The organism is Buttiauxella ferragutiae, from assembly GCF_022637515.1.
GTDB classification, from domain to species: domain Bacteria; phylum Pseudomonadota; class Gammaproteobacteria; order Enterobacterales; family Enterobacteriaceae; genus Buttiauxella; species Buttiauxella ferragutiae.
The window spans coordinates 3,170,922-3,228,592 of the sequence record NZ_CP093332.1 but is presented as its reverse complement, the minus strand read 5'-3'; the positions used below and the strand labels follow the sequence as shown (position 1 = coordinate 3,228,592).

The following is a 57,671-nucleotide window of genomic DNA, read 5'->3' as shown; positions in this document are numbered from 1 at the left end:
ACCGTCACCATTTCTCAGGAAACCGGCAAACCGCGCTGGGAAGCGGCCACCGAAATCACGGCGATGATCAACAAAATCGCCATCTCGATTAAGGCTTACCACACGCGTACTGGCGAAACTCACACCGAAATGCCAGACGGCGCGGCTACATTACGCCACCGTCCGCACGGCGTGTTAGCGGTGTTTGGCCCGTATAACTTCCCAGGGCATTTGCCAAACGGGCATATCGTGCCGGGTTTGTTGGCGGGTAACACGATTGTCTTTAAACCAAGTGAACTGACGCCGCTGATTGGCGAACAGGTGATGAAACTTTGGCAACAGGCAGGGGTGCCGGATGGCGTGCTGAACCTGGTGCAGGGCGGGCGTGAAACCGGGCAGGCGTTAGCGCAACAGCCAACGCTCGACGGTTTGTTGTTTACCGGCAGCGCGAATACCGGTTATCAACTTCACCGCCAGTTTGCCGGGCAGCCGGAGAAAATTCTCGCGCTCGAAATGGGCGGAAACAATCCGCTGATCGTCGAAGATCCTCAGGATATCGACGGAGCTGTTCATCTGGTGATTCAGTCGGCATTTGTCACTGCCGGGCAGCGTTGTACCTGTGCGCGCCGCTTGCTGGTTAAACAGGGCGCGCAGGGCGATGTATTCCTGAAGCGTCTGGTAGAAGTGGCGGCGCGTATTCGCCCTGATGCCTGGGACGCCGTACCGCAACCCTTTATTGGCGGGCTAATTTCAGTTCAGGCCGCTGAACGCGTGCTGAGCGGCTGGCAGGAGCATATCGCGCGCGGCGGCAAAGCGTTGCTTGAGCCGAAGCTACTGAAAGCCGGAACCTCGTTGCTAACGCCGGGAATTGTCGAACTAACGGGTGTCGCCAATGTGCCAGACGAAGAAGTGTTTGGCCCGTTGCTGACCGTTTATCGTTATACCGATTTCGACCAGGCGATTGCCATGGCCAATGACACTCGTTATGGGCTGGCGAGCGGGTTGATTTCGCCACATCGTGAGCAATTCGAGCAACTGTTACTGGAAGCGCGAGCCGGGATTGTGAACTGGAATAAACCGTTAACCGGAGCTTCCAGCGCGGCACCCTTTGGCGGCGTTGGTGCATCTGGCAACCATCGTGCCAGCGCCTGGTATGCGGCAGATTACTGCGCGTGGCCAATGGCTACACTGGAAAGCCCGTCATTCCCGCTGCCTGCCACCCTCAGCCCTGGGCTTGATTTTAGCGGTAAGGAATAATCATGAAAGCGCGTGAAGTTAATTTCGATGGACTGGTGGGCTTGACCCACCATTACGCAGGGCTGTCTTTCGGCAACGAAGCTTCCACGAAGCACCAGTTCCGTGTCTCCAACCCGAAGCTTGCCGCGAAACAAGGCTTGCTGAAGATGAAAGCGCTGGCGGATGCTGGTTTTGCACAAGGGGTGATTGCGCCACAAGAAAGACCCAATATTCCTTTGCTGCGCCAGTTAGGTTTTAGCGGCACTGACGCGCAAATTATTGAGCGAGTGGCAAAGCAAGCGCCGCAACTGTTATCGGCAGTCAGTTCCGCTTCATCTATGTGGGTGGCGAACGCAGCAACGGTTTGCCCGTCGGTGGACAGCTTAGATGGCAAAGTGCATTTCACGGTGGCGAATCTTAACAACAAATTCCATCGTGCCAGTGAAGCGCCCACTACTGAAAACGTACTGCGCGCCATCTTCCGTAACCAGCAGCATTTTTCTGTACACGCTGCATTGCCGCAAGTGGCGATGTTTGGCGATGAAGGGGCGGCTAACCATAACCGCCTTGGCGGTGCGTATGGTGAGCCATCCACCCAACTGTTTGTTTACGGCAGGGAAGAGGCCAAAGCCGGACAGGCTCCGGCACGTTATCCCGCTCGCCAGACGCTAGAAGCAAGCCAGGCGGTGGCACGCCTGAACCAGGTCAAACCTGAATTAGCAGTCTACGCACAACAAAACCCAGCGGTTATCGACCAGGGCGTTTTCCACAACGACGTAATTGCGGTATCTAATCGCGAGGTGCTGTTCTGCCACGAGCAGGCATTTTTGCATCAAGAGGCGCTTTACCAACAGTTGCGTGAAAGAGTGCCTGGTTTTAGCGCCATTGAAGTTCCGGGCGATAAAGTATCGGTGGCGGATGCGGTGGCAACCTACCTGTTTAACAGCCAGTTGCTCAGCCGTGACGATGGCAGCATGACGTTGGTGTTGCCGGAAGAGTCACGCCAGCACGCGGGTGTGTGGCGCTACCTTAATGAAGTGCTGGCGGCAGATAACCCAATCAGTGAACTGAAAGTGTTTGATCTGCGTGAAAGCATGGCGAATGGCGGTGGGCCTGCGTGTTTACGCTTACGCGTGGTGCTCAACGATACCGAGCAACAAGCGGTTAATCCTGCGGTCATGATGAACGACACTTTGTTTGTCACGCTCAATAACTGGGTAGATCGCTGGTATCGTGACCAGTTAACGCAGGCCGATTTAGCCGATCCGCAATTACTGCGTGAAGGTCGCGAAGCACTCGATGAACTGACGCGTATACTAGACTTAGGTTCTGTTTATCCGTTTCAGCAATAGCTGGAGGCACAATGTTGGATTTTCTGGCGCAAACCCTGGCAGGGAAAGTGCCAACTCATAGCGCAGGTAAGAATACTCATCTGCATTGGCAATGGTGGGATGAAGGGATTTTGACCCTTATTCCACATCAAAGCGTGGAAAAAACGCTGGTGTTATCGGCGGGCATTCATGGTAACGAAACTGCACCGGTGGAAATCCTCGCGCAGTTAGTGGACAGCCTTCTGGCAGGCAAGATGGCTTTGCAGTGGCGGGTGTTGGTGATCCTCGGCAACCCTGCGGCGTTGCGAAGCAACCAGCGTTATCAACACAGTGATATGAATCGCATGTTTGGCGGCGGCTGGCAGCAGTTCCCGGAAAGCGTGGAAACGCAGCGTGCCTGTCGCCTGGAGCATGCGTTAGATCTGTTTCTGGCCGAGTGCGAAGAGACGACTTGCTGGCATCTGGATATGCACACTGCGATCCGCAGCTCGTACCACCCGCGTTTTGGCGTGTTACCGGCGCGCGCTTTGCCTTACGATGAGGAGTTTCTCACGTGGTTAGGCTGTGCCGGTTTGCAAGCGCTGGTGTTTCATCAGGAACCGGGCGGCACATTTACCCATTTCAGTAGCGAGCATTTTAATGCGCAGAGCTGCACGCTGGAGCTGGGAAAAGCACAACCGTTTGGTGAAAACGATCTTAGCCAGTTTGAAGTGACCCGCCAGGCGTTGCAGGCACTGCTGAGCGGTGAAACATCTCCTTGTGCCGAGAGCAAACCGCTACGTTATAAAGTGGCGCAGCAGATCACGCGCCTGAGCGATGACTTTGTGCTGCATATGTCAGCGCAAACGCAAAACTTCACCGGGTTCCCAAAAGGCACTTTGCTGGCTGAAGATGGCGACACGCGCTATGTCGTGAAAGAGGATATCGAGTTTGTTTTATTCCCGAATCCGAAGGTGGCAATTGGATTGCGAGCCGGTTTAATGCTGCGCGAGATATGATTATTTCTGGCCTCGAATTCTGAGGCCAATAAATAATCACCCCTGCTGACAATAAGATGCAGATAATTCTTATTCGATGCTTTATTCAACATTCTAATTACGCTACACTCTCTTCATAATTCCTTTAAAATCATCGCCTTGTTATATTCTGTTGCAATTCCTGCCTGCTTTATCCTTATTCTCTCCATAATTGCTGAAAATTTGTTTTTTACCCTTGCAATGCTTTACCGATGCGGACTATTACTTGACGCAGAACACCGTAGACTTAATTTCGTCAACGCGGCAAACCTTGTCGTAATAGAAATCAGAACAGGAATAAACAATATGCGTAAACTAACAGCTCTCTTTGTTGCTTCAACTCTGGCTCTGGGCGCGGCAAATCTGGCTCATGCAGCTGACACCACCACGGCGGCCAAAACGGATGCACCAATGATGCACCATAAAGGTATGCGTGGCGGCAACCACGATATGATGTTTAAGGACCTGAACCTGACCGACGCGCAGAAACAGCAAGTGCGTGACATCATGAAAGAACAGCGCGGTAAAATGGAGCGTCCTTCAGTAGAAGAACGTCGTGCGGCGCACAACATCATCACCAGCGACAGCTTCGATAAAGCCAAAGCACAGGCGCAAGTCGATAAAATGGCTGAACAGAACAAAGCTCGCATGATGGCTCATATGGAAGCGCAGAATAAGATCTACAACATTCTGACGCCGGAGCAGAAAAAACAATTTAATGCCAATTTTGAGAAGCGTCTGACAGAACGCCCTCAACATGAAGGTAAAATGCCTGCAGATCAGGAATAACTGATCGATTGACTTAAGACCGCCGGTTTTGTCCACAAAGCGTTATCGCAGTGGGCAGAACCGGCGGTTTTCTTTTACCCGTCCTGCAACTCGAATTATTTAGGGTAAATATCTTAATCTTCAAATTTTTTGTAGGGTGGATAAGCGCAGCGTCATCCACCATTAACGACTCGCCACTCAGGCTATTTGCTGCGCACTACTCAACATCGAACGAATAAGCTGTTCGAGCAACGGTTGCAGTTGCTGCGCACGATCGCCGCGCCATGCGAATGGCGGCTGTTCATCCATATAATTGCACTGCGCCAGTTCCAGTTGCACCGCGTGGACCCCTTGAGCGGGTTGCCCGTAAGCACGGGTAATGTAGCCCCCTTTGAAACGCCCATTCGCCACCCAGCTAAACTGTTTCTGCGAAGCCGCGCAAGCCACCAGATGCTCTTCAATCAGCTCATCACAACTCTTGCCACCGTTGGTCCCGAAATTGAGATCCGGTAGTTTCCCTTCAAACAAACGCGGAATCTGGCTGGCAATAGAATGCGCGTCAAACAACAGCGCGTAGCCATGCTCGGCTTTCATCCTTTCCAGCTCGCTTTGTAATTGCAGATGATAAGGCTGCCAGATATTGTCCAGCGCTGCTTTGCGCGACTGCTGGCTGGGTTCTTTACCGGGGATAAAAACCGGCGTTCCATCAAACAACGTTTCAGGATACAACCCGGTAGTGGCGGTGGTGTAGAGCGGTTTATCATCGGCGGGGCGGTTTAAATCGATAACCATGCGCGAATAGTTACCGCTAATCACGCTGCCGCCCAACCTATGGATGAAGTCATAAAGTTTTGGGATATGCCAGTCGGTATCTGGCAATGGTTTTGCTGCATCGCTTAACGCCGACTCAACTTCTGGCGTTAGAGCCGTGCCTGCGTGAGGAATGCTGATAAGGATCGGCAGTTTCCCTCGGCTGAAATTAAAAGGTGCTGTCACGTTTCTCTCCCTGATAAATCACGGTGCAGGGCAGTTGCCCCCCTAACCAATAGACCAGTTCTGCAGGACGCGCCACGGGCCAGTGCACAAAGTTAGCAACTTTCCCGCATTCAAGACTGCCGTGGCTTTCACGAATCCCCAAAGCCTGCGCGGCATGCAGTGTCACACCGGCCAGCGCTTCTTCAGGCGTTAAGCCAAACAGAGTGCAGGCCATATTCAACATTAAACGTAATGAGAGCGCCGGAGAGGTGCCTGGATTCATATCACTGGCGACCGCCATCGGCACGCCATATTTTCGAAATGATGCCACTGGTGGCTGCTGTTTTTCCCGTAACAGATAAAATGCCCCCGGCAACAGCACCGCAACGGTATTGGCTGCGGCCATTGCTTGTGCGTCAGCCTCGGTGGCGTATTCCAGATGATCGGCAGATAACGCCTGATAACGCGCCGCCAGGCTACTGCCCGCGAGAGCGGAAAGTTGTTCGGCATGAAGTTTTACCGGCATGCCTAAAGCGCGGGCGGTAGCAAAAACGGTTTCAGTTTGCGCGGGGCTAAAAGCCAAATGCTCGCAAAACGCATCCACCGCATCCGCCAGCTTTTCTGCGGTGACTCGCGGCAGAAGTTGTTCGCAGACTACTTCAACCCATTTGTCACCATCGCCGCTGAACTCCGGTGGAATGGCATGTGCGGCAAGACAAGTGGCATACACTTCGACCGGCAATGTTTCGCCAAGTTTGCGAATCACGCGCAGCATTTTGATTTCGTTGTCGATATCCAGACCATAGCCTGACTTAATTTCGACTGTCGTCACTCCTTCTTGCAAAAGCTGGTGCAAACGCTGACGAGCCGAATTCAGCAGTTCATCTTCGCCAGCTTCGCGCGTGTGGCGCACCGTGGAGAGGATCCCACCACCTTTTGCGGCAATTTCTGCATAGCTCACGCCATTTAAACGCATTTCAAATTCAGCACTGCGATCGCCACCGAACACCAGATGGGTATGACAATCAATAAAACCAGGGGTCACAGTCCCGCCATCAAAATGGTGATGTTCCTGCGCCTTAATGGCAGGGAGTTCGTGACGTGCACCCAACCAGACGATTTTCCCTTGATGCACCGCGATGACACCGTCTTCAATCGTGTGGTACTGCCCGTCTTTCATAGTGACAAGCGATGCGCCACTCCACAGGCTGTCGCAGATGCGAGGGTAGGTCATGACATTCTCCACGTCAGGTTGTATAGACAATTGACTACAACCTAGCGCAGCATATTAAGTTGAGCAACCAGGTTGCGACTAAAGCACCGGGCAACTGCTCATTTTGTTGTCCGTCACACAATTTTTTAGCAAACGATGAATTTGGATTGCGTCGGCATGAATTAATCGCTAAATCATTGTCATCGCAAAAGAAGGAATTAAAACTATGCCAGCATTTTTTGCTCCAGTGGTCATGCTCCCGCAAGGTTGGGGGCACAACGTGCGTATTAGCGTCAATGAACAAGGGACGATTACTCATGTCGAGGTTGGCGCGTCTGGTGAGAATGCCACGCTGCTGGCGGGCGTGGTGATTCCTTCTATCTCGAATTTACATTCGCACGCTTTTCAGCGGGTGATGGCCGGGCTGACTGAAGTGGCGGGCGACCCGCAGGACAGTTTCTGGACGTGGCGCGACATGATGTACCGCATGGTGCAGAAATTGTCCCCAGAGCAAGTCGGTGCGATTGCCACGCATTTATATATTGATATGCTCAAGGGCGGTTACACGCAGGTCGCTGAATTTCATTATTTACATCATGACGTTAACGGGAAACCGTACGCGTCTGGTGATTTGATGCTACAGCAATTGCTGCTTGCTGCCGATAACAGCGGAATAGGGCAAACGCTATTGCCGGTGCTGTATAGCCATGCGGGCTTTGGGGCGCAGCCACCACAACCCGGTCAGAAAAGATTTATTCAGGATGTCGACCGTTATTTGCGCCAGCAACAAGCACTGGGCACCGCATTACGTCGCTATCCACATATTAATCACGGCCTGTGTTTCCACTCGTTGCGGGCGGTGACGCAAGAGCAAATGGAAGATGTCCTGGAAGCGAGCGACTATCGCTTGCCGGTGCATATCCATATTGCCGAGCAAGAAAAAGAAGTGAATGACTGCGTGGCCTGGAGTGGTGAACGCCCGGTGGAATGGCTGTTTAACCGCTTTGCCGTCGATGACCGCTGGTGCCTGGTTCACGCCACGCATTTGTCGGCTGAAGAGTTGACCCAAATTGTCGAAAGCCGCGCGGTGGCGGGCTTGTGTCCGACTACCGAAGCGAATCTCGGCGATGGTATCTTCCCGGCGACGAATTTCATCGCCCAGGGCGGGCATTGGGGAATTGGTTCCGACAGCCATGTTTCCGTCAATGCGCTGGAAGAATTACGCTGGCTCGAGTACGCGCAGCGTCTGCGCGACAAACGTCGTAATCGCATCGTGTTGCCGGAACTACCGCAGGTTGGAGAAGTGCTCTGGCGCCAGGCGGCAGTAGGCGGAGCGCAAGCATGCGGGGTGACCATGGGGATGATAGCGCCTGGGCAACGTGCCGACTGGTTAGTGCTCGAACGCGATTCCTGGCTGGCAAATATTGCCGATTACGCGCTGATTAACCGCTGGTTGTTTGCTGGACGCAGTGACCAAATTAGAGATGTGTGGGTGGCTGGAAAACAGATAATTTCTGACCGGCAGCACCCGCTCGATGAACAAAGCAACACACAGTTTGCGCAGGTAATGCGCACCCTTCAGGAGTGGTGATGGAATTCTTTGATATACGGAAAGTGCCCGTCAGCTTGTGGCGAAACGGGGCCGGAGAAACCCGAGAAATTTGCTGCTTTCCGCCTGCAACGCGTGATTTCAACTGGCGTGCCAGTATCGCTTCAATCGCCAGTAGCGGCGAGTTTTCGGCATTCCCGCAGGTCGACCGTGTTATCACTTTGCTTGAAGGCGGCGAAGTCGTTCTGGATGCCGGAAAGGCGTTTCGTCACACCCTTAAGCACTTTCAGCCGTTTGCCTTTGCCGGGGATTACACCGTAAAAGCCGAGCTGAAACAGGGGATGTCGATGGATTTTAATATCATGACCCATCGTGACCGTTGCCGCGCCAAAGTGCGCGTTGCCGACCGCACATTCACCACTTTCGCCCCGCGTGGCGGCATTGTGTATGTGTTGAGTGGTGAATGGCAACTGGGTGACAAACTGCTGACGCCGGAGCAAGGCGCGTGGTGGCAAGATGGCCGCCACACTTTGCGCTTGCTGAAAACCGAAGGGAAATTGCTGTTTAGCGAAATCACTTACCTCTGACTACTGCTGAAACTCCCCACTAACTGATAACGCGTGCCCGGATACAACAGCCGGGCCACCGTCACCACCTGCGAATGATGCCAGGTTCGCCGTTGAATCAACAGGCAAGGCTGGCTGGCAGTCACTTCGAGCAGCCCTTGCTGTGTTTCATCCGCCAGCACCGCTTCGACGATATGTTCGCCCGAGGTTAACGGCGCAACCTTGCTCAAATAATGGTGCGGGGTGATGGTGCGGAAATCTTGCTGTAAATAATCTGCGGCCAGCGCCGGATTCACATACCGCGTTTCAAGCTGTACCGCCATATCGTTATCGTAATGAACCAGTTGCGAATAAAACAGCGGCTCGCCAATGTTCACTGAAAAGGCGTGTGCCAGTTTTTCATCGGCTTGCACTTGTTCAAGTACCACGACCTGATTGCGATAATGGTGACCGCGCGCGGCGATCTCCTCGGCAATGCTGCCCACTTCCAGCATTGCGGTATGGCCTTTTTGCTCGGCCACAAACGTCCCGACGCCCTGCATCCGCACCAGCCAACCTTCTCCGGTCAGCTCGCGAAGCGCGCGGTTGATGGTCATTCTGCTGACATTGAGCGCATTCACCAACTCAGTTTCCGACGGCACGCGCTGATGAGCAAGCCAGCTGCCGCTGCGAATCTGGCTAATAATCGCCTGCTTAACCCGCAAGTAAATCGGCGCGGGCAAATCACTGATAGCGGCGCGTAGTTGGGCAAGAGGCTGCGTATCTGACATCAACGGTTCCTTAAAAATGGTATTTTGCGGTGAAAGCGGGATCTCGCTCACTGTTCAATAAAAATTACCTATTACCTGCTGGCGGTCATTTGGGTTTATTCGTTAGGTTGTCTATACAACCATATACGTTCATATGAATTGATGCCATCAGGATGTCGCTATGTCACTGCAAAAAAAGCTGTGTTGTCTTACTCCGGGGCGCGTAACGCTCGCCACTCTGCGTGAAATCTACCACGGAAGCGTCACTCTAAGCCTTGATCCGCAGGCGGTTGATGCTGTCGTGAAGTCACAACAAACCGTTGAAGCCATCGTCAACCAAGGCGATGTGGTTTACGGCATTAATACGGGTTTTGGCAAACTGGCGCAAACCACCATTGCCAAAGACCATTTGGCTGAACTGCAACGCAATCTGGTGCTTTCGCACAGCGTTGGGTTAGGGAAACCGTTGCCAGATGACGTGGTACGCCTGGTGATGGCGAGCAAAATTATCAGCCTGGCGCGCGGCCATTCCGGTGTGCGTATGAACGTTATCGACAGCTTATTGCGCCTGTTTAATGCCGGTGTGATGCCGGTTATTCCGGAAAAGGGTTCGGTTGGCGCATCGGGCGATCTCGCCCCGCTGGCCCATCTTTCGCTGATGTTACTGGGCGAAGGAAATGTGCGTATTAACGGCGAAGAAATACCAGCCGTTGCCGGGCTAAAAATGGCGGGCGTCGAGCCGTTAGTGCTCGGGCCAAAAGAGGGGCTGGCGTTACTCAACGGCACCCAGGTTTCGACGGCGCTTGCGCTGCGCGGCTTGTTCGAAGGCGAGAAAGTCTTTGGTGCAGGGCTGGTGGCGGGGGCGTTATCGCTCGAAGCGATTAAAGGTTCGGTAAAACCGTTTGATGCGCGCATTCACGAAGCGCGTGGGCAAACCGGGCAAATTGATGTTGCTGCCGCTGTCAGAGCGTTGCTGGCAGACAGCGAGATTGTCGATTCCCATCAACACTGCGGGCGTGTGCAAGACCCGTATTCCATTCGCTGTGTGCCGCAAGTGATGGGCGCATGCCTCGATAACCTGCGCCACGCGGCACGAGTGCTGCAAATCGAAGCCAATGCCGCATCCGATAACCCGCTGGTGTTTAGCGAAACCGGTGAAGTGATTTCTGGCGGCAATTTCCACGCCGAGCCGGTGGCCTTTGCCGCCGATATTATCGCGCTAGCGGTAGCTGAAATCGGCGCGATTTCCGAGCGCCGTCTGGCATTGTTGCTGGATACCGGGCTTTCTGGCTTGCCGCCATTCCTGGTGAAAGAGGGCGGAATTAACTCCGGCTTTATGATTGCCCAGGTCACCGCCGCCGCACTGGCATCGGAAAACAAATCGCTGGCGCATCCTGGCAGCGTTGACAGCTTGCCAACCTCGGCCAACCAGGAAGACCACGTTTCGATGGCGACTTACGCTGCTCGCCGCCTGGGTGACATGTGCTTCAACACCGCCGCTGTGGTGGGCATTGAAGCGATGGCAGCCGCGCAGGGCATCGAGTTTTCACGCCCGTTGCGCAGCTCACCACTCATGGAGCAGGTGTTCAACGGTGTGCGTGAGCGCGTCGCCTTCCTCGAGAAAGATCGCTTACTGGCGCCTGATATTGAAAGCATGCGCCAGTGGGGTGCCAGCGGTGAGTTGCCTGCTGTGATTACTCAACTGTTTCCTTCTACATCGGCCTGAAGCCGGGAGCCACTACAATGACTGAATCTGTAAAACAGGCGGTAGCCCGCACGGTACGCGCTCCACATGGCAACACATTACATTGCGAAAACTGGTTGATCGAAGCGGCTTACCGCATGATCCAGAACAACCTTGATCCTGATGTGGCAGAGCGTCCGGAAGATCTGGTGGTGTACGGTGGGATCGGCAAAGCGGCACGAAACTGGGAGTGTTTTGAGCAGATCCTCGCTTCGCTACGCAGCCTGAAAGCCGATGAAACGCTGTTGGTGCAGTCCGGTAAACCGGTGGGCATTTTCCGCACCCACGCCGATGCACCGCGTGTGCTAATCGCCAACTCCAACCTGGTGCCACACTGGGCGACCTGGGATCATTTCCACGAACTCGATAAAGCCGGGCTGATGATGTACGGCCAGATGACTGCCGGCTCGTGGATTTACATCGGTGCGCAGGGCATCGTGCAGGGGACGTTTGAAACCTTCGCGGAAGCCGGACGCCAGCATTACGGTGGCGATTTGCGCGGCAAGTGGATCTTGACTGCGGGACTCGGTGGTATGGGTGGCGCACAACCGCTGGCAGGCGTGTTAGCGGGCGCTTCGGTGCTGGCGATCGAATGCCAGGAGTCACGTATTGATTTCCGTCTGCGTACCCGTTACCTGGATTACAAAGCAACCAATCTTGACGAAGCGCTGGCAATGATCGAGCAAGCCAATGCGCAGAAAAAAGCGATCTCGGTTGGGCTGCTGGGTAATGCAGCAGAACTGGTGCCTGAACTGGTTAAACGCGCCAAGGCGGGCGGCATTAAACCAGACATCGTCACCGATCAAACTTCGGCTCACGATCCGGTCAACGGCTATTTGCCGCTGGGCTGGACAGTTGAACGCTGGCAGAGCGAGCGCACCACACAGCCAAAAGTGGTCGAGAAAGCGGCGCGTGAATCGATGGCGGTGCACGTTCAGGCCATGCTCGATTTCTGGGAGATGGGCGTGCCGACGGTGGATTACGGCAACAATATCCGTCAGGTGGCATTCGATGAAGGTGTAGAAAATGCCTTTGATTTCCCGGGCTTTGTTCCGGCCTACATTCGCCCGCTGTTCTGCGAAGGAAAAGGGCCATTCCGCTGGGTGGCGCTGTCGGGCGATCCGCAAGATATTGCAAAAACCGATGCCAAACTCAAAGAGCTGTTCCCGGATAACCAGAATCTGCATCGCTGGCTGGATATGGCGCAAGAGCGTATTGCCTTCCAGGGATTACCGGCGCGTATTTGCTGGCTGGGGCTGGGAGAGCGCCATCGTGCAGGGCTGGCGTTTAACGAAATGGTGCGTAACGGTGAGTTAAAAGCGCCGGTGGTGATAGGCCGTGACCATCTGGACTGCGGTTCGGTGGCGTCACCAAACCGTGAAACCGAGTCGATGAAAGATGGCTCTGATGCGGTTTCCGACTGGCCGTTGCTCAACGCACTATTAAATACGGCTGGTGGTGCGACATGGGTCAGCCTGCACCACGGCGGTGGCGTGGGGATGGGCTTCTCGCAACACGCCGGAGTGGTGATTGTTGCTGATGGCACACCGGAAGCGGAAGTGCGCTTAGGCCGCGTATTGTGGAATGACCCGGCAACGGGCGTGATGCGTCACGCCGATGCCGGTTATGAGAGTGCCATTGAGTGTGCGAAGCAGCATGATTTGAAGCTGCCGATGGTGAAATAAAGCGTTAACCATAACGGCGGGTTGCTAGCCAACACAGCAGTGACCCGCCAACCACCATACTGACTCCCTGCCAGAATCCCCAACCCGGATGTAACCCCAACCACAAACTGGCGATTAACGCCGAAAGCACTGGCGTGAAATACGATGCGGTTGCCAGCAACGTCATATTGCCGCGCTGAATGCCATGGTTCCATGCCGAATAGGCCAGCGCAGTCGATGCACCCATAAATAGCAATTGCAGCGTGGCAGGCAGCGTAAAGTGAATCGGCGCTTCGTTAACGAAGGCAAACTTCACCCACAATACCAGCGCGGTGGCGCAGAAAAACAGCGACACGCCATTTTTCCCGTCACTCCAGCGGCGCGTAATATTGCAGTACAACGCCCAGATTAGCGCGGCGGCGAAAGCGAGGCTGTAAGCCAGCGGGTTGTCGAGAATGTTGTGCCACATCTGTAGCACCGACCAGTCGCCATCGCCTTTCATCACCTGAACGATGCCCGCAAGGGAAAGCGCAAGTCCTGGCCATAACCATAAATTGCTGCGTTGTTGATTGATAAACAGCGCCAGTAAAATGGTCAGGCTCGGCCACAAATAGTTAATCATCCCCAGTTCCAGCGACTGGCTGCGGTTGTGCGCCAGCCCGATAGCCAGCGCGAGGCAGATTTCATAGCTGACGAATAACCCGCCGCCAATCCACAAATAACGAGTCGGGATTTCGCGGATTTTCGGTAAACCACGCGCCAGGCACAAGCAGACCGCGCTAACGGTATAAATTAGCGCGGCACCGCCAACCGGGCCAAAGTGTTCGCTGATGCTGCGTAATAAACCAACCGAGGTGCTCCAGAGGAGGATCGCCAGCAGCCCAAAGGCGGTGGCGCGTTTTGCAGAGCTGTCCATGTGTATCCAGAGTGGTATTGGCGGATGGCGCTGCGCTGGGAAAACCCGTTGTAGGTCGGATCGCAGCGTCACCCGACGCTATTTTCAGAAATGGCTATTTCCAGAAATCGTCAAACACCGTGATGGGTGTGCGGCGTTTGTGTTCGGTTTTCAGATACCAGCCTTCGATGATTTTGCTGGTGGCATCGTCCAGAGTTTTACCTTCCAGATAATCGTCAATCTGTTCGTAAGTCACGCCCAGTGCGGCTTCGTCCGGCAGAGAAGGGCGGTCGTCTTCCAGATCGGCGGTTGGCGCTTTCTGATACAAGTGTTCCGGGCAACCGAGTGTTTTCAGCAGCGCTTTGCCCTGGCGCTTGTTGAGGCGGAAAATTGGGTTGATGTCAGTGCCACCATCGCCGTATTTGGTGAAGAAACCGGTCACCGCTTCAGCGCCATGATCCGTTCCCACCACTACGCCTTTGGTCATTCCCGCAATGCTGTACTGGGCTTTCATGCGCTCACGGGCTTTTTCGTTGCCACGGATGAAATCGCTCAGTTCAATACCCGCTTCACGCAGCGCCTGTTCGCTTGCCAGCACCGCACCTTTAATGTTCACGGTTAATACGCGATCGGGCTGGATAAAGGTGATGGCGTCCTGGCAGTCTTGCTCATCAGCCTGCACGCCGAATGGCAAACGGACGGCGATAAACTGATAGCTGTCGTCAGCGGTTTCCTGGCGCAATTCGCTAATGGCGAGTTGGCACAGTTTACCGGTCAACGTGGAATCCTGGCCGCCGCTAATACCCAGAACCAGAGACTTAATAAACGGATAGGTTTTCAGATACGATTTCAGAAAATCGACACTGACACGAATTTCGTGTTCGGCATCGATCTGTGGTTTAACCCCTAGTGCCTGGATAATCTCTTGTTGCAGAGCCATTTAACCCTCCGGTTGCGGTGTGCCTGCGCGCGCAGGCAGCCATAGTCATATTTGTTAAAACTACCCGTTTGTCGGTAAAACGACAAGACTCATGCGATCGCTCCGGAATCATTTGACGCGATTTAGAGCGATTTGGCGCTAACCTGATGTTATGTCGGGTAATCCTAAATTTTGTTCATTTGGTCTGAATAGTTGAAAAAACCGCTTTTATATTCCAGGCTTATCTAACACGTTTAAGCAATTCCCTGAAAAACGAGGATAAAATATGAACAAGAATTTTGCGGGTTTTTTATGTGCAGCAGCGGTTATGACTATGCTTGCGGGTTGTACTGCCTACGACCGTACCAAAGATCAGGTCGCCACGCCGGTCGTGAAAGACGTGAAAAAAGGCATGAGCCGTGAGCAAGTGCAGCAGATTGCCGGTAAACCTTCGTCAGAAGTAACCATGATTCATGCGCGTGGGACTTGCCAGACTTATATTCTTGGCGAACGTGCAGGCAAAACCGAGACTTACTTTGTTGCACTGGATGACACCGGGCATGTGATCAACTCCGGCTATCAGACTTGTGCCGAGTACGATACTGACCCACAGACCAAGAAATAATATTGTAGTTTTGTCGGATGGCGCTACCGCTTATCCGACCTACGAAATGCAGTTGTAGGGTGGATAAGCGCAAGCGTTATCCACCTTTTTTTTGGGTTAAGCCGGAATATGCCCAACCTTATTATGCCGGGACCAAACCCGATGTGCGGCGAGTAGTGTCAGGAATTCATCGGTAAATAAATTCGTGACACTGTCACCTTCTATGACGCCTTCCTCGCCCTGGCTATCAATGCCCAGTTTGGTTTTAAACTGGCGGGCATCTCCGGCTAGGCCAATCACCTTCAAGTGTTTATAGGCTTCCAGTAAATAATATGTCGCGTCGCCATTGCTCAGAATGGTTTGCAGATCGCCTCCCGGCACTATCACGGCGTCGACACTGACCGATGGCGAACCGGCAAAAGTAGCGCCAATCGGCAGTAAAGAACCGTCGTCCGCGCTCACTTCGCCCATGCGCGAGAACAGCAGTTTGCTATGCACTCCCTGAGCTTTCAGCGCCTGCATCACCGCCAGAACATCTGCCGCATTGGCCTTCTCACTGAGTAGAATCGCCACCACGCGGCCTTTCACCGAACCACTTGGCACCGCATACAGACTCAGGCTGGGGTCTTTCTTCAGGCCGTTGACATCTTTCGGTGGCGCAACGTGCATTTGCTCGTCGGAAAGCTCAATTCCGAGATTTTCAGCAACCGGTTGGGCGAGTGAAATATCAATGTGCGTCAGGTGATCCAGCACTCTTTCGCGGATATACGGTCTTGCCACTTTGGACAATTCAAAGCTAAAGGCGCTGATAATATGTTGCTGTTCGACTGGCGTTTGGCTTTGCCAGAACAGCCGCGGCTGCGAGTAATATTCACCAAACGATGGGCTGCGTTCGCGAATCTTATGTCCTTCAACCCGCGTTTGATAACTCTCAAAGCCGCCACGTTTCGGCCCCGGAGGCGTTTCGCGCGGCCAGTTATCGTTAATGGAGTTCGGTTCGTAATTGGCAGGATTGCTGTCAATATCCATGCGGTGCATGCCATCACGCTGGAAATTGTGATACGGGCAGGTGGGGCGGTTTATCGGGATTTCATGGAAATTCGGGCCACCCAGGCGGCTGATTTGTGTATCGGTGTAGGAGAATAAGCGCCCCTGCAACAACGGGTCATTACTGAAATCAAGCCCCGGAACGATATGCCCCGGATGGAATGCCGCTTGTTCGTTTTCGGCAAAGAAGTTATCCGGATTACGGTTGAGCGTCATTTTGCCCACCAGATGGACTGGAACCAGTTCTTCCGGAATCAGTTTGGTCGGGTCTAACAAGTCAAAATCATATTTGAATTCGTCTTCTTCAGGGATTAATTGCAGCCCCAGTTCGTATTCCGGAAAATCGCCGGCTTCAATAGATTCCCATAAATCACGGCGGTGGAAGTCAGGGTCGCGGCCCGTTAGTTTTTGCGATTCATCCCACACCAGCGAGGCTTTACCGGCGGTCGGTTTCCAGTGGAAGCGCACGAACGTCGCTTTGCCTTCGGCATTAATCATGCGGAAAGTATGAATCCCGAAACCTTCCATGGTGCGATAGCTGCGCGGCAGGCCGCGGTCAGACATCGCCCACATGACGTTATGCAGGGTTTCAGGTTGCAGGGAAACATAATCCCAGAAGGTGTCGTGGGCGCTGCCACCTTGCGGGATTGCCCAGTGTGGCTCTGGTTTTACCGCGTGGACGAAATCGGGGAATTTATGTGCATCCTGAATAAAGAATACCGGCGTGTTGTTGCCGACTAAATCGAAAATACCTTCGTCGGTGTAAAACTTGGTGGCGAATCCGCGGATATCACGCACGGTATCGGCTGAACCTGCACCGCCCTGCACGGTAGAAAATCGCACAAAGACCGGGGTGATTTTGTCGGGGTCTGAAAGGAAATCTGCTTTGGTAATTTCTGCCATATTCTTATAGGGCTGGAAGTAACCGTGAGCCGCAGAACCACGAGCATGGACGATGCGCTCGGGGATACGCTCATGGTCGAAGTGGGTAATTTTTTCCCGCAGGATAAAATCTTCCAGAAGCGTAGGCCCGCGCGTACCGGCACGCAGTGAGTTTTGGTCATCGGCAATGCGCACACCTTGATTGGTGGTAAGCGGGAAGTTTTCTCCATCTTTGCGATGTACATCGAGGGATTTCAGTTTTTCGTTGGAGGTATCCGGGCTTTTATAACTTCCTGCAGCGGTAGGTTGCGCTCCTGGTGAACTGGGGTCGGTGGAAGGGCGGTGAGAACCATCTTCAGGTGCCAGAGAATCCATACCAGGCTTTGATTCATTGGCGTCATGTATTGGTGCACTGTGAGTTAAAGGATGTTTATTGTGCGTCGACATTGAATATTACCCCTTTAGTTAAAGCTGTTTTGTCGGGCAAAACAGCTTTAACTATAGAACAAGGTCATCTCAACGCGAGACGTGGAGGGGCGTTCTCCGTTATCATAGCGAAGTTACTCCTCAATTTAGTTTTGATTCCATTGCCTATGAAACCTTTGCGCCAACCGAATACTCGCCCTGTTCTTACGTATCAACCACGCGTTGAACCCGTACCACCGGCTCATGCGTGGCGAGTTGAAGGATTTAAAGACGTGTGGATGCTGCGTAATCGCTATGTGGCTTTTGTGCTGGTGGGAGATGCGTTCCGTCAGTCGCCGCCATTTACATTACCAGAGTCAGCGCAGCGTTGGGCGATGCAGGTAAGAAGTGAGAATGATGTAGGCTGATCTATCCTTCATCCTTCAAGTTGCAGGGGTGTTGGCTGCAACTCGAATGCTAACGGGTATCGAATGACGGCGGTTTTACCCGCCGTTACTGATTTCTTCAAACTCTTCGCAGCCGGTATCAAACCCTTCCGTGCAACTGACGTTCAGCCAATGCAATGCTTTCTGTTTATTGGTCGCGATAAAGCCTTTTTCACCATTTAAAAACAGCATTCCTGCCCAGTATTCGGCATAACCCGTGCGGGAAAGTGCCGAGCTGCGCTTGAACCAGAATGCCGCTTTGTCATCGTCTTGCACCACACCCACGCCATTTGCGTACAGCATGCCGTAAAACATTTGGGCATCGACCGCTGAGTCACTCTCAATGTCCTGTGAGGCGCTTTCCAGTAACTGCATGGCTTTCGAATAATCGGGCTTGCCCGCCTGGGTGTTCACCAGAATACGTGCCAGAACCACGCTTCCTGGTTTACTGCCGTGGGCGACGGCCTGTTCGGCTAACGATTTTGCCTGCTGGTAATCGCCATTTGCAGGATCATGGATTTTGAGTTGGGCCAGCAGAGCCATAGCATCGGCGTCACCCTGGGCCGCTGATTTTGCCGCCCAGCTTTCCGCTTGCTGATATTCGCCCGCACTGAAAAGGGTATCGGCAAGGTAAAACTGGGCGCGGCTGTCACCTTCCTGCGCATGTTGCAGGTAGGGGCTGTCCGGTGTTTCAGCCCACGCCGATGAGAGACACAACAGCAATAAAAAATAGAGTCGTTTCATAGAGAGAAGGGGTCCGTAGGAGACAATTTTATTTTGGCACCCTTTTGGGGCGCTCTATTTTATCAATAAAAAACGGCTCCCTTTTCAAGGAGCCGTTGTATTGTCGCAGATTCTACGGTGGTTTAGCTACTGCTTAGCGATGTGCCAGTTCGGCTTCTTCGTCGCTATTGAGTATTTCTTTATCGGTTTGTTTCATCAACTGGCTGGTGATGGTACCTGCCGTCATGGAACCGCTGACGTTCAGCGCGGTACGGCCCATGTCGATAAGCGGTTCAACCGAAATCAGCAATGCCACCAGCGTGACCGGCAAGCCCATGGCTGGCAGGACAATCAGGGCAGCGAATGTTGCACCACCACCGACACCCGCAACGCCTGCGGAGCTTACGGTGACAATCCCGACCAGTGTGGCAATCCAGACTGGATCCAATGGGTTGATACCGACGGTTGGCGCGACCATCACGGCCAGCATCGCTGGATACAGACCCGCACAACCGTTCTGACCGATGGTGGCCCCAAACGACGCGGCAAAGCTGGCGATGGACTCAGGCACACCCAGACGGCGAGTTTGAGCTTCAACGTTCAATGGAATACTGGCTGCACTGGAGCGGCTGGTGAAGGCAAAGGTCAGCACAGGCCAGACTTTGCGGAAGTATTTCAGCGGGCTCACACCGTTGACAGCCAACAGAACCGCGTGCACGCCGAACATAATTGCCAGACCGAGGTAAGAGGCCACCACGAAACTACCGAGTTTGATGATGTCTTGCAGGTTTGAACCAGCAACAACTTTGGTCATCAGCGCAAGAACACCGTACGGCGTCAGTTGCATGACCAGACGCACCAGTTTCATGACCCAGCTTTGCAGCGTGTCAATCGCAACCAGAACACGCTCGCCTTTTGGCGCATCGTCTTTCAGTAGTTTAAGAGCTGCTACACCGAGGAACGCGGCGAAAATCACCACGCTGATGATAGACGTTGGGTTAGCCCCTGTCAGGTCAGCAAACGGGTTCTTCGGCACGAATGACAGAATCAGTTGCGGTACGCTGAGGTCAGCCACTTTACCCACATAAGTGGTTTCGATTGCGCTCAGACGAGCGGTTTCAGCGGTGCCTTGCACCAGGCCTTCAGCCGTCAAACCAAACAAGTTGGTGACCAGCACGCCGACCAGCGCTGAAATCAGCGTGGTAAACAGCAATGTCCCGATGGTCAGAACGCTGATTTTGCCCAGAGAAGAGGCGTTATGCAGACGTGCCACCGCGCTCAGGATAGAGGCAAATACCAGCGGCATGACGATCATTTGCAGTAATTGAACATAGCCGTTACCGACAACGTTAAACCACTGAATAGACTGTTTCAGTACCGGACTGTCTTCGCCATAAATGGTGTGTAATGCAAGGCCAAAGACCACACCGATCACCAGACCAAGCAGTACTTTTTTTGCCAGACTCCACTGTTTGTGGCGAGTTTGTGCCAGCAACAGCAATAGAATAACGAACACGATAACGTTCGCTATGAGTGGAAAATTCATCCCCGTATCTCCTGAGTATATTTTAAACAGATGGACTGATTGCCACCTTTATTCTGTAAAGCGTACCAGAACCCTGGAGTTACTCTTATATTCAAAAGGAATTGATTATTACAATTCGAGCTATTTCGTTTAATTATTGTTCCAGGTGGTTATTTAAAAAACTATTAAAGGTCATTTGCAGCGAAATTATCATGTGCGATGACCAGCGCACCGCGCTGTTATCGGGCACACTTTGCGGCATCCACACGGCCAGACCAAACAACACCATGCACAAGGCACGTTCCAGTTGATTACCTTTTTGCGGCCTGATGATGGGAAAGCGAAAGCGCCAACGGCAGGGCCAAAGGAGTGGGACACCCGCAGGAGTGAGCATATCTGCCAAAATATGGCTTAAGTAACCCAACACCATGCCTTGAAGGGCATCGGCGGGAATCACCCAACTTTCGGGGACTTTGAGATAGAACAGTGCAAGGCTTGCGAAGACGGCAAATAAGCTGTGGGTAAAGCCCCGATGGCCGCAGGCGCGGGCAATGGGTTTGGAAAACCACGGCAAGCGTTGACCGAGAAATGACTTTGGGTGGTCAATATCAGGCAGCAAACAGGTCAGGATGGCTGAAGGCACAATATGCCACCAGTCTCCTTGAGCAAGCACAGGCGTGAGTTCGGCGTTTTTAGCGAATACTGCACAGGCAATGGAAAAAAGAAGGTGACCTTCCGCCGTCATGATACTACCCGGATGAAAACTGTCGATTCATACAGTATAGGGTTTTTATACAGTAGACGGAAGAGGTGACGGCGTAACATTTTGCAACCGCCGGATTCCCCGGCGGCGTGTTGTTTAGCGGGCTAACCAGCCTCCGTCGACGGCAATGGTGTAACCGTTGACATAATCGGAAGCACTGGAGGCAAGAAACACCACCGGGCCTTGCAGATCGGCAGGAACACCCCAACGACCCGCGGGAATTCGCTCGAGGATTTCATGGCTGCGGACTTCATCATCACGCAGTTGTTGAGTGTTGTTGGTTGCCATGTATCCCGGCGCGATCGCGTTGACATTGATATTATGTTGCGCCCATTCATTTGCCAGCAGGCGCGTTATGCCAAGCACGGCACTTTTAGATGCGGTGTAAGACGGGACTCTGATACCGCCCTGGAAGGACAACATGGAGGCGATATTAATAATCTTGCCGCCAGTGCCTTGTTTAATGAACTGTTTTGCCACCGCCTGAGAGAGAAAGAATACTGATTTAATGTTCAGGTTCATTACGTCGTCCCAGTTTTTCTCGCTAAATTCCAGCGCATCTTCCCGGCGAATGGTGCCTGCGTTATTTACAAGGATATCTATTTTCCCCATTCCTGCCACGGCCTGCGCAATGATGTCAGGGATCGCGTCTTGTTGGCTTAAATCTGCCTGGATGGCGAGAAAACGGCGATCCAAATCTCGCACTTTTTGCGCCGTTTCATGCGGGATTTTGCGGTTTACGCTGACGATGTCACAACCAGCCTCGGCAAGGCCAATCGCCATTCCCTGACCCAGTCCTGTATCGCATCCCGTGACAACAGCGACTTTGCCTTGCAGATTAAAAGCATCGAGAATCATAGTTACTCCGGTATCCGGAAAAGCGCATTTGCGCGTGTCTGTAAAGAGTAGATACGGGAGGGGGGAAACTCAAATATTTTTGAAATACTGTTTTAAAAAATTAGATGTCGGTATGGTTTTGAGAATGATGCGGGGAGCCCCGCATCATAATAAATTAGCCAATCAGGTGTTCGGCGCGTAATTCACTCAGCGAAGACAACTTCACATTTGCCAGGCACCAGCGCACGTCGTCACGGTTTTCTTCTGCGGGAACCACAATAGAACGCATGCGTGCGGCTTTGGTGGCAACCATGCCATTCACGGAGTCTTCAAGTGTCACACAGGCGAGCGGGTCAACAGCCAATTTAGCAGCGGCATCCAGATAAACCTGCGGATGGGGCTTGCTGTAAGGCAGATGTTCTGCCGAGGCGATGGCATCAAACTGGGAACGTAAGTCGAACATTTCCAGTACACGCTCAAGCATATGCGCAGGTGAAGCAGACGCTAAACCCACTTTCAGACCTTGCGCTTTACATAAAGCGACAGCTTCACGCACACCAGGCAAAATCGGACGCGTCTCTTCAATCAGGGCAATGGCGCGAGTAATCACGCGGTTTGTCACTTCTTCACGAGATGGGCCGTTCCACGGTTGTTTGGCAAACCACAGGTCAACAACCAGGTCGATACGCAAACCCAGCGTGTCAGGGAGTTCAGAGCGGCGGGAAATATCCACACCAACGCTAGCCAACACTTCCAGCTCGGCTTTGTCCCATAATGGTTCAGAATCAATCAGTAAACCGTCCATATCAAAAATCGCAGCTAAAATTTGGCGAGTCACAGCCATGTTTCGACTCCTGTCGGTGTGCATTACAGTTAAGATTACTTATCAATAGCTGGAATTTTCGCTTGTTGCCACTGCTTTGTGAGAATCGCCCGTAAAGCTCAGGCGAAATCCCCCTGGAAGAGGTAAACTTTGTGCGTGTAAGTTACGTCTTAACCAAGGGGAACGAATGACGTATCAACAAGCTGGACGCATTGCCGTACTCAAACGTGTGGCTGGCTGGGTAATTTTCATCCCGGCGATGATTTCAACACTGATATCAATTCTTAAGTTCATGTATGAACACAGCGAAAAGCAGGCGGGGATTAATGCTGTCATGCTGGACTTCGCACATGTCATGATTGAGATGATGCGTTTTAATACGCCATTCTTAAATTTCTTCTGGTACAACTCGCCACAACCTGACTTCCATCAACAGGCCAATATTCTGTTTTGGGTGATCTACATGCTGATCTTTGTCGGTCTGGCATTGCAGGGATCTGGCGCGCGAATGAGCCGCCAGGCGAAGTTTCTGCGTGAAGGGGTAGAGGATCAGTTGATACTGGAACAAGCCAAAGGCCCCGAAGGGTTAACCAAGGAACAAATCGACGCGAAAATCGTGGTGCCGCGACACACCATTTTCCTGCAAATATTCCCGCTCTATATTTTACCCATCATTATTATCGTTATCGGTTATTTCTTCTTTTCTTTGCTCGGCTTCATCTAGAAAAACGCCACTCCAATAGGGAGTGGCGAATTATTCATGCTGCCAGAACGCGTTCCAGCGCTTTTTGCGCGGTGACTAGATGTTGACCGCCGAATAGAATCGCGCGGTTAAGCAAAGTATAGAGTTGATAAATAGGCTGGCGTTCAAGGAAATCTGTAGGAAGAGGGGAAACTGACTGGTAACCGTCGTAGATTTGCGGTGGTTGATCCGGATGCAACGGTAACATTGCCAGGTCGCACTCTCTGTCACCCCAGTAACAGGCCGGATCGTAGATAAATGGCCCATCGGTACCCATCGCGCAATTTCCTGACCACAAATCGCCATGCAGTAATGAAGGCTGCGGTTGATGGGAGGCAAGAACCTGATGCACAAAATCGACGATCAGGTCGATGTCGCCAAACTGAATCCCTTTTTCAGCCGCCAGTTCAAGCTGCCAGCCAATGCGTTGCTCTGCAAAGAATGTTGACCAGCGGCGTTGCCAGGCATTGGGCTGCGGAGTGGTGGAAAGATCATTATCAAAATCGAGCCCAAATTGCGGCTGTTCACTCCACTGATGCAGGCGCGCGAGTTGTTGCCCCAACAAGAAGGCGTTGTGGGCATCCAGGGGTTTAGCGGGCATATATTCAAGGAGCAGGAAACTGTAATCCCTATCGCTGCCTACCGCCCAGACTTTCGGTACGCGCACTGTGTTGCTGCGTGCGAGTAGTTCAAGTTGATCGGCTTCGGCAGTGAAGATGGGTAACAGCTCGCGAGTGTCGCTTTTGACAAAAATCTCATGACCGGCATAGTGAATTCGCCAGGCAGCATGAATTTCCCCTCCGGGTAATTCAGTGCGTTGTTCAATTTCAGCGCTACCGAGTTGTTCACTTAACAGACGACTTATGGCTTGCCACATAATGCTTCTCTCCAGGTTATCTGGTAGATCATTAGTTTATCGCTGTTAACCGGGTCAAACTTCGAACTAACGCACATCCCCGGTCAGGAGTTTTAAACCAGGCTATTGACTCTCTTGTCGCCAGCTATCCCAGGTGGTGATTGAAACTTCTGGCTCTATTCCCAGCGCCAGTTTAGCGAGCCCACGGGCAAGCTCTTCAACTTCAGTCTGCTCTAATGTACTTATCAAGCCGAATGAGTTGCTGCCTAATTCGTGAATTTTCCCTTCGTCATCGGTAAAGGTGAGCAAAAAACCTCCACGAGTCAGCGTGTTATTCAGTTCGTTAAGGTCCGTGAGATTGTGCTCCTTGAACTTTAATGTGACAACATAACGCTCAATGTCTCCGCTACTCATGGTTCACCCCATTGTTATCCCGAAGGTTTTAGCATAGTTGATCTGCACAAAATGGCGACATTTGCCGTCGTGGCGAACCGCCCCGAGCAGGGCGGCCTGTTAACTCAGTCTTGTTAACTGCATAAGTAGTCGTAGATTTTTTGGGTATTTTCCATGGAGCACAAACGGGTGCCGTGATTGAGTGTGGCGGCACTCCCGGCGGCGACACCGAATCGGACCATATCAAGTAGTGGGGCATTTTCAGCTAGTTTTAGCGTCATCGCGCCGACCATGCTGTCTCCGGCACCCACTGTACTTTGGCTTTTCACTGGCGGTGGTACCACCTGAACAGAACCATTAGCATCTACGCCCAATGCCCCCTGCGGACCAAGCGAAACGACCACGCGCTTGGCTTTTCCGCTATCAACGATTTCCTGAGCTGCCTTACGCACATCGTCAGGTTGTGTGAGGTCGCGATTGACTAATGCACTGAGCTCTTTTTGGTTAGGTTTCACCAACTCAATATTGCCGATTTCCAGAGTCGCTTTGAGCGCTTCGCCTGAACTATCAACGATGCAGCGTATCCCGGATTTTTGGGCCGCTTTGACTAACCCGCAGAGTTTCGAAACATCAATACCTGGTGGAAGACTGCCGCTGATAACCAGAATGGAGCCCGCTTCAATAGTGAGGACTTTTTCTTCCAGGCGGCGAAACTCATCATCGGTAAGGGCCGCACCTGGCATCACAAAGCGATACTGCTCACCGGTAGACTCGGCGTGAACATGCAAGTTTTGCCGCGTCCAGTCGTGAGCATCTACGGTATCAATGGCAACATGTTCATCTAAAAGCAGATTGCTAAGGTGTTCGCCTGTCGCACCACCGGAAGGAAAAATGGCAGTTGCTTGCCCGCCGAGGTGGGCAATCGCTCGCGCAACGTTAATTCCACCACCGCCTGGTTCAAATACCGGAGCGGTGCACCGTAGTTTACCTTCGGGATAAATTTGTGCTGTCAGTGTTGCGCTGTCCAGAGAAGGGGCAAGTGTCAGTGTGTAAATGCGTGTCATATATCCTCCTTAATTTAGCATTGGGATAAAGCGTAGCACTGTTTAGGCAAGAGAATGTCAATTAACACCATGATTTATCAAATAATTTGTAAAATAACCCTACGCACTATGTTTATGAAAATTAAGATGTTTTAAGAGCTCTCTTATTCAAAAAATGAAAGAAGAATTCATTGCTATGTTATTCGAGCTTTTTTATAATTTGTTACCTTTCTTGGCTCATAAATATTTGATCCACAGAAAAGATTCCGGAACCTTGATGGTTTCTTTTTATGTTGTACGGACGATTAAATGAATTTTGTTAAGACAGTACCGGCTGCAATTTTGCTGACCGGAAGTGCGCTATTGAGTCACTTTGCAATTGCAGATAATTCGGTTTTCACTGTCATGGATGACCCAGCCACCGCAAAGAAACCGTTCGAAGGTAATCTGAATGCAGGCTACCTTGCACAATCAGGTAACACCACCAGCTCCTCGCTGACCGCTAACTCCAACTTGACCTGGTACCAAACGGCAACCGCATGGTCACTGTGGGGCAATGCAAACAATACCTCGTCTAATGATGAACGCTCTTCTGAGACTTATTCCATCGGGGGCCGTAGCCGTTACAACATGACTGACAGCGATTACCTGTTCGGTCAGGCGAGTTGGTTAACTGATCGGTATAACGGTTATGACTCAAGGGATGTACTGACTGCTGGTTATGGTCGCCAGTTCCTTAATGGCCCAGTGCACAGTCTGCGTTTGGAATTTGGTCCTGGTGTACGTTATGACGAGTATACCGATGGTGGTCATAAGACTCAGCCGTTGGGCTACGCATCAGGTATTTATAACTGGCAGTTAACAGATAACGCCAAATTTATCCAGGGCGTGTCTGTACTGGGTAGCGAAGATACGACGGTAAACTCTGAAACTGCGCTTGAAGTTGCAATCAATGAGCACTTTGGTTTGCGGGTTGGCTATAACGTCACCTGGAACTCAAATCCGCCAGATTCTGCACCTGAACATACCGACAGACGTACTGCAGTGACTCTTGGTTATAAGATGTAATTGATTAAGCCGGGTCATTCCCGGCTTTAAACCCATCACTTACTTAAGTTTAGCTTCTGTTGATGTGCTTCTTTGCCGCTATCATTCATTGCACTGGAATGTTTTGGAGCGAATTGTTTTATTTTTATCCATGTCGCTAATATTATTTTGGTCCGTAGTTTTATTTATAATAAAATTAATTAAGAATTTTAAATTCTTCACAATCTCTCCTTAATTCTTTCTTTATTCATATTTTTGGTATATTTGACACGAATTGATAAAGTATTGGTCTTGTCAGAAATGTGATCTAGATCTACTCTTATTTTGTGGCAGGTTAATAGCTTGCTGATCCATTAAATAAGAGAAAAATGAATATGAAAAATATCAAATATGCCGCTGTAGTTGTTACTCTTTCCATGCTTTCATTTGGTGCCTCTGCTGCGCAATCTTCTGCAACCACAGGCACACAAACAGCACCATCACCTGTCTGGAATGTTGCCGATGTTGAAGCGGGCTCCAATATTCAACCGGGCGAGCTGTCTACGGGACAGTCAATGGATGACGCTTTTAATGTCCATACACTGGTTGCCGGGGACTGGTCATAGTCACGTGCATTGTTTAATTATCTTTCTGCGCAGGTTTGATAACCTATCATTCGTGCTAAAAGTTACATAAATAAAAAACCGAGCATAATGCCCGGTTTTTTATTTATACCCCCGCAAACTAATTCCCTCGTCATTACTGGTCTGTTAAAAAACCAAGTGTCATCATCGCTTGAGATATATCTATGAAACTAGTTTGCAAAATTAGGATTGGTAGTTTCTTTGTTTATTTTTAAACTTTAAACCATTCTGTAATATTTCTATAACCTCATGCCGATAATAATCTCTGCGTTTTTGACAAGGTGTCTCTTGATTAATTATCGCGTATTAGAAAGGGGTTTAGGAGCAAACATGAAAAATTTTACATTCGCAGGAGTGACATTAAGTTTACTGCTGACATCAACGTCTATGCATGCAGCAGAAGTTTATAATAAGGATGGAAATAAATTAGACATTTATGGAAGAGTAAAGCCAGAAATCTATCTGAGCGACAATAATAGCGTTGATGGTGATCAGTCTTATATTCGATTTGGTATTAAAGGTCAGACTGAAATTAATAGTCAACTCACTGGTTTTGGTCAGTGGGAGTATCAGGTTGCAGCCAACAAAGTCGAAGGTGATAGCAATACGGCAAAAACGCGTTTGGCATTCGCAGGTCTAAAAGCTGGTGATTTTGGGTCATTTGATTACGGTCGAAACTATGGTGTGCTTTATAATATTGGATCATATACCGATGTCATGCCTGAATTTACGACTGAATCTTATGCTAAAACTGATAATTTCATGACTACCCGTACTAATAGTGTGGCAACGTATCGTAATACTACTTTCTTCGGTTTAGTTGATGGCTTAAAACTGACCGTTCAGTTTCAAGGGAAAAACGAGAATGACGGTCGGTCTACCAGTAAGCAAAACGGTGAAGGTGTAGGGACATCGTTGACTTATGACATTAGCGATACCGGGATGAGTATGGGGATGGGCTATAGCAACTCTAACCGTACTCTGGCACAGAGAGACCTGACTTATGGTCAGGGTGATAATGCGGAAGCATGGAATGCGGGAGTGAAATATGATGCCAATAACATTTATCTGGCAGCAATTTATGCTGAGACGAGCAATATGACACCGATTTCTGGTACCGCAACAATTAATGGTGAGAACCAAAGTATTAGTGGGTTTGCGAATAGGAATCAGGCATTTGAAATTGTTGCACAATATCTGTTCGATTTTGGCTTCCGGCCTTCAATAGGCTACGTTTACTCGAAGGGTAAGGATATTGAGGGCGTAGGTGACGTGGAGTTAGTAAAATATGTCGATGTCTCTGCTACCTATTTTTTTACTAAAAACATGTCTGCTTTTATTGATTACAAAATTAACCTGTTAAGCGACGACAATGCTTTGCAACTTAACAACGATAATGTTGCTGCTGTAGGTGTTGTTTATCAGTTCTAAATAGTTCCAGTTCTTATTCTCTACCCGCCTGAATAACTGAAAATTAAATATTTGCGTCATGGCGAAAACCATGGCGCTATTGATTAACACATTTGATTAATACATTAATCTTAATAAAAAATATTTAGTACAAACGTATTATTCATTTTTCTTCCTTTTTTTTCAGCATGTTATCCACAAGTTCTTAAGTTCTGCCTTTATCCTCACCTCAATGACGTGTACTATTGCCTCGTCTAATCAGCAGGTTGAAGTGGGTACATTTTAGATTCATGTACACAGTTTGCGAGGTGAAGCATTCAACCACTCCTAACTCACTGATTTATTTAAACTATATAAAGTTGCATGTGATCTTGCGTATGGGTCACCACTGCGAATAAGGACTTATAATGCCTGTTATTACTCTTCCTGATGGCAGCCAACGCCATTACGACCACGCTGTTAGCCCATTGGATGTCGCTCTGGACATCGGTCCTGGCCTTGCGAAAGCCTGTATTGCAGGCCGTGTAGATGGCGAACTGGTTGATGCGTCTGATGTTATTGAGCACGATGCTAAACTCGCAATTATCACCGTTAAAGATGAAGCTGGCCTGGAGATTCTCCGCCACTCGTGCGCCCACTTATTGGGTCATGCCATCAAACAACTGTGGCCGCACACTAAAATGGCGATTGGCCCGGTTATTGATAACGGTTTTTACTACGACGTTGACATTGACCACACGCTGACGCAGGAAGATCTTGAGCTGCTCGAAAAGCGTATGCACGAGTTGGCTGAGAAAGATTACGACGTCATCAAGAAAAAAGTGAGCTGGCATGAAGCCCGCGAAACCTTCGTGAACCGTGGTGAAAGCTACAAAGTCGCGATTCTTGATGAAAACATTAGCCAGGATGATAAGCCTGGTTTGTATCATCATGAAGAATACGTTGATATGTGCCGCGGTCCGCACGTACCGAACATGCGTTTCTGCCATCATTTTAAGTTGCAGAAAACTTCCGGTGCTTACTGGCGTGGCGATAGCAGCAACAAAATGTTGCAACGTATTTATGGCACAGCCTGGGCTGATAAGAAGCAATTGAATGCTTACTTGCAACGCCTGGAAGAGGCGTCCAAGCGTGACCACCGTAAGATCGGTAAGCAACTCGACCTGTATCATATGCAGGAAGAGGCACCTGGTATGGTGTTCTGGCACAACGACGGCTGGACTATCTTCCGTGAACTGGAAGTGTTTGTACGCTCCAAGCTCAAAGAGTACCAGTATCAGGAAGTGAAAGGCCCGTTCATGATGGACCGTGTGCTTTGGGAAAAAACCGGCCACTGGGACAACTACAAAGATGCGATGTTTACCACTTCTTCAGAAAACCGTGAATATTGCATCAAACCAATGAACTGCCCAGGCCATGTGCAGATCTTTAACCAGGGCCTGAAATCCTACCGTGACTTGCCATTGCGTATGGCTGAATTTGGTAGCTGCCACCGTAATGAGCCGTCAGGTGCGTTACATGGCCTGATGCGCGTTCGTGGCTTTACTCAGGATGATGCTCACGTATTCTGTACTGAAGAACAAGTGCGTGACGAAGTGAATAGCTGCATCCGCATGGTCTACGACATGTACAGCACCTTCGGTTTTGAAAAAATCGTTGTGAAGCTGTCAACTCGCCCTGAAAAACGCATCGGTACCGACGAAATGTGGGATCGTGCAGAGGCGGATTTGGCCGTAGCATTGCAAGAAAATAATATTCCGTTTGATTATCAACCGGGAGAGGGTGCATTCTATGGCCCTAAAATTGAATTTACCCTGTATGACTGCCTGGATCGTGCATGGCAGTGCGGGACAGTACAGTTAGACTTCTCTTTGCCATCGCGTTTGAATGCGTCTTATATTGGTGAAAGTAATGAACGCCTGGTGCCGGTAATGATTCACCGTGCAATTCTCGGGTCAATGGAACGTTTTATTGGTATCCTGACCGAAGAATTTGCGGGTTTCTTCCCAACCTGGCTTGCGCCAGTACAAGCAGTGGTGATGAATATCACTGATGGACAGTCTGAATACGTTAACGAATTGACCCGTAAACTGCAAAATGCAGGCATTCGTGTAAAAGCAGACTTGAGAAATGAGAAGATTGGCTTTAAAATCCGTGAACACACGTTGCGTCGTGTCCCTTACATGTTAGTTTGTGGCGATAAAGAGGTCGAAGCAGGCAAAGTAGCCGTTCGTACCCGTCGTGGCAAAGACTTGGGTAGCATGGACGTCAACGAATTGATTGAAAAACTGCAGAATGAAATTCGCAGTCGCAATCTTAATCAACTAGAGGAATAGAGTTATTAAAGGCGGAAAAAGAGTTCAACCGGCGCGTCCTAATCGCATAAACAGAGAAATTCGTGCCACTGAGGTTCGTCTGACAGGTATTGAAGGCGAGCAGCTAGGTATTGTCAGTCTGAATGAAGCTTTAGAAAAAGCCGAGGAAGCTGGGGTTGATTTAGTTGAAATCAGTCCTAATGCCGAACCGCCTGTTTGTCGAATTATGGATTACGGCAAATTCCTCTACGAAAAAAGCAAATCTTCTAAGGAACAGAAGAAAAAGCAAAAAGTTATTCAGGTCAAGGAAATCAAATTCCGACCTGGTACCGATGATGGCGACTATCAGGTAAAACTCCGCAGCCTGGTTCGCTTTCTGGAAGAGGGTGATAAAGCTAAAATCACACTGCGTTTCCGCGGTCGTGAAATGGCTCACCAACAGATTGGTATGGAAGTGCTTAACCGCGTCCGTGACGATCTGAGTGAACTGGCAGTCGTCGAATCCTTCCCATCGAAGATCGAAGGCCGTCAGATGATCATGGTGCTCGCTCCGAAGAAGAAACAGTAAGGCCATCAAGTAACAGTTCTCGCGAGGTTTCGGCCTCGTGAGATTTGTTCGCCTTCTGGTTCGTTTTATTAACAATGCGAAGTGGAAAGTTATTAAATGCCAAAGATTAAAACTGTACGCGGCGCCGCTAAGCGCTTCAAAAAGACCGCCGGTGGTGGTTTTAAGCGTAAGCACGCTAACCTGCGTCATATTCTGACTAAAAAGTCTACTAAGCGTAAACGTCACCTGCGTCCGAAAGGTATGGTCTCCAAAGGGGATCTGGGCCTGGTCATCGCTTGCCTGCCGTACGCATAAGTAGCACTTTTTAATTAATTCAGAATATAGAACAGGAGAGCTAATATGGCTCGCGTAAAACGTGGTGTTATCGCACGTGCTCGTCACAAAAAAATCCTTAAACAAGCCAAAGGCTACTACGGTGCGCGTTCACGCGTTTACCGCGTTGCTTTCCAGGCTGTTATCAAAGCTGGCCAATACGCTTACCGTGACCGTCGTCAACGTAAACGTCAATTCCGTCAGCTGTGGATTGCACGTATCAACGCTGCAGCTCGTCAGAACGGGATCTCTTACAGCAAATTCATCAACGGCTTGAAAAAAGCTTCTGTTGAAATCGACCGTAAGATCCTGGCTGACATCGCCGTATTCGACAAAGTGGCATTTACTGCACTGGTTGAGAAAGCGAAAGCAGCTCTGGCGTAAGCCGGTTATTAGAGGGAGCTTGTCTCCCTCTTTTAATTTCTAGCGGTAATGTTTAACACTGATCAATAAGGTAACTGCAAGCATGAATGCTGCTATTTTCCGTTTCTTTTTTTACTTTAGCACCTGAATCAGGGGGCTTTGCGCGTAAGAAAAGAAACGAAAAATAGCGCCGAAAGCCTCCACTATGGAGGCTTTTTTTTTGCTTCTGTATACGGATCAACTACCCCGGCAATTGTGCCGGCATAAGAGGAATACCATGCCACATCTCGCAGAGCTGGTTGCCAATGCAACGGCCGCCATAAACGAGGCCCATGATGTTGCCGCGTTAGACAACGTACGCGTCGAGTATTTAGGGAAGAAAGGACATCTGACCCTCCAGATGACAACCCTGCGTGAATTGCCACCAGAAGAGCGTCCAGCCGCTGGTGCGGTAATCAATGAAGCGAAAGAGAAAGTGCAGGAAGCATTAAATGCACGCAAACACGCTCTGGAAAGTGCCGCGCTGAATGCACGTCTGGCAGAAGAGACCATTGATATTTCCCTGCCTGGCCGTCGCATCGAAAATGGCGGTTTGCACCCGGTTACGCGCACCATTGACCGTATCGAAAGCTTCTTCGGTGAACTGGGCTTCACCGTGGCGACAGGTCCTGAAATTGAAGATGACTACCACAACTTCGATGCTCTGAACATTCCAGGGCACCATCCAGCTCGTGCTGACCACGATACTTTCTGGTTCGATGCAACCCGTCTACTGCGCACTCAGACTTCTGGCGTACAGATTCGTACCATGAAGGATAAGCAGCCGCCGATTCGTATTATCGCGCCTGGCCGTGTGTATCGTAACGACTACGACCAGACGCACACGCCAATGTTCCATCAAATGGAAGGTTTGATTGTTGATACCAACATCAGCTTCACCAACCTGAAAGGCACATTGCACGATTTCCTGAACAACTTCTTCGAAGCTGATTTGCAGATTCGTTTCCGTCCGTCCTATTTCCCATTCACTGAGCCTTCCGCAGAAGTGGACGTGATGGGCAAAAACGGCAAATGGCTGGAAGTTTTAGGCTGTGGCATGGTGCACCCAAATGTCCTGCGTAATGTCGGTATTGACCCAGAAGTCTACTCAGGCTTCGCATTTGGTATGGGCATGGAGCGTCTGACCATGCTGCGCTACGGCGTTACCGATCTGCGCGCATTCTTCGAAAATGATTTACGTTTCCTCAAACAGTTCAAATAAGGGCGGGATATCCAATGAAATTCAGTGAACTCTGGTTACGCGAATGGGTAAATCCAGCCAACAGCAGTGAAGAGCTTTCCAGCCAAATCACGATGGCTGGTCTTGAAGTTGATGGTGTTGATGCCGTTGCGGGTGCATTTAATGGCGTAGTTGTGGGTGAAGTGGTTGAGTGCGGCCAACACCCCAATGCTGACAAACTGCGTGTAACAAAAGTGAATGTCGGTGGCGAACGCCTGTTAGACATCGTTTGTGGCGCACCAAATTGCCGTCAGGGCCTGAGAGTTGCCGTTGCAACTGTTGGCGCTGTCCTGCCTGGCGATTTCAAAATTAAAGCGGCCAAACTGCGTGGCGAACCATCAGAAGGCATGCTGTGCTCATTCTCTGAGCTGGGTATTTCCGACGATCACGACGGCATTATTGAGCTGCCGCAAGATGCACCGATTGGCACCGATATCCGCGAATACCTGAAGCTTGATGACAACACTATCGAAATTAGCGTGACGCCAAACCGTGCCGATTGTCTCGGTATCATCGGTGTCGCTCGTGATGTCGCTGTCGTTAACAAGCTGCCATTGCATGAGCCAGAAATGGTTGCGGTTGCTGCGACAATCACCGACACGCTGCCAATTCGTGTTGATGCGCCAGAAGCGTGCCCGCGTTACCTGGGCCGCGTGGTTAAAGGCATCAACGTTAAAGCGCCAACCCCACTGTGGATGAAAGAGAAACTGCGTCGTTGCGGTATTCGTTCTATCGACGCGGTCGTTGACGTGACGAACTACGTATTGCTTGAACTTGGCCAACCGATGCACGCGTTCGATATGGACCGCATTGACGGTGGCATCGTGGTGCGTATGGCAGAAGAAGGTGAAACCCTGACGCTGCTTGATGGCAATGAAGCGAAGTTGAAAGCTGATACCCTGGTTATCGCCGACCACACTAAAGCGCTGGCAATGGGCGGTATCTTTGGTGGCGAACATTCTGGTGTGAATGATGAAACCCAGAATGTGCTGCTGGAGTGCGCATTCTTCAGCCCACTGTCTATCACTGGGCGTGCGCGCCGTCATGGTCTGCATACTGATGCATCCCATCGTTATGAGCGTGGCGTGGATTCTGCGTTGCAGTACAAAGCAATGGAACGAGCAACTCGTCTGTTGACTGACATCTGCGGCGGTGAAGCCGGTCCGGTTATTGACGTTACCAGCGAAGCACATTTGCCAAAAGCTGCCACAATTACTCTGCGTCGTAGCAAGCTGGATCGTTTGATCGGCCATCATATTGAAGATGCGCAGGTTAGCGATATTTTGCGTCGTCTGGGTTGTGAAGTCACTGAAGGCGACAACCAGTGGACCGCCGTGGCACCAAGCTGGCGCTTTGATATGCAGATTGAAGAAGATCTGGTCGAAGAAGTGGCGCGCGTTTATGGCTATAACAGCATTCCTGATGAGCCTGTACAAGCGGGCCTTATCATGGGCAGCCATCGCGAAGCAGACCTTTCTCTTAAGCGTGTGAAAACCATGCTGGTTGATAAAGGCTACCAGGAAGTGATCACCTATAGCTTTGTTGACCCTAAAGTTCAGCAACTGCTGCATCCAGGTGAAGAACATCTGATTCTGCCAAGCCCAATTTCCATTGAAATGTCAGCGATGCGTTTGTCCTTGCTGACCGGGTTGCTCAATACTGTGGTTTACAACCAAAACCGTCAGCAGAGCCGCGTACGCATCTTTGAATCAGGTTTACGCTTTGTTCCTGATACACAGGCAGACCTGGGTATCCGTCAGGATCTTATGCTGGCTGGTGCCATCTGCGGTAATCGCTACGAAGAGCATTGGGATCTGGCGCGTAACACCGTCGACTTCTATGATTTGAAGGGCGATCTGGAAGCGGTACTGGATCTGACTGGTCAGCTTTCTGACATTGAATTTAGAGTCGCCAGCAACCCAGCTTTGCATCCAGGTCAAAGTGCCGCAATTTATTTACGTGGCGAATACGTTGGTTTCATTGGTGTTGTGCATCCTGAGCTTGAGCGTAAGCTTTCTCTCAATGGCCGTACACTGGTGTTCGAAGTGCTGTGGAACAAGCTTGCAGACCGCGCTGTGCCTGAGTCGAAAGAGATTTCTCGATTCCCGGCGAACCGTCGTGACATCGCGGTTGTTGTCGCTGAAAACGTTCCCGCAGCAGATATTTTGGTCGAATGTAAGAAAGTTGGCGCAAATCAGGTAGTTGGCGTAAACTTATTTGATGTGTACCGTGGTAAGGGTGTAGCCGAAGGTTATAAGAGCCTTGCCATAAGCCTTATCCTCCAGGATACGGGCCGTACACTCGAAGAAGAGGAGATTGCCGCTACCGTTGCAAAATGTGTAGAGGCATTAAAAGAGCGATTCCAGGCATCATTGAGGGATTGAACGTATGGCGCTTACAAAAGCTGAAATGTCAGAATATCTGTTTGATAAGCTAGGGCTTAGCAAACGTGATGCTAAAGAGTTGGTAGAGCTGTTTTTCGAAGAGATCCGTCGCGCTCTGGAGAACGGTGAGCAGGTTAAACTATCAGGCTTTGGTAATTTTGACTTACGCGATAAAAACCAACGTCCCGGGCGTAACCCGAAGACTGGTGAAGATATTCCTATTACGGCACGCCGTGTAGTGACCTTCCGACCTGGTCAGAAGTTGAAGAGTAGGGTTGAAAACGCGTCGCCAAAAGACGAGTAACCTGAATAAACCAAAAAGGCCGCTTATGCGGCCTTTTTCTTTGCTGTGTAAACAATACCTATCAAGCAGCCAGTTTGGCTACCTGTTCCGCCATCTCATCAAGTAACTGGAAACGGCGACGATATTCCGCGCGTTTCTTACTCGCGATGCTCTCAAGTGTTTTACGTTCTAATTGCTGAGGTAATTGCCAGCGCCAGCTATTCTGTTTCACCCCTTCAATAGATTGCCAGAACTCATCATAGCTGGCGTGGAAATGCCGGCCCTTGCTCAAACGGTAACGCAACGCGCGGAAAACATGGCCATTATCGCTGACGCCATAAATCCCCGAAATATTCGTCTGGGCGGCAAATTGCCAAATAAACTCCATGATCACGCGTTTAGGGAACAGACCGTGGCAGGCGCGAGTCGCTTGTTTAATCACGTCGTGAGAAATTTGCTTTCTTGGCCCTTGTAAGCCGCCAATCACCAGATGCCATTGGTCGTTTTCACGAATAACGCTAAAAGTCAGGCTGGCGATCACATTTTCATTGCCATCGCGCAACCAAATGGTGCTTTCACCTTCACGCTCGGCGCTTTTTGCGCAGCAGGCGGAAAGGGTAAACTGGCTGTCTTCTTTACCGCAGAACGTGACCAGTTGGGTTTCGGACACTGAGGTTAATGCCGCGGCGAGTTGTCGCGAAGGTAATCCGTCCACGAATTGATAATGGTTGATCACCGCATCCGCTCGCTGATTTGCGTTTAAACCGCGAACTAAATACTGGCGATGAGGCTTGCTGGGCAGGGTGACTTGCGCTTTCAACATTTGTTCAAAATCAGAACGCTGCCCAAGCTTTTCAAGCATGCGACATGTTGGTGTGTAGAACAGCGCTGTGCGCAGCATAAATTTGAAGCGGTAACTACGCTTATGCCAAATCGTGCTCGGGAGCAATTTTCCTGCAATGAGGTCTGAAATGATATTTCTGCGTGGTTTGTGCAGATAGGTATTTAGCAGTGTGTTGTCCGACACGGTAATTATCTCCTGATAGATTTGTACTTATTTTAAGCCCTGTTATCTGGAATGGTTATTACCCGCCGGTTTATATTTTTACTTTCGTTTAGAGAATATTTAGGTTTCCTGTGTTTTTTATAATTACATGAATTTATTGTTGTTTTTAGCATTCCAACGATATTATTGCGTCCAGATAAATTTCTGGTGTTTATTATTTAGTAGCGGTTGTAAATTATATTTTTTCTACGATCTGCTATTTGTTTAATTCCTGTATAACATTGAGTGAGTAGCCTCACGGATATCTCACCCCAAAGAAAAAGCTTTCCTTTAAAGCTTGTCGTGTTACGGATACTCCCCGTAAAATCAGACGCATGAATGATTTTAAATCGGACGCCCCCCTCCAGATGCAGATTTTTGTCGAACGACAACAACGTCACGAACGCCTCTGGCTGCTCGCCTTATTTTCCACCATGCTGGGAATGGCTGTATTGAGTCTGTGCGCCGGAGAGCAGTGGTTTTCCCCGCAACACTGGATGCGTGAAGATGCGCAGCTGTTTATCTGGCAGATTCGCATGCCGCGCACCTTAGCTGTTCTGCTGGTCGGGGCGGCACTTGCGGTATCTGGCACCATCATGCAGGCGCTGTTTGAAAATCCATTGGCTGAGCCTGGGCTGCTTGGCGTTTCTAATGGCGCAGGGGTGGCGCTAGTGGCTGCGGTGTTGCTTGGGCAAGGGATGCTACCGAGCTGGGCGTTAGGGATCTGCGCAATATTCGGCGCGCTGGTTATCACGTTTATCTTGCTGCGCTTTGCAAAGCGTCACCTTTCAAACAGCCGCCTGCTGCTTGCTGGCGTGGCGTTGGGGATTATCTGTAGCGCTTTAATGACCTGGGCTATCTATTTCAGTACCAGCCTCGATTTGCGTCAGTTAATGTACTGGATGATGGGCGGCTTTGGTGGCGTGGACTGGCGGCAATGGTGGTTGATGATAACTCTGCCACCCGTGATGCTGTGGTTATGTCGCAACTACGCGCCGTTGAATTTAATGGCTCTTGGCGAAATATCGGCTCGCCAGTTGGGCTTACCCGTCTGGCTTTGGCGAAATATTCTGGTGATTACCACCGGATGGCTGGTGGGGGTGAGTGTCGCGCTGGCAGGAGCTATTGGCTTTATCGGCCTCGTTATCCCTCATATGTTACGCCTCAAAGGGTTAACCGATCATCGGATTTTGCTACCCGCGAGCGCACTAGCCGGTGCCACTGTATTACTCGGTGCTGACATTATTGCTCGTCTGGCACTGGCTTCAGCCGAATTACCTATAGGCGTCGTGACGGCAACGTTAGGCGCACCTGTATTTATCTGGCTATTATTAAAGGCCGGGAAATAACAATCTAAGAGGTCGTGATGCAAGACATTCTAAACACTGAAGTAACCACCATTGACGGTGAAGCGACAACGCTCGAAAGCTGGAAAGGGAAAGTGCTACTGCTGGTGAACGTTGCCTCTAAGTGCGGCCTGACAGTGCAATATGAACAATTAGAAAACCTGCAAAAAGAGCTTGGGCACGAAGGTTTCTCGGTACTGGGTTTCCCATGCAACCAGTTCCTGGGGCAAGAACCGGGTAGCGAAGAAGAGATCAAAACCTTCTGTAGCATGACCTACGGCGTCACATTCCCCATGTTTAGCAAGCTGGACGTTAATGGTGAAAACCGTCATCCACTGTACAAAAAACTGGTTGCCGCCGCACCGGCTGCCGTTGCACCTGAAGGCAGCGGTTTTCTTGAGCGCATGAGCAGCAAAGGCCGCGCACCGGCCCATGTTGGCGATATTCTCTGGAACTTCGAAAAATTCCTGATTGGCCGCGATGGTCAGGTGATTCAACGTTTTTCACCGGATATGACGCCTGATGACGCCACTATTGTTGATGCTATTAAGTCGGCGCTGGCGAAGTAATGGTGTTGTTGCAGCTTAATGATGTCGCGGTGGCGGAGCGGCTTGGGCCCATTTCCGCCGCTGTTCAAACGGGCGAACTGGTCCATCTTGTTGGGCCAAATGGCGCGGGCAAAAGCACGTTGCTGATGCGTGCCGCAGGGCTTAGCTCGGGGGCCGGGCAAATTATGTTTGCCGGGAGCAATCTCAGCGACTGGCAGCCAACGCAACTGGCTCATCAGCGTGCTTATCTTTCTCAGCAACAAATGCCGCCATTTTCGATGCCCGTTTGGCATTATCTGCAACTGCACCAGTCAGTCAGCCCCTCCGATTCGGTCATGCTCAAGCTGGTCGAAGATTTGGGGCTGGCGGACAAACTCACACGCAGTGTGAACCAGCTTTCGGGTGGGGAATGGCAACGTGTTCGCTTAGCCGCTGTGGTGTTGCAGATTCATCCAGAAATCAACCCGCAGGGGCGTCTGCTGCTACTGGACGAGCCGATGAACAGTCTGGATGTCGCGCAGCAAACCGCATTGGATAGAATCCTGATGGCACTTTGCGAAGCCGGTATCGGCGTGGTGATGAGCAGTCACGATTTAAATCACAGTTTGCGACATGCGCACACCGTCTGGTTATTACGCTCGGGTAAAATGATTGCACAAGGCAATCGGGATGAAGTGCTCTCGCCGCAACATTTAGCAACAGCTTATAACATGCACTTCCGTCGATTGCAGATAGAAGGGCATAGTATGCTAATAGCCCCATTGTAGGTGATGGTAAAAACTTGCACCAAATCATGGGAAAGCGCTAAATTACTGGAAATTTTAAAACGGGTGAGGATTAGCCTGAATGCGTTTATGGATAATTGTTGTGGCATGTCTGGTACTCGCAGGGTGTAGCAGCCATGCGCCTCCACCAAATTCTCGTTTGTCCGATTCAATAACGGTTATTGCCAGGCTCAATGATCAACTCAACGGCTGGCGTGGCACTCCCTATAGCTATGGCGGAATGAGCCGCCGTGGTGTCGACTGCTCCGGCTTTGTCTCGGTGACCTTCCGTGACCGCTTCGAGCTACAGCTGCCGCGTGAAACCCGCCAGCAAGCGAAAATCGGCACGCAAATTGATAAAGACGAATTACTGCCAGGCGATCTGGTTTTCTTTAAAACAGGCGCTGGTGAAAGTGGTCTGCACGTGGGGATTTACGACACGGACAACCAATTCATTCATGCCTCAACCAGCCGTGGTGTGATGCGTTCTTCGCTGGATAACGTTTACTGGCGTAAAAAGTTTTGGCAGGCCCGCCGCATCTAGCGCAATTTTCCCAGTCTTAGGGCCAGTCACTGGCCCTAAACGTGACACTCTTCAGCAATTCCGTGGTTAACCCAGGTACAACCCATAATTTCAGGTAATATTTGGCAGCATCACGCCCCTCGAAAGGATAGTTTATGGTTACTCTGGAAGATGTTGCCGCCAGTGCAGGTGTGTCCCGGGCGACCGTTTCACGCGTGGTGAATGGCGACAACAAAGTCAAAGCGCAGACAAGAGTTAAAGTCGAAGCGGCGATTGTTGAATTAGGTTATACGCCGAATCCGGCGGCTCGCGCCTTAGCCTCAAGCCAAAGTAATACCTTAGGGCTTGTCACCACTTCCTATCGTGGCGGCTTTTTTGGTGCGCTGATGGACACCGTACAGAGTGAAACTGAGTTGCATGGCAAGCAGCTGTTGGTGACGCAAGGGCGCGACACCGCAGAGAAGGAGCTAAACGCTATCCAACGCCTGTTTAATCTGCGTTGCGATGGCCTGGTCCTGCACGTGCGCGCCATCAGCGATGAAACGCTTTATCAATTGGCTGAGCGGGATCACAAATTCATTGTTTTAGACCGTGACGTTCCGGGGCTTGAAGAGCGATGTGTGGTGTTTGATCACCGTGCGGCGAGTGCGCTTGCGACTCAAGTGTTTATTGATGCCGGGCACACCTCGATTGCCTGCCTGCATGGTCCGAGCGGGCGTACATCCAGCCTGCTGCGCAAGCAGGGGTTCATGGAGGCCATGTCTAAAGCAAAACTGAAACCTGCTGCGGTATTGGGAGGGGAGTACGACATGCCCTCAGGCTACCAACTTACCTCACAACTGCTTGAAAACATTCAGCCTACGGCACTCTATTGTTGCAATGAAGAACTGGCGATAGGCGCGATGCTTGCCATCACCGAACATGGTCTGAGAATTCCCCAGGATATCTCACTTATTTGTTATGACAGCGGTGAACGAGCGCCGTTTGTTCGCCCGGCATTAACCAGTGTTCATTTTCCAATAACCGAAATGGCGAGCTATGCTATCCGGAAATTATTGGATAAGCATTGTGAGAATCAATCGTTTTCTCCGGAGATAATCCACCGAGGTTCCATTCTCCAAATTCGCTAAAACTGGCGATATTGAGATATCCAGGATAATATCATTATCTTCAAAGAAGATTATGATAAAACATTCAGGGATGAACTTGTCTTTAATTACAATAAAATCAATCCAGTTAACGCTGGATGCTCATCGTGTCGCGATGCCATCCACCCCATTACCTAAACGGTTGGCATCATGATTCTGAATCTCGATACACAATATCGTTCGGACTTTTATTTTCAGCCGGTTTACTTACCAGACGGTGAGGTGTTAGGCGTTGAACTAATAGTGAATTTTGTTGGGGTTGATGCTCCGGTACGTATTCCAACAGAATTAGTTGCGCCGGTTATTAAATCGGAACAGCAATTAATATTATTCAACGAGCAAATAGAATTACTTGAAAATTATCAAACGTTCTTTAAGACTCAAAGTATCACTGTCTGGGTGAATATAAACGCGGTAATCGTTGATGCAATTTTGGCCGATGCCGGGTTGATTGCACGTCTGGCACAGCTTTCGTTCCTTGAGTTTGCCATCAACGAGAACTTTCCCGAGCTAAATCGCGGTAATGAAAATGTCCGTTTAAAGTCAATTTCTAAGCATTATCCATTAGCGTTGGATAATTTTGGTGCAGGAATTGCGACCAGTAAACCGATCTTTGATGGGCTATTTAAATGTGTATTTATGGATAAAACATTTATTCATAAACAAATTAAACAACGCTCTTTCGAGCCATTTATGTTAGCCATGCTCGCGCAGCTTTCTCCGTTTTGTCAGACTCTGATAATTACCGGAGTTGATGACGAAGCTGCTCGCCAGAAAGTGCTTTCTCTCGCCGCTTTTGCCATGCAAGGAAATCTCTGGCCGGGAATTGCACCTGCAAAGCTGGAAGAGTGGTTTCACCTGAATTCGCCAACTTTGAACTAATACCCCTGCCAACGTGCCGTGTTTAAATCGTCACACAAGCACTACACTATCGGCAGGAGGTTCCATGACCAATAACCCTGAATTTAACAATAGCTGGCACGACGAACTGCCCGGCTTTTACACGGCGCTAAAACCTACGCCGCTGCATAATGCCCGACTATTTTATTATAACCGTCCGCTTGCCAACGATCTGGGGCTTGATGCCTCACTGTTTGACGAATCTCATTCTGGTATCTGGAGCGGCGAAACGCTGCTGCCGGGTATGCAGCCACTCGCGCAGGTTTATAGCGGGCATCAGTTTGGTGTCTGGGCCGGACAACTGGGTGATGGGCGTGGCATTTTGCTGGGTGAGCAGCAACTGGCTGACGGGCGTAAATTTGACTGGCACCTGAAAGGGGCCGGTTTGACACCTTATTCGCGCATGGGCGATGGCCGCGCAGTATTGCGTTCCACCATCCGCGAATTTCTCGCCAGTGAAGCGATGCACGGGCTGAATATTCCCACCACCCGCGCGCTGAGTATTGTGACCAGCGACACGCCGGTGCAACGTGAAACCACCGAACAAGGTGCGATGCTGATCCGTGTGGCGCAAAGCCATGCACGTTTTGGTCACTTCGAGCACTTTTACTACCGCCGTGAGCCACAGAAAGTCCAGCAACTGGCGGATTACGTGATTGCTCATCACTGGCCACAGCTTGTCGATGAAGCGGATAAATATCAGCTTTGGTTCCGTGATGTGGTTGAGCGTACCGCGCAGATGATTGCGCACTGGCAAACCGTCGGTTTCGCACATGGCGTGATGAATACTGACAATATGTCGATTTTGGGTCTGACGATGGATTACGGCCCGTACGGTTTTCTCGACGATTATCAGCCTGACTTTATCTGCAACCATTCCGATCATCAGGGGCGTTACGCATTTGATAATCAGCCTGCCGTGGGGTTGTGGAACCTGCAACGACTGGCGCAAACCCTGTCACCGTTTATTTCAGTTGAATGGCTGAATGAAATTCTCGACCACTATCAGTTCGCCTTGATGAAAGCGTTTGGTGAGTTAATGCGCGGCAAACTGGGCTTGTTGACGGAACAAACGGCGGATAACGAAATCCTCACCGAGTTGTTCGGCCTGATGGCAAAAGAGGGCAGTGATTACACACGGACCTTCAGGATGTTAAGCCTGACCGAGCAACACTCAGCCAACTCGCCATTGCGCGATGAGTTTATCGACCGTGCGGGTTTTGATAGCTGGTTTACCCGTTACCGGACTCGTTTGCAAACCGAGCAGATAAGCGACGAACAGCGCCAGCAGATGATGAAAGCCGCCAATCCGTCCGTAGTGTTACGCAACTGGCTGGCTCAGCGCGCCATTGACGCGGCAGAACAGGGAGATGTGAGTGTTCTGGCGCAGCTGCATGAAACGTTGCAACAACCGTTTGCCGATCATTCGGGCGATGTCACACAGCGCCCACCGGACTGGGGCAAACGGTTAGAGGTGAGTTGTTCGAGTTAGTGAGTTTTAGTTGATCACTGCTTCAACCAAACCTGTGGCACCGGGTGTTCGGGATGACTGAACACCCGCAAATCTGCCTGATACCAATGCTGTAGCGTCGATTCATCCAGCACTTCCTGCGGCGTGCCATTTGCCACCAGCCTCCCTTCATGCAACAACACAATTCGGTCGGCCCATAGCGCGGCCAGATTCAAATCATGCAGCACCACACAAACCGACAGCGTGCCCATCAGCGATAAACGGCGTAACAAACGCAAAATATGTTGCTGATGATACAAATCCAGCGCGGAAGTGGGTTCATCCAAAAACAGCCAGCCATGAGGTTGCCCGTTATGCCACAACTGCGCCAGTGCGCGGGCGAGTTGCACGCGCTGTTGTTCACCACCGGAAAGCTGGCAGAAATCGCGTCCGGCGAGCGCATCGCAACCCGTCAGTGCCATCACTTCCTGCACCACGCTTTTGGTGTCTTTTTCAGGCCAGGGCGCACGTCCCATGGCAATCACGTCTTCTACCGCCCAGCTAAATGCCATCCCGCTACGCTGGCGCATCACCGCACGTTTACGGGATAACGCCTCACCTGACCATTCCGTTATTGCGCGTCCGGCAAGGCTAATTTCACCGTTTTCAGGGGGTTGAAAACCGGTGAGCACCCGTAACAGCGTGGACTTTCCTGCACCGTTTGGGCCGATTAACGCCACCACTTCACCTGCCGTCAACGTCAGATTAATGTCATCGAGCAATTTTCTTGCGCCCAGGCGCAAGGTGACGTTGTGCGCCTGCAAAAGATCAGCCATCACTTTCCCTCTTTTGGCGGAATATCAACGCTAAAAACCACGGGCCACCCAGCAGGCTGGTCAGCAAACCCACCGGCATTTCCGCAGGCGCGACCAGCGTGCGTGCCAGCGTGTCAGCAACCAGCAGTAACATCGCACCAGCAAGCACCGAACCGGGGATCAACCAGCGATGATCGGCACCGAGCCACATCCGTACCAGATGCGGAACCACCAGGCCGACAAAACCTATCACGCCGCTGACCGCCACTGCCGCGGCGACCAATAGCGCGCTCAAAATCAGTAACTGACGTTGGGTTTTTTTGACATCCACACCCAGGTAATGCGCTTCTTCATCGCCAAGCTGCAACAGGTTGAGTCGTTTGGACAGAAACGAAATCACAATTGCCGCCGGAATAATCAACGAGGCGGTTGCCAGTAACGTGGACCACTGCGCTTGCCCCAGGCTACCCATTCCCCACAGCGAGAGTTGGCGCAATTGAGCATCGTTACTGATCCACGATAAAACGCCGACCGCTGCACCGCACAGGGCATTAATGGCGATGCCCACCAACAGCAGGCGAGACAGGCTATTGTTGCCCTGACGGCTGAGGAAGAAAATCATCAGCGTGACGGCAAGGCTGCCGAGAAACGCCGCCATCATCGGTACATATAATGCCAACACCACGGGAAGCGCCAACGGTAAAACCACCGAAAATCCGACCGCCAGTGCCGCGCCACTGCTGATGCCGAGTAAACCCGGATCGGCCAGTGGATTGCGAAACAGCCCCTGCATCACGCAGCCTGAAAGTGCCAGTGCGCCGCCAACCAGCGTGGCAAGCAACACGCGCGGCAGGCGAATATTGAGCCAGATATGGCGCAGCGCTTCATCCTGCGCTTGCCATAACACCGCAATGGAAAGGCGCATGGCACCTAAATTAGCAGCAACCAAAGACAGCGCCAGTAACGCCAAAACCATGGCGAACAGCGCGCGTTGGGGCAGGGGCCGGCGTATCAAGGTAGTTGCTCCGCTTTAGTCCGTAACGCAAGAATCGCATCTGGCGTTTGCAGGCCGAAACCGAGCAGCGCCATATCATCGACGATCAACAACTGGCGAGTTTTGCCTGCGGGTGTTTGTGCGAGGCCGGGCAATTTCCAGACATTATCTTCCCCACCCAGCGTTTTCACGCCATCGGCGGTGATCAGAACCAACTGTGGCTGGCTGGCAATCACACCTTCCTGGGACATCGGCTGATAACGTTTGAAACCCTGCATCGCATTTTGCAAACCGGCGGCATGAATGGCGGCATCTGCCGCAGTTTCTTGCCCAGCGGCCATCGCAGTCATCCCGCCGTGGCTCATGATAAACAGCACTTTTACCGGCAGTGGTTTTTCAGGAATCGACGCCAGTTTGCTGTGCACTTGTTGGCGTAAAGCCGCACCCTGCGTCGTTTTCCCCATCGCCTGAGCGACCGCATCAATTTTCTCATCGATGCCTGCCAGCGAGTTATTCGCTGGAATGGTCACCACTTTGACTTTGCTACTGGCGACTTGCTCCAGTGCCAGCGATGGTTTGGCCTGCGCGCTTGCCAGCACCAGCGTTGGGCGCATGGCCAGAATGCCTTCGGCATTGAGCTGGCGCATGTACCCCACGTCCGGCAGTTTGGTCGCGGCTGCCGGATGCAGACTGGTGCTGTCACGAGCGACCAGTTGGCCACCCGTTCCCAGAGCAAAGGCGATTTCCGTCACATCGCCGCCAATTGTCACTACTCGTTGATTGGCGGCGGCCATTGCCGATAACACAATCGCTGGCAAGGCAAACAGGGCAATTAACCTGCGTTTCATGCAGCCAGCCCTTTGCTTACCAGCGCTTCTAATTGGCTGCGCCATTGTTGCTGCTCTGGCTCACCTTCGGTGCGTTGGCCGTACAGTTGGGCGATTTGCGTGCCGTCGGCGGCAAATAACTCCAGGCTGGTCACGAAACCATCACCACTTGGTTTACGGGTTACCCAGCTTTCCGCAATGGTGTCGCCCAGTAAATGCAACGTGAATTGTGGATTGAAGATGTTAATCCAGTTATCCATCGGCACCACTTTTTCCACCACACCGGTGAAAATCTGCACCGCGCCACGGTTGCCAACAAACACCATGATTTCGTTTTGGTCTTGTTTGGCTTGTGCCAGTAGTTGCGCCAGAGCGTTGTTATCAACCTGGCAGGCCAGATCCTCCGCAACCAGACGGAACGCCTGTTGACGTGTCAGCTGGTGGCGTTTGAGCAAACTAAAGAACTGATGCACATCGTTCATGCTGCGCCATTCGGCTTCCACCTGGCGGCCATCTACCGTCGGCGTCATCACCACTTCTTCTGGCGCCTGCAACTCAAGCGCTGGGTTATCGGCATAGATAAACTTCGCCAGCACATCGCCCCAGGCGCTGAAATCCGTATTGTCGGTGGTGTAAACCTTCAGTAGAGCATCGCCCTGACGGTCAAAGAACTGCACGCTTTGGCGTTCGCCACGGGCGGTTTCTTCACGAACGTGGAAGGCAAACGCCCATTGATTCAGGAACAGGCGCAAATCCAGCGCGCGTGGGTTCAGAACCAGGCCCGCGTGGCCGTGCAGTTGCTGGTTTTCAAAACGCCCGATGTGCTCATGTACTGCATATTCGTTGCGGCAAATGGATTTGATTTCACCGACGCTTTCCAGCGAAGTGAGAATATCGCGGATCTCGCCTTTTAAGCGCCAGGCATCATGCCCGACGCGGGCATGAGTCAGTTCGGCTTCACTGATATTCATCAGTTTTGCGATGTCACGGGCATATTTTTTCGGGTGCTGCTGTTTGAGCTGTAACCAGTTTTCATAATGCTGAGTCATATCGTTTCCTTACCATTGATAACTAACAAAGATTTTGCCGTTACGGCCATCTTGAGGGATCCCCTGCGGCGACCAGTATTCCTTGTCAAAGGCGTTACCCAGCACCAGGGAAGTCGTCAGCCCGCGCAACTGCTGTTGGCCTTTATAGCTGACGTAGAAATCGTTGACGCCGTAACCTGGCTGTTCGCTGTATTCACTGCTGACATGCGTTGAACGCGCGGCAAAGGTGCCAATCCAGCCAACTGAGAAGCCGCTTTCGGCTACCGGAACGTCGAGAATGCTGGTTACGGTGTCCGGGTTCAGGCTGGAAATCCACTCGCCAGTATCTTCGTCTTTGCCCTGGGTACGGTTATAGGCGAGATCGAGGTTGAACCAGCTGTTGGTGTATTTCGCGGTCATATCCCAACCCCAGATTTTGGCATTAGGGACGTTATAGGACATGGTGGTCGCTTTGGCGAAATCGACAGTCGTTGAGATGTAGTCTTCGGCTCGGGTGCCGAAGTAGCTCGCTTTGAACTCCAGCCCATCGTCAGCCAGCATCAAATCGTCGAAGCGCAAGCCAAAACCAACTTCCTGGGTGGCGTTGGTTTCCGGGCGCAGATTGGGGTTCGGTACCCAATAGTTGGTGTAACGCGAGCCAATCGAGAAATGTTTGGCATCGTTATACATTTCGCCTATGGTTGGAGCGCGGAATGCCTGAGCATAAGAGCCAAATAGCATCAACCAGTCGGTTGGCGTGATGGAAAGTGCCGCGCGTGACGACCATTTGTCAGCATTGACATCGTCGTAGCCATCGCTGCTGCCGCTGTAATTGTCATAACGCGTACCAGCTAAAATGGACACTGGCAGGTCGCGCAGCGTAATTTCATCCTGCAACCAGCCTGAACCGAAATCGATATTGGCTTGCGGGAAGCCGGTGGTATTACCGCCTGGCTCCTGATCCTGGCGGTAATATTCACCGCCGTAAGTCAGCAAATGTGCGGCGAAACTGTCGGTAAACAGGCGGCTGCGGTTTTCCAGTTTTGCGCCGCTGGTGGTTTGCTTGCGGAATTCAGCCCCGTCGGTTTGGCCCTGGGCATTGATGCGCGCTTCAGACCAGTAAGCGGTGGCATCGGCATTCAGCCAGTCACTTTGCTCTGGCCCAATGTGATATTTCAACTGCGCATCACGCTGTATTGTTGAGCGATCCACCATCGGGTTGCTCGGATCAGCCGTGGTGACCTGTGGGTTTTTCGGTTCCTGAGCGGCGTTATTGTAGTAACGCAATGAACCGGCCAGAGACTGCGCAGGGTCGATGAACCAGGTGCCTTTGGTCAGGAAGTTATTAATGCTTTCGTCGTTCGGCGCAGTTTCGCCATTGCTTTGGTTGATGTCGCCACGGTCGCGGCTTGACCAGGAAACCAGGCCATCAAAGTTATCGGTGCGACCGAAAGCGCTGGCGCCCATTCCGACGCTATGATCGCCGGTTCCACCGGTGCCAAACACACGGTAACCGCTGTTTTGGCCTTCATACAGCAAATCGCTGGCATTCACTGTTTGGTAAGAAATGACGCCGCCCAGTGCGCCGCTGCCATATAACAGAGCCGCAGGGCCACGTACCACTTCGATTCGTTTGATTAACGCAGGATCAAGGAATGTGCTGTTGAGGTGCCCGGTGTCAGTCCCCTGGCGAACTCCGTCAACCAGCATTAATACGCCACGGCGATCATAACCACGCATACTCACATCCTGGCCGTTTGTGCGCCCGGAACCGGAAACGGTGATCCCTGGAACTTTACGTAACATATCCGCGGCGGAAGAAGAGGTTTGGCCTTCAGGGGTATCGGCATCAATGATGGTGACCATCATTGGCGCTTCAAAAGTGCTGCGTTCATTACCGGTAGCCACCACCGTCATTTGGTCATCTTTCGCGAAAGTGGGCAGGGCAGTAAATACCGCAACAGTCAGTAATGACAGACGGAAGCCGACTGTGTGTAAAGCAGGCATGCGTAAATCTCCATAGGAAAATTTAAAATCGCTGGCTGCCTTGGGAACACCTGGGTGGCTTGCGTAATTTATGTTTTATAAACCCTAAATAATTCGAGTTGTAGGAAGGCGGCAAGGGAGCTTATCCCCAGGAGCTTACATAAGTAAGTGACTGGGGGAAGTGAGTGCAGCCAACGCGCCTACAGCTTGAAATATGACGGGTTTTATTTGGTCAGGATTAACTTTCCTGCCTGGGTCTGACGTAATTGGTATTGCTGGCCTTCGTGAACAATCACCACGCGTCCGTCAGGGCCGAGTAACAACTTGCTGTCTATCTGGCGGGGAACGGCCGCAGATTGCGGATTCGTAGCAGTGAAGTTTTTTTCCATGTATCACTCGATATACAAATGACAATCAATCCAACAATGATAATCATTATCAATAAACTATGTTTCGCCATCAAGTGTTATTTGTAGGAAATTTGTGAATAGATCAATTTTGAGCTAACGAGAGAGTTTAAAGAAATGTCGGGGGTCGCTAACGCTAGCCCGACCTACAGAAAGGCAGTTGTTGGGTGGATAAGCACAAGCGCCATCCACCAAAATATCAGAAGCGGCTATCTGTCGCGTCAGCCAGCATATCGAGCAGCGTTTTGGTGTCTTCCCAATTCAGGCAAGGGTCGGTAATCGACTGACCATAAACCAATGGTTGCCCGGCAACGATTTTTTGCGTGCCTTCCTGAATGAAACTTTCAGCCATCACACCAGCAATAGCGCGTGAACCGTTACGAATCTGGTTGCAAACGTCTTCACAGACTTCCAGCTGGCGGCGATGCTGTTTTTGGCAGTTGCCGTGGCTGAAGTCGATAACCAATTGCTCTGGTAAATCAAATTCGTGCAGGCTATCGCATGCCGCAGAAATATCCGCTGCGTGGTAGTTTGGCTGTTTGCCACCGCGCATGATGATATGGCCGTACGGGTTGCCACTGGTTTGGTAAATAGTCATCTGGCCGTGTTTATCCGGCGACAGGAACATATGGCTGGCGCGGGCGGCACGAATCGCATCAACCGCAATACGCGTATTACCGTCGGTGCCATTTTTGAAACCAACCGGGCAAGAAAGGGCAGACGCCATTTCACGGTGGATCTGGCTCTCCGTGGTACGCGCACCGATCGCCCCCCAGCTAATCAAATCGGCAATATACTGGCCGATCACCATATCGAGGAATTCAGTGGCCGTTGGTACACCTAACTCGTTGACCTGTAACAGCAAACGGCGCGCCTGCTCAATGCCATGGTTCACGCGATAGCTTCCGTTCAAATCGGGATCGGAAATTAAACCTTTCCAGCCCACTACGGTGCGCGGTTTTTCGAAATAAGTCCGCATCACGATTTCAAGGCGATGCTGATGTTGTTCACGCGCGGCTTGTAAACGGCGGGCGTAATCCATTGCCGCATCCAGGTCATGGATTGAGCAAGGGCCAACTATCACCAGCAGGCGATTATCTTCGCCATTAAGGATTTTTTCGATACGACGACGGGAGGCTGTTACGTTTTGTGCGACTTGTGGGGACACAGCCAAACGCTGTGCCAGTTCCGCAGGTGTAACCAGACTGTCGATGCGCGCAGTGCGCAATTCATCTGTTTTATTCATTGGGTGTCTCAGAAATTTTGTCTTCAGCTCGGCAAAAGTACCGGGAAGTGATGGCAGTCACGATAAACCAATTTATGTTGAATTCAACCGTCAACTGAATCGTGACCACCAGATTGCGTAAAGCCTATCATACAAAATCGCACCCTTGCACTAGTTTGTTAGTACATGCGGCGATTCAACCCCATGATGTCGAGGATTTTGGTTGCCATCTCTTCAACTGAGTAATTAGTACTGTTGAGATAGCGGATTTGGTTCTTACGAAACAGGGCTTCCACTTCTGCCACTTCAAGGCGGCATTGACGCATTGACGCATAGCGGCTGTTTTCACGGCGCTCCTCACGAATAGCCGCGAGGCGTTCGGGATTGATAGTCAGGCCAAACAATTTGTGTTGCAGTGGTTTCAGTACTGCAGGCAATTGGATGTTATCCATATCGTCGGCGATGAACGGATAGTTTGCTGCCCGAATGCCAAACTGCATGGCGAGGTATAAACTGGTTGGCGTTTTCCCGCAGCGTGATACGCCCAGCAAGATAACCTGTGCCTGATCGAGATTGCGCATCGAAATGCCATCATCGTGGGCAAGTGTGTAATCAATGGCCGCAATACGCGCATCATATTTGATTAAATTACCCGGATTCAGACCGTGTGTCCGATGGGCAATAGGCGTCGGTTCAAGTTTCAATTCTTGCTGTAACGGGGCGACCAGCGCCTGCACGATATCCTGACAAAAACCCTCACTTTGCAAAATAATGTCACGAATTTCCGGTAAAACGATGGAATAAAATACCAGCGGACGCACGCCAGATTGCTGGTAAATCGCATTGATTTGTTCTCTCACGGCGTTCGCGCGGCTGACGTTTTCGACAAACGGCAGCGTGATACTGTTGATGGCGACCGGAAACTGTGACATCACCGCATGCCCAAGCACTTCGGCGGTGATAGCGGTACCATCGGAGATATAAAAAACTTGCCTGTCTACTGTGCTATCCATTTTTCAATCCTGTCAGTGGTAACTCTGATAAGTGACGACTTCTGGCTGAAGCATAAATTAAAACTTCCCCTCATGGATCAATCTCAATTCATTTTTAAAACTGAAACGTGGTTTTTATTTTTAATGAAATGAGTGGTTCATTTTTATTATCAGCTTAAACCATTATTAATATAGGGTTTAAATTAAGAATCAATAAGTTATGTGAAAAGTAAATAAATCTTAAAATTTCAAATTTTTATTTTGCTTGATCGATTCACCGGTTTCATTCCTGTGAGTAATTATGCCAATCTAAAAGGGATGTAATGTGTTTCTGGTACCCATTCATATATCACAAAAAGGATTGTTTCGATGTCCAACTCGTCACCGCTGGTGCTTTGGTACAACCAACTTGGCATGAATGATGTAGACAGGGTCGGGGGCAAAAATGCCTCTCTGGGTGAAATGATTACCAACCTTTCAGGTATGGGTGTTTCCGTGCCGAATGGTTTTGCCACCACGGCCGAGGCGTTTAACTTCTTTCTTGACCAAAGTGGCGTGAACCAGCGTATCTATGAACTGCTGGATAAAACGGATATTGACGATGTCACCGAGCTTGCAAAAGCGGGTGCGCAAATCCGCCAATGGATAATCGACACGCCGTTCCAGCCTGAGCTGGAAAAAGCCATCCACGATGCCTACGAACAACTTTCCTCTGACGATGCTGATGCCTCTTTCGCCGTGCGCTCCTCCGCGACCGCAGAAGATATGCCGGATGCGTCGTTTGCCGGACAACAAGAAACTTTCCTCAACGTGCAAGGGTATGACGCGGTGTTGGTTGCCGTAAAACACGTCTTTGCTTCGCTGTTTAATGACCGTGCGATCTCTTATCGCGTTCATCAGGGCTACGACCACCGTGGCGTGGCGCTTTCTGCTGGCGTGCAGCGCATGGTGCGTTCTGACCTCGCGTCCTCGGGCGTGATGTTCTCCATCGATACCGAATCAGGTTTCGACCAGGTGGTGTTTATCACCTCCGCTTATGGCCTTGGCGAAATGGTGGTGCAGGGCGCAGTCAACCCGGACGAATTCTACGTTCACAAACCGACTTTGGCGGCGGGGCGTCCTTCGATTGTGCGCCGCAACATGGGCTCGAAAAAAATCCGTATGATTTACGCACCTAGCCAGGAACATGGCAAACAGGTTCGTATTGAAGATGTTCCGCAAGCGTTGTGCGACCAGTTCTCCATCACGGCGGATGAAGTGCAGGAGCTGGCGAAACAAGCGGTACAAATTGAGAAACACTATGGCCGTCCGATGGATATCGAATGGGCTAAAGATGGGCACACCGGCAAGCTGTTTATTGTGCAGGCACGTCCAGAAACGGTGCGTTCTCAGGGCCAGGTCATGGAGCGTTATCAGTTGCACGCTCAGGGCAAAATTGTCGCTGAAGGGCGCGCCATCGGCCATCGCATCGGCGCAGGTCCGGTCAAAGTGATTCACGATATTAGTGAGATGAACCGTATTCAGCCGGGTGATGTGTTAGTCACCGACATGACCGACCCGGACTGGGAACCGATCATGAAAAAGGCGGCGGCGATTGTCACTAACCGTGGCGGACGTACCTGTCACGCGGCAATCATTGCCCGTGAGCTGGGTATTCCGGCGGTAGTGGGTTGTGGCGACGCGACTGAGCGCATGAGCGAGGGGCAGAACGTCACGGTTTCTTGTGCTGAAGGCGATACCGGCTACGTCTATGCCGAACTGCTGGATTTCAGCGTGAAAAGTTCTACCGTCGACACCATGCCGGATCTGCCGTTGAAAATCATGATGAACGTCGGTAACCCGGATCGTGCCTTTGATTTTGCCTGCTTGCCAAACGAAGGCGTAGGGCTGGCACGTCTGGAGTTCATCATCAACCGTATGATTGGCGTGCATCCGCGTGCATTGCTGGAATTCGACCAGCAAGAGCCTGCATTGCAAAGCGAAATCCGCGAGATGATGAAAGGCTACGACGATCCGGTTGAGTTTTACGTCGGTCGTCTGACTGAAGGGATTGCCACATTGGGCGCGGCATTCTGGCCGAAGCGCGTGATTGTGCGCCTGTCTGATTTCAAATCTAACGAATACGCCAACCTGGTAGGCGGCGAGCGTTATGAGCCGGAAGAAGAAAACCCAATGCTCGGTTTCCGTGGCGCGGGTCGTTATGTATCCGATAGTTTCCGTGAATGCTTCGCGCTGGAATGCGCCGCCATGAAACGCGTGCGTAACGAAATGGGCCTGACGAACGTCGAAGTGATGGTGCCGTTTGTGCGTACCGTCGCGCAGGCTAAAGCCGTGGTGGAAGAACTGGAACGTCAGGGTCTGAAACGCGGTGAGAACGGCCTGAAAATCATCATGATGTGTGAGATCCCATCCAACGCCTTGCTGGCTGATGAGTTCTTGCAATATTTCGATGGTTTCTCGATTGGTTCGAACGACATGACTCAGTTGGCATTGGGGCTGGACCGCGACTCTGGCGTGGTTTCCGAACTGTTTGACGAGCGCAACGACGCGGTAAAAGCACTGTTGTCGATGGCTATCAAAGCGGCGAAGAAACAAGGTAAATACGTCGGTATCTGTGGGCAAGGCCCGTCTGACCATGAAGATTTTGCGGTGTGGTTGATGGAGGAGGGGATTGATAGTCTTTCTCTGAATCCGGATACCGTGGTGCAAACCTGGTTGAGTCTGGCAGAAGCGAATAAGTAATTCGTTTTCTTTTAAAAAGGCTCCTCATTGTTGAGGAGCCTTTAATATTTGTAGGTCGGATAAGTTGTAGGGTGGCTAAGCGCCAGCGTCATCCACCATTGTCGTCGATTATGTCGGGGGCGCTGCGCTTGCCCGACCTACCAATCGTTTATTACAAGGCTTTTGGCGTCATCACGCCAGTGACTTCACTTTCACTCTGGAACTTGCCGACACGCAGGTCGCTCACAATACTGTTCATTCTATCTTCAGTTAACTTGTAATAACGAATCGAGATAGCGGTAATTAAGTAGAAAATAGCCGGTAACACAGTAAACAGAATCAGTACGCCACGCACGGCCTCGGCTGATTGTTGTTCCACACCCGCCTGATAACCAAACCACGCAAGACCCCAACCGGTTAACGCACCACCAATCGCTACACCCAATTTAATGATGAAGATATTTGCCGCAACGTTCATACCGGTAATACGGCGTTGGGTTTTCCATTCACCATAGTTATTAGCATCGGTAATCATTGACCATTGCAGTGGAGCATTAATACCTTGCAGGATATTAAGCACGATATGCACCAGGAAAGCCGGTATCCAATATTCGGTTGGTAACACCAGGAATAATAACCCGATCACCGCACTAAGCACGTTTACCCATATTGAGGCGCGGATCTTACACATCCAGCTACCCAATTGTTTAGCAAACAGGCTACCAAATACCGCCGCGATAGTCGTTGCCAGCATAAACATCGAAATAATGCCACTGCCTTGATGAAGGATATATTGCACGAAATAGACCAGCAGGCTGCCACGTACCACGACACCACACAACATCGCAAGGTTATAAACCGACAGAATACGCCATTGGTCGTTCTTTAATAAGATTTTCACGTCGCGCAGGATATTCAGGTTTTCTTCTTTGACCGGCGTAATACGTTCACGGGTGGTGGCAAAGCACACCAGGAACATCAGGCAGCCAATCACACCGAAGATCCCCATTGCCCACTGCATGCCAACGGCTCTGTCACCCGGCGAAATAAAATCAGCCAGTGGCAGAATCAACGCTGTACCCATCGCACCACCAATTGGCGCAATGGCAAAACGCCAGGATTGCAGGGACAGGTTTTCTTGTGGATCCGACGTAATCGCCGCACCTAAAGAGCAATAAGGAATATTTATTGCGGTATACATTATTGTCATGAATATATAAGCCAGAACGGCGTAAACAATTTTACCGGTCTGCGAGAAATCAGGTGTTGAATAAACCAGCACACAACTGACGGCGAAAGGAACACAAATAATCAATAACCAGGGGCGGAATCTCCCCCAACGGGTTTTGGTCTGGTCAGCAATCGCACCCATGATAGGATCGGTAATAGCATCCAGTACCCGGACGACTAAAAATAATGTCCCCATTACCGCCGGGGGCAAACCATAAATATTGGTATAAAAATAAGCCAGAATGGCGACCGAAGAATCAAACACGATGTGACTTGCCGCATCACCTAGTCCAAAACCCATTTTTTCTTTGTTGGTAATTTTTTCTGTAAGCACCGACATGTATTCACCTTTATTAAGAGCCGGAATATAGACCTCGCGGATAGCACTAGTTATAAATTGTGAATCTGAGCAGGAGTATTGTAATTTTTCATTTGTGTTTTATGTTTCTTATCAAATGTGACGGGGTTATCTCTTATCGCCTCGGCTTCGTCCTGAAAGCCTCATTTTTCTGGCATATTTTTGAATTACGTCACACTTATGGCTAAAAACCAAAAAACGTAATCTTGCGGGTTATTCTGACAATTGTTTGCCTCTTCAGTCATCACTCATATTGATACTTTCGCAAACCGCTGAACTCGAAAGGGGAACACTATGTCTGCCATTTATAAGCAAGCTCATCGCCCGATTCATGAACGTGTCAGCGATCTGCTTTCACGTATGACTGCCGAAGAAAAATTCGCCCAAATGCACGCGTATTGGCTGATTTTATCCAGCGACGGCCATCACCGTGAACGGACCGATTTAAGCGATGAGTTTGCTGGCGTAACCGAGCAAGCAGCACTTGGCGAGCGTCTGAAACTGGGCGTCGGGCAAATTACCCGCCCGTTAGGCACCCACATTGTCGATGCTAAAGAGGGTGTCCGTGCGGCTAATCGCTTGCAGAAAACCCTGATTGAAGAGACTCGGCTGGGCATTCCGGCCCTGTTTCACGAAGAGTGTTTAGTCGGGTTGCTGTGCAAAGATGCCACGCTGTTCCCGTCATCACTCAACTACGGCTCCACCTGGGATGTTGATCTTATCGAACGTGCGGCGGCAGCGATTGGCGAAGAAGCCCGCTCGACCGGTTGCCATCAGGGACTTGCGCCAGTGCTGGATGTGTCACGCGATGTGCGTTGGGGGCGCACCGAAGAGACATTCGGTGAGGATCCGTGGCTGGTGGGCATGATGGCCACACACTATGTCAAAGGCTTACAGGGCAAAAATCGCGACTTGTTGGCAACGCTAAAACATTACGTCGGCCATTCATTTAGCGAAGGCGCGCGCAACCATGCCCCTGTCCATCTTGGTTTTTGCGAATTAAACGATACCTTCCTGCTGCCGTTCGAAATGGCGGTAAAACTGGCAAATGCGGGCTCGGTGATGCCTGCTTATCACGATATTGATA

At 50.9% G+C, this 57,671-nt stretch carries 55 protein-coding genes and 1 other annotated feature (2 of these 56 cut by a window edge); of the genes, 31 read left to right on the top strand and 24 right to left on the bottom strand.

Annotation, left to right across the window (positions count from 1 at the left end; all coding sequences use genetic code 11):
* From astD to spy, 4 genes are all read left to right on the top strand, one after another.
* On the top strand, positions 1-1,236 hold the 3' portion of the coding sequence (astD, locus tag MNO13_RS14865; RefSeq protein ID WP_133522594.1) for a succinylglutamate-semialdehyde dehydrogenase. The gene continues 237 nt to the left of window position 1, outside the view; only the last 1,236 of its 1,473 coding nucleotides appear in the window; the start codon falls outside the window, past its left edge; it ends in the stop codon at positions 1,234-1,236.
* A 2-nt stretch (positions 1,237-1,238) separates the two neighbouring features.
* Positions 1,239-2,567: an N-succinylarginine dihydrolase gene (gene astB / locus MNO13_RS14860; protein ID WP_241938946.1), complete on the top strand. Its 1,329-nt coding sequence runs from the start codon at positions 1,239-1,241 to the stop codon at positions 2,565-2,567.
* Between the two features lie 11 nt (positions 2,568-2,578).
* Entirely contained in the window at positions 2,579-3,544 is a 966-nt protein-coding gene (gene astE / locus MNO13_RS14855) for a succinylglutamate desuccinylase (protein ID WP_064547579.1), read from the top strand.
* A 324-nt stretch (positions 3,545-3,868) separates the two neighbouring features.
* Positions 3,869-4,351, top strand: coding sequence for an ATP-independent periplasmic protein-refolding chaperone Spy (gene spy, locus MNO13_RS14850; RefSeq protein WP_064547577.1), 483 nt, complete (start codon positions 3,869-3,871; stop codon positions 4,349-4,351).
* 177 nt (positions 4,352-4,528) lie between these two features.
* Here spy and hutG read toward each other — a convergent pair whose 3' ends face one another.
* Together hutG and hutI are read right to left on the bottom strand one after the other, a co-directional pair.
* Positions 4,529-5,326 carry an N-formylglutamate deformylase gene (hutG, locus tag MNO13_RS14845; RefSeq protein WP_241938945.1) on the bottom strand — a complete coding sequence of 266 codons (798 nt, stop codon included), beginning with the start codon at positions 5,324-5,326 and terminating at the stop codon, positions 4,529-4,531.
* Positions 5,310-6,539: an imidazolonepropionase gene (gene hutI, locus MNO13_RS14840; RefSeq protein WP_241938944.1), complete on the bottom strand. Its 1,230-nt coding sequence runs from the start codon at positions 6,537-6,539 to the stop codon at positions 5,310-5,312. The genes hutG and hutI overlap by 17 nt, the downstream gene beginning before the upstream one ends.
* A gap of 205 nt (positions 6,540-6,744) precedes the next feature.
* Between hutI and MNO13_RS14835 the strand changes: the two genes are divergently transcribed.
* Positions 6,745-8,109 (top strand): formimidoylglutamate deiminase, encoded by a 1,365-nt coding sequence (locus MNO13_RS14835; protein ID WP_064547571.1) that lies wholly within the window; start codon positions 6,745-6,747, stop codon positions 8,107-8,109.
* On the top strand, positions 8,109-8,654 hold the full coding sequence (gene ves, locus MNO13_RS14830; RefSeq protein ID WP_064547570.1) for an environmental stress-induced protein Ves: 546 nt from the start codon (positions 8,109-8,111) through the stop codon (positions 8,652-8,654). The genes MNO13_RS14835 and ves overlap by 1 nt, the downstream gene beginning before the upstream one ends.
* Here the strand turns inward: ves and hutC are convergent.
* Positions 8,645-9,403, bottom strand: coding sequence for a histidine utilization repressor (gene hutC, locus MNO13_RS14825; protein ID WP_064547568.1), 759 nt, complete (start codon positions 9,401-9,403; stop codon positions 8,645-8,647). The genes ves and hutC overlap by 10 nt on opposite strands.
* Positions 9,404-9,563: 160 nt before the next feature.
* Here hutC and hutH point away from each other — a divergent pair, with 160 nt between their 5' ends.
* Positions 9,564-11,108: a histidine ammonia-lyase gene (gene hutH, locus MNO13_RS14820; RefSeq protein WP_121815437.1), complete on the top strand. Its 1,545-nt coding sequence runs from the start codon at positions 9,564-9,566 to the stop codon at positions 11,106-11,108.
* A 17-nt stretch (positions 11,109-11,125) separates the two neighbouring features.
* Entirely contained in the window at positions 11,126-12,811 is a 1,686-nt protein-coding gene (gene hutU, locus MNO13_RS14815) for a urocanate hydratase (protein ID WP_237931270.1), read from the top strand.
* 4 nt (positions 12,812-12,815) lie between these two features.
* On the opposite strand, the gene yddG is transcribed toward hutU, so the two are convergent.
* A complete protein-coding gene (gene yddG, locus MNO13_RS14810; protein WP_121815438.1) occupies positions 12,816-13,706 on the bottom strand; it encodes an aromatic amino acid DMT transporter YddG in 891 nt (296 codons plus the stop codon).
* A 94-nt stretch (positions 13,707-13,800) separates the two neighbouring features.
* Positions 13,801-14,625: an ammonia-dependent NAD(+) synthetase gene (gene nadE, locus MNO13_RS14805; RefSeq protein WP_064547560.1), complete on the bottom strand. Its 825-nt coding sequence runs from the start codon at positions 14,623-14,625 to the stop codon at positions 13,801-13,803.
* Between the two features lie 265 nt (positions 14,626-14,890).
* On the opposite strand from nadE, the gene osmE reads away from it, so the two are divergent.
* Positions 14,891-15,229, top strand: a complete 339-nt coding sequence (gene osmE / locus MNO13_RS14800; protein WP_064547558.1) for an osmotically-inducible lipoprotein OsmE — start codon at positions 14,891-14,893, stop codon at positions 15,227-15,229.
* Positions 15,230-15,325: 96 nt separating this feature from the next.
* Here osmE and katE read toward each other — a convergent pair whose 3' ends face one another.
* Complete coding sequence (katE, locus tag MNO13_RS14795) at positions 15,326-17,584, bottom strand: catalase HPII (RefSeq protein WP_133522589.1); 2,259 nt, start codon at positions 17,582-17,584, stop codon at positions 15,326-15,328.
* Positions 17,585-17,730: 146 nt separating this feature from the next.
* Between katE and cedA the strand changes: the two genes are divergently transcribed.
* Positions 17,731-17,970, top strand: a complete 240-nt coding sequence (cedA, locus tag MNO13_RS14790) for a cell division activator CedA (protein WP_064547621.1) — start codon at positions 17,731-17,733, stop codon at positions 17,968-17,970.
* 75 nt (positions 17,971-18,045) lie between these two features.
* Here the strand turns inward: cedA and MNO13_RS14785 are convergent, their stop codons facing one another.
* The 5 genes from MNO13_RS14785 to hxpB all read right to left on the bottom strand — a co-directional run bounded on the left by MNO13_RS14785 (position 18,046) and on the right by hxpB (position 22,680).
* Positions 18,046-18,732, bottom strand: a complete 687-nt coding sequence (locus MNO13_RS14785) for a tetratricopeptide repeat protein (protein WP_064547554.1) — start codon at positions 18,730-18,732, stop codon at positions 18,046-18,048.
* A 133-nt stretch (positions 18,733-18,865) separates the two neighbouring features.
* Positions 18,866-20,257 (bottom strand): L-cystine transporter, encoded by a 1,392-nt coding sequence (locus MNO13_RS14780; protein ID WP_064547552.1) that lies wholly within the window; start codon positions 20,255-20,257, stop codon positions 18,866-18,868.
* Positions 20,258-20,390: 133 nt separating this feature from the next.
* Positions 20,391-20,981 carry a metal-dependent hydrolase gene (locus tag MNO13_RS14775; protein ID WP_064547550.1) on the bottom strand — a complete coding sequence of 197 codons (591 nt, stop codon included), beginning with the start codon at positions 20,979-20,981 and terminating at the stop codon, positions 20,391-20,393.
* A 114-nt stretch (positions 20,982-21,095) separates the two neighbouring features.
* On the bottom strand, positions 21,096-21,857 hold the full coding sequence (kduD, locus tag MNO13_RS14770; RefSeq protein ID WP_064547548.1) for a 2-dehydro-3-deoxy-D-gluconate 5-dehydrogenase KduD: 762 nt from the start codon (positions 21,855-21,857) through the stop codon (positions 21,096-21,098).
* Between the two features lie 154 nt (positions 21,858-22,011).
* Positions 22,012-22,680 (bottom strand): hexitol phosphatase HxpB, encoded by a 669-nt coding sequence (gene hxpB, locus MNO13_RS14765; RefSeq protein WP_064547546.1) that lies wholly within the window; start codon positions 22,678-22,680, stop codon positions 22,012-22,014.
* 166 nt (positions 22,681-22,846) lie between these two features.
* Between hxpB and MNO13_RS14760 the strand changes: the two genes are divergently transcribed.
* A complete protein-coding gene (locus MNO13_RS14760) occupies positions 22,847-23,383 on the top strand; it encodes a YniB family protein (protein WP_064547543.1) in 537 nt (178 codons plus the stop codon).
* A 34-nt stretch (positions 23,384-23,417) separates the two neighbouring features.
* On the opposite strand, the gene MNO13_RS14755 is transcribed toward MNO13_RS14760, so the two are convergent.
* From MNO13_RS14755 to pfkB, 3 genes are all read right to left on the bottom strand, one after another.
* Positions 23,418-24,278, bottom strand: a complete 861-nt coding sequence (locus MNO13_RS14755; protein ID WP_064547541.1) for a fructosamine kinase family protein — start codon at positions 24,276-24,278, stop codon at positions 23,418-23,420.
* A gap of 102 nt (positions 24,279-24,380) precedes the next feature.
* Complete coding sequence (gene ghoS, locus MNO13_RS14750; RefSeq protein WP_133522564.1) at positions 24,381-24,671, bottom strand: type V toxin-antitoxin system endoribonuclease antitoxin GhoS; 291 nt, start codon at positions 24,669-24,671, stop codon at positions 24,381-24,383.
* Between the two features lie 113 nt (positions 24,672-24,784).
* Positions 24,785-25,714, bottom strand: a complete 930-nt coding sequence (pfkB, locus tag MNO13_RS14745; protein WP_064547538.1) for a 6-phosphofructokinase II — start codon at positions 25,712-25,714, stop codon at positions 24,785-24,787.
* Between the two features lie 288 nt (positions 25,715-26,002).
* On the opposite strand from pfkB, the gene MNO13_RS14740 reads away from it, so the two are divergent.
* The 11 genes from MNO13_RS14740 to ihfA all read left to right on the top strand — a co-directional run bounded on the left by MNO13_RS14740 (position 26,003) and on the right by ihfA (position 36,298).
* A complete protein-coding gene (locus MNO13_RS14740) occupies positions 26,003-26,761 on the top strand; it encodes a DUF481 domain-containing protein (RefSeq protein ID WP_121815504.1) in 759 nt (252 codons plus the stop codon).
* Positions 26,762-27,114: 353 nt separating this feature from the next.
* Positions 27,115-27,345 (top strand): hypothetical protein, encoded by a 231-nt coding sequence (locus MNO13_RS14735; RefSeq protein ID WP_064547534.1) that lies wholly within the window; start codon positions 27,115-27,117, stop codon positions 27,343-27,345.
* 348 nt (positions 27,346-27,693) lie between these two features.
* On the top strand, positions 27,694-28,794 hold the full coding sequence (locus tag MNO13_RS14730) for a porin (RefSeq protein WP_241938943.1): 1,101 nt from the start codon (positions 27,694-27,696) through the stop codon (positions 28,792-28,794).
* Between the two features lie 386 nt (positions 28,795-29,180).
* Positions 29,181-31,109 carry a threonine--tRNA ligase gene (gene thrS / locus MNO13_RS14725; RefSeq protein ID WP_064547530.1) on the top strand — a complete coding sequence of 643 codons (1,929 nt, stop codon included), beginning with the start codon at positions 29,181-29,183 and terminating at the stop codon, positions 31,107-31,109.
* Positions 31,110-31,113: 4 nt separating this feature from the next.
* Positions 31,114-31,656 carry a translation initiation factor IF-3 gene (infC, locus tag MNO13_RS14720; protein ID WP_074388328.1) on the top strand — a complete coding sequence of 181 codons (543 nt, stop codon included), beginning with the start codon at positions 31,114-31,116 and terminating at the stop codon, positions 31,654-31,656.
* A 96-nt stretch (positions 31,657-31,752) separates the two neighbouring features.
* The gene (gene rpmI / locus MNO13_RS14715; protein WP_005968897.1) at positions 31,753-31,950 is read left to right on the top strand and encodes a 50S ribosomal protein L35; all 198 of its coding nucleotides are present in this window, start codon (positions 31,753-31,755) and stop codon (positions 31,948-31,950) included.
* Between the two features lie 45 nt (positions 31,951-31,995).
* A complete protein-coding gene (gene rplT, locus MNO13_RS14710) occupies positions 31,996-32,352 on the top strand; it encodes a 50S ribosomal protein L20 (RefSeq protein ID WP_000124850.1) in 357 nt (118 codons plus the stop codon).
* Between the two features lie 77 nt (positions 32,353-32,429).
* Positions 32,430-32,553, top strand: a sequence feature (Phe leader region).
* Positions 32,435-32,479, top strand: coding sequence for a pheST operon leader peptide PheM (pheM, locus tag MNO13_RS14705; RefSeq protein ID WP_001386830.1), 45 nt, complete (start codon positions 32,435-32,437; stop codon positions 32,477-32,479). Its footprint overlaps the feature before it by 45 nt.
* Before the next feature lie 55 nt (positions 32,554-32,608).
* The gene (pheS, locus tag MNO13_RS14700; protein WP_241938942.1) at positions 32,609-33,592 is read left to right on the top strand and encodes a phenylalanine--tRNA ligase subunit alpha; all 984 of its coding nucleotides are present in this window, start codon (positions 32,609-32,611) and stop codon (positions 33,590-33,592) included.
* 14 nt (positions 33,593-33,606) lie between these two features.
* Complete coding sequence (pheT, locus tag MNO13_RS14695; protein WP_064547525.1) at positions 33,607-35,994, top strand: phenylalanine--tRNA ligase subunit beta; 2,388 nt, start codon at positions 33,607-33,609, stop codon at positions 35,992-35,994.
* A 4-nt stretch (positions 35,995-35,998) separates the two neighbouring features.
* Complete coding sequence (gene ihfA, locus MNO13_RS14690) at positions 35,999-36,298, top strand: integration host factor subunit alpha (protein WP_001229265.1); 300 nt, start codon at positions 35,999-36,001, stop codon at positions 36,296-36,298.
* Between the two features lie 61 nt (positions 36,299-36,359).
* On the opposite strand, the gene MNO13_RS14685 is transcribed toward ihfA, so the two are convergent.
* Positions 36,360-37,313: a VirK/YbjX family protein gene (locus tag MNO13_RS14685; protein WP_241940070.1), complete on the bottom strand. Its 954-nt coding sequence runs from the start codon at positions 37,311-37,313 to the stop codon at positions 36,360-36,362.
* Positions 37,314-37,690: 377 nt separating this feature from the next.
* On the opposite strand from MNO13_RS14685, the gene btuC reads away from it, so the two are divergent.
* From btuC to selO, 7 genes are all read left to right on the top strand, one after another.
* On the top strand, positions 37,691-38,671 hold the full coding sequence (btuC, locus tag MNO13_RS14680; RefSeq protein ID WP_064547521.1) for a vitamin B12 ABC transporter permease BtuC: 981 nt from the start codon (positions 37,691-37,693) through the stop codon (positions 38,669-38,671).
* A 14-nt stretch (positions 38,672-38,685) separates the two neighbouring features.
* A complete protein-coding gene (locus MNO13_RS14675) occupies positions 38,686-39,237 on the top strand; it encodes a glutathione peroxidase (RefSeq protein ID WP_241938941.1) in 552 nt (183 codons plus the stop codon).
* Positions 39,237-39,983, top strand: coding sequence for a vitamin B12 ABC transporter ATP-binding protein BtuD (gene btuD / locus MNO13_RS14670; protein ID WP_064547517.1), 747 nt, complete (start codon positions 39,237-39,239; stop codon positions 39,981-39,983). The genes MNO13_RS14675 and btuD overlap by 1 nt, the downstream gene beginning before the upstream one ends.
* Positions 39,984-40,062: 79 nt before the next feature.
* Entirely contained in the window at positions 40,063-40,524 is a 462-nt protein-coding gene (locus tag MNO13_RS14665; RefSeq protein WP_064547515.1) for an NlpC/P60 family protein, read from the top strand.
* Between the two features lie 134 nt (positions 40,525-40,658).
* Complete coding sequence (locus tag MNO13_RS14660) at positions 40,659-41,633, top strand: LacI family DNA-binding transcriptional regulator (RefSeq protein WP_241938940.1); 975 nt, start codon at positions 40,659-40,661, stop codon at positions 41,631-41,633.
* 168 nt (positions 41,634-41,801) lie between these two features.
* Positions 41,802-42,533, top strand: coding sequence for an EAL domain-containing protein (locus MNO13_RS14655; RefSeq protein ID WP_121815507.1), 732 nt, complete (start codon positions 41,802-41,804; stop codon positions 42,531-42,533).
* A 64-nt stretch (positions 42,534-42,597) separates the two neighbouring features.
* A complete protein-coding gene (gene selO, locus MNO13_RS14650; protein ID WP_232886856.1) occupies positions 42,598-44,043 on the top strand; it encodes a protein adenylyltransferase SelO in 1,446 nt (481 codons plus the stop codon).
* Between the two features lie 14 nt (positions 44,044-44,057).
* Here selO and MNO13_RS14645 read toward each other — a convergent pair whose 3' ends face one another.
* The 8 genes from MNO13_RS14645 to ppsR all read right to left on the bottom strand — a co-directional run bounded on the left by MNO13_RS14645 (position 44,058) and on the right by ppsR (position 52,296).
* The gene (locus MNO13_RS14645) at positions 44,058-44,837 is read right to left on the bottom strand and encodes a heme ABC transporter ATP-binding protein (RefSeq protein ID WP_232886855.1); all 780 of its coding nucleotides are present in this window, start codon (positions 44,835-44,837) and stop codon (positions 44,058-44,060) included.
* Complete coding sequence (locus tag MNO13_RS14640; protein WP_237931970.1) at positions 44,830-45,792, bottom strand: FecCD family ABC transporter permease; 963 nt, start codon at positions 45,790-45,792, stop codon at positions 44,830-44,832. The genes MNO13_RS14645 and MNO13_RS14640 overlap by 8 nt, the downstream gene beginning before the upstream one ends.
* 35 nt (positions 45,793-45,827) lie before the next feature.
* Positions 45,828-46,658: a heme/hemin ABC transporter substrate-binding protein gene (locus MNO13_RS14635; RefSeq protein WP_133523103.1), complete on the bottom strand. Its 831-nt coding sequence runs from the start codon at positions 46,656-46,658 to the stop codon at positions 45,828-45,830.
* On the bottom strand, positions 46,655-47,686 hold the full coding sequence (locus tag MNO13_RS14630; protein WP_241938939.1) for a hemin-degrading factor: 1,032 nt from the start codon (positions 47,684-47,686) through the stop codon (positions 46,655-46,657). The genes MNO13_RS14635 and MNO13_RS14630 overlap by 4 nt, the downstream gene beginning before the upstream one ends.
* 9 nt (positions 47,687-47,695) lie before the next feature.
* Positions 47,696-49,672: a TonB-dependent hemoglobin/transferrin/lactoferrin family receptor gene (locus MNO13_RS14625; RefSeq protein WP_241938938.1), complete on the bottom strand. Its 1,977-nt coding sequence runs from the start codon at positions 49,670-49,672 to the stop codon at positions 47,696-47,698.
* A 203-nt stretch (positions 49,673-49,875) separates the two neighbouring features.
* A complete protein-coding gene (gene hemP, locus MNO13_RS14620) occupies positions 49,876-50,040 on the bottom strand; it encodes a hemin uptake protein HemP (RefSeq protein ID WP_064547497.1) in 165 nt (54 codons plus the stop codon).
* Between the two features lie 217 nt (positions 50,041-50,257).
* The gene (gene aroH / locus MNO13_RS14615; RefSeq protein ID WP_064547495.1) at positions 50,258-51,304 is read right to left on the bottom strand and encodes a 3-deoxy-7-phosphoheptulonate synthase AroH; all 1,047 of its coding nucleotides are present in this window, start codon (positions 51,302-51,304) and stop codon (positions 50,258-50,260) included.
* A 158-nt stretch (positions 51,305-51,462) separates the two neighbouring features.
* Positions 51,463-52,296 carry a posphoenolpyruvate synthetase regulatory kinase/phosphorylase PpsR gene (gene ppsR, locus MNO13_RS14610; protein WP_064547494.1) on the bottom strand — a complete coding sequence of 278 codons (834 nt, stop codon included), beginning with the start codon at positions 52,294-52,296 and terminating at the stop codon, positions 51,463-51,465.
* 348 nt (positions 52,297-52,644) lie between these two features.
* Here ppsR and ppsA point away from each other — a divergent pair, with 348 nt between their 5' ends.
* Positions 52,645-55,017: a phosphoenolpyruvate synthase gene (gene ppsA, locus MNO13_RS14605; RefSeq protein WP_241938937.1), complete on the top strand. Its 2,373-nt coding sequence runs from the start codon at positions 52,645-52,647 to the stop codon at positions 55,015-55,017.
* 151 nt (positions 55,018-55,168) lie between these two features.
* Here ppsA and MNO13_RS14600 read toward each other — a convergent pair whose 3' ends face one another.
* Positions 55,169-56,566, bottom strand: coding sequence for a glycoside-pentoside-hexuronide (GPH):cation symporter (locus MNO13_RS14600; protein ID WP_241938936.1), 1,398 nt, complete (start codon positions 56,564-56,566; stop codon positions 55,169-55,171).
* Positions 56,567-56,878: 312 nt separating this feature from the next.
* Between MNO13_RS14600 and MNO13_RS14595 the strand changes: the two genes are divergently transcribed.
* Positions 56,879-57,671, top strand: partial view of a glycoside hydrolase family 3 N-terminal domain-containing protein gene (locus MNO13_RS14595; RefSeq protein WP_241938935.1) — the 5' portion only. The gene runs 1,592 nt beyond the window's last position; 793 of the gene's 2,385 nt are visible here — the first part of the coding sequence; the start codon lies at positions 56,879-56,881; its stop codon lies beyond the right edge, outside the window.

Coding starts and splice junctions, on each gene's coding strand:
- astB (WP_241938946.1), top strand. CDS start 1,239: ATGAAAGCGCGTGAAGTTAATTTCGATGGACTGGTGGGCTTGACCCAC.
- astE (WP_064547579.1), top strand. CDS start 2,579: ATGTTGGATTTTCTGGCGCAAACCCTGGCAGGGAAAGTGCCAACTCAT.
- spy (WP_064547577.1), top strand. CDS start 3,869: ATGCGTAAACTAACAGCTCTCTTTGTTGCTTCAACTCTGGCTCTGGGC.
- hutI (WP_241938944.1), bottom strand. CDS start 6,539: ATGACCTACCCTCGCATCTGCGACAGCCTGTGGAGTGGCGCATCGCTT.
- MNO13_RS14835 (WP_064547571.1), top strand. CDS start 6,745: ATGCCAGCATTTTTTGCTCCAGTGGTCATGCTCCCGCAAGGTTGGGGG.
- ves (WP_064547570.1), top strand. CDS start 8,109: ATGGAATTCTTTGATATACGGAAAGTGCCCGTCAGCTTGTGGCGAAAC.
- hutC (WP_064547568.1), bottom strand. CDS start 9,403: ATGTCAGATACGCAGCCTCTTGCCCAACTACGCGCCGCTATCAGTGAT.
- hutH (WP_121815437.1), top strand. CDS start 9,564: ATGTCACTGCAAAAAAAGCTGTGTTGTCTTACTCCGGGGCGCGTAACG.
- hutU (WP_237931270.1), top strand. CDS start 11,126: ATGACTGAATCTGTAAAACAGGCGGTAGCCCGCACGGTACGCGCTCCA.
- yddG (WP_121815438.1), bottom strand. CDS start 13,706: ATGGACAGCTCTGCAAAACGCGCCACCGCCTTTGGGCTGCTGGCGATC.
- nadE (WP_064547560.1), bottom strand. CDS start 14,625: ATGGCTCTGCAACAAGAGATTATCCAGGCACTAGGGGTTAAACCACAG.
- osmE (WP_064547558.1), top strand. CDS start 14,891: ATGAACAAGAATTTTGCGGGTTTTTTATGTGCAGCAGCGGTTATGACT.
- katE (WP_133522589.1), bottom strand. CDS start 17,584: ATGTCGACGCACAATAAACATCCTTTAACTCACAGTGCACCAATACAT.
- cedA (WP_064547621.1), top strand. CDS start 17,731: ATGAAACCTTTGCGCCAACCGAATACTCGCCCTGTTCTTACGTATCAA.
- MNO13_RS14785 (WP_064547554.1), bottom strand. CDS start 18,732: ATGAAACGACTCTATTTTTTATTGCTGTTGTGTCTCTCATCGGCGTGG.
- MNO13_RS14780 (WP_064547552.1), bottom strand. CDS start 20,257: ATGAATTTTCCACTCATAGCGAACGTTATCGTGTTCGTTATTCTATTG.
- MNO13_RS14775 (WP_064547550.1), bottom strand. CDS start 20,981: ATGACGGCGGAAGGTCACCTTCTTTTTTCCATTGCCTGTGCAGTATTC.
- kduD (WP_064547548.1), bottom strand. CDS start 21,857: ATGATTCTCGATGCTTTTAATCTGCAAGGCAAAGTCGCTGTTGTCACG.
- hxpB (WP_064547546.1), bottom strand. CDS start 22,680: ATGGCTGTGACTCGCCAAATTTTAGCTGCGATTTTTGATATGGACGGT.
- MNO13_RS14760 (WP_064547543.1), top strand. CDS start 22,847: ATGACGTATCAACAAGCTGGACGCATTGCCGTACTCAAACGTGTGGCT.
- MNO13_RS14755 (WP_064547541.1), bottom strand. CDS start 24,278: ATGTGGCAAGCCATAAGTCGTCTGTTAAGTGAACAACTCGGTAGCGCT.
- ghoS (WP_133522564.1), bottom strand. CDS start 24,671: ATGAGTAGCGGAGACATTGAGCGTTATGTTGTCACATTAAAGTTCAAG.
- pfkB (WP_064547538.1), bottom strand. CDS start 25,714: ATGACACGCATTTACACACTGACACTTGCCCCTTCTCTGGACAGCGCA.
- MNO13_RS14740 (WP_121815504.1), top strand. CDS start 26,003: ATGAATTTTGTTAAGACAGTACCGGCTGCAATTTTGCTGACCGGAAGT.
- MNO13_RS14735 (WP_064547534.1), top strand. CDS start 27,115: ATGAAAAATATCAAATATGCCGCTGTAGTTGTTACTCTTTCCATGCTT.
- MNO13_RS14730 (WP_241938943.1), top strand. CDS start 27,694: ATGAAAAATTTTACATTCGCAGGAGTGACATTAAGTTTACTGCTGACA.
- thrS (WP_064547530.1), top strand. CDS start 29,181: ATGCCTGTTATTACTCTTCCTGATGGCAGCCAACGCCATTACGACCAC.
- rpmI (WP_005968897.1), top strand. CDS start 31,753: ATGCCAAAGATTAAAACTGTACGCGGCGCCGCTAAGCGCTTCAAAAAG.
- rplT (WP_000124850.1), top strand. CDS start 31,996: ATGGCTCGCGTAAAACGTGGTGTTATCGCACGTGCTCGTCACAAAAAA.
- pheS (WP_241938942.1), top strand. CDS start 32,609: ATGCCACATCTCGCAGAGCTGGTTGCCAATGCAACGGCCGCCATAAAC.
- pheT (WP_064547525.1), top strand. CDS start 33,607: ATGAAATTCAGTGAACTCTGGTTACGCGAATGGGTAAATCCAGCCAAC.
- ihfA (WP_001229265.1), top strand. CDS start 35,999: ATGGCGCTTACAAAAGCTGAAATGTCAGAATATCTGTTTGATAAGCTA.
- btuC (WP_064547521.1), top strand. CDS start 37,691: ATGCAGATTTTTGTCGAACGACAACAACGTCACGAACGCCTCTGGCTG.
- btuD (WP_064547517.1), top strand. CDS start 39,237: ATGGTGTTGTTGCAGCTTAATGATGTCGCGGTGGCGGAGCGGCTTGGG.
- MNO13_RS14665 (WP_064547515.1), top strand. CDS start 40,063: ATGCGTTTATGGATAATTGTTGTGGCATGTCTGGTACTCGCAGGGTGT.
- MNO13_RS14660 (WP_241938940.1), top strand. CDS start 40,659: ATGGTTACTCTGGAAGATGTTGCCGCCAGTGCAGGTGTGTCCCGGGCG.
- MNO13_RS14655 (WP_121815507.1), top strand. CDS start 41,802: ATGATTCTGAATCTCGATACACAATATCGTTCGGACTTTTATTTTCAG.
- selO (WP_232886856.1), top strand. CDS start 42,598: ATGACCAATAACCCTGAATTTAACAATAGCTGGCACGACGAACTGCCC.
- MNO13_RS14645 (WP_232886855.1), bottom strand. CDS start 44,837: ATGGCTGATCTTTTGCAGGCGCACAACGTCACCTTGCGCCTGGGCGCA.
- MNO13_RS14640 (WP_237931970.1), bottom strand. CDS start 45,792: ATGGTTTTGGCGTTACTGGCGCTGTCTTTGGTTGCTGCTAATTTAGGT.
- MNO13_RS14635 (WP_133523103.1), bottom strand. CDS start 46,658: ATGAAACGCAGGTTAATTGCCCTGTTTGCCTTGCCAGCGATTGTGTTA.
- MNO13_RS14630 (WP_241938939.1), bottom strand. CDS start 47,686: ATGACTCAGCATTATGAAAACTGGTTACAGCTCAAACAGCAGCACCCG.
- MNO13_RS14625 (WP_241938938.1), bottom strand. CDS start 49,672: ATGCCTGCTTTACACACAGTCGGCTTCCGTCTGTCATTACTGACTGTT.
- hemP (WP_064547497.1), bottom strand. CDS start 50,040: ATGGAAAAAAACTTCACTGCTACGAATCCGCAATCTGCGGCCGTTCCC.
- aroH (WP_064547495.1), bottom strand. CDS start 51,304: ATGAATAAAACAGATGAATTGCGCACTGCGCGCATCGACAGTCTGGTT.
- ppsR (WP_064547494.1), bottom strand. CDS start 52,296: ATGGATAGCACAGTAGACAGGCAAGTTTTTTATATCTCCGATGGTACC.
- ppsA (WP_241938937.1), top strand. CDS start 52,645: ATGTCCAACTCGTCACCGCTGGTGCTTTGGTACAACCAACTTGGCATG.
- MNO13_RS14600 (WP_241938936.1), bottom strand. CDS start 56,566: ATGTCGGTGCTTACAGAAAAAATTACCAACAAAGAAAAAATGGGTTTT.